The organism is Nocardia sp. NBC_01009 (genome assembly GCF_045208035.1).
In the GTDB taxonomy this organism is placed as follows: Bacteria; Actinomycetota; Actinomycetes; order Mycobacteriales; family Mycobacteriaceae; genus Nocardia.
This window is the reverse complement of sequence record NZ_CP108695.1, coordinates 7,466,768-7,524,438: the sequence shown is the minus strand read 5'-3', so window position 1 is coordinate 7,524,438 and position 57,671 is coordinate 7,466,768. Positions and strand designations below refer to the sequence as shown.

The 57,671-nt window shown below is 66.0% G+C and carries 51 protein-coding genes and 3 pseudogenes (1 of these 54 cut by a window edge); 29 read left to right on the top strand and 25 right to left on the bottom strand.

Annotated features, from left to right (window positions below; all coding sequences use genetic code 11):
* Window positions 1–130: 130 nt before the first annotated feature.
* Genes OHA42_RS33925 through OHA42_RS33915 form a run of 3 tightly spaced genes read left to right on the top strand, consistent with a single transcriptional unit; the run spans window position 131 to window position 2,779 of the window.
* Window positions 131–454 (top strand): hypothetical protein, encoded by a 324-nt coding sequence (locus tag OHA42_RS33925; RefSeq protein WP_406232008.1) that lies wholly within the window; start codon window positions 131–133, stop codon window positions 452–454.
* Window positions 451–1,767, top strand: coding sequence for a hypothetical protein (locus OHA42_RS33920; RefSeq protein ID WP_406232006.1), 1,317 nt, complete (start codon window positions 451–453; stop codon window positions 1,765–1,767). The genes OHA42_RS33925 and OHA42_RS33920 overlap by 4 nt, the downstream gene beginning before the upstream one ends.
* The gene (locus tag OHA42_RS33915) at window positions 1,754–2,779 is read left to right on the top strand and encodes a hypothetical protein (RefSeq protein WP_406232004.1); all 1,026 of its coding nucleotides are present in this window, start codon (window positions 1,754–1,756) and stop codon (window positions 2,777–2,779) included. The genes OHA42_RS33920 and OHA42_RS33915 overlap by 14 nt, the downstream gene beginning before the upstream one ends.
* Window positions 2,780–2,984: 205 nt before the next feature.
* Here the strand turns inward: OHA42_RS33915 and OHA42_RS33910 are convergent, their stop codons facing one another.
* Together OHA42_RS33910 and OHA42_RS33905 are read right to left on the bottom strand one after the other, a co-directional pair.
* Window positions 2,985–3,770: a MerR family transcriptional regulator gene (locus tag OHA42_RS33910; RefSeq protein WP_406232002.1), complete on the bottom strand. Its 786-nt coding sequence runs from the start codon at window positions 3,768–3,770 to the stop codon at window positions 2,985–2,987.
* Between the two features lie 154 nt (window positions 3,771–3,924).
* The gene (locus OHA42_RS33905; RefSeq protein ID WP_406232000.1) at window positions 3,925–5,466 is read right to left on the bottom strand and encodes a serine hydrolase domain-containing protein; all 1,542 of its coding nucleotides are present in this window, start codon (window positions 5,464–5,466) and stop codon (window positions 3,925–3,927) included.
* 449 nt (window positions 5,467–5,915) lie between these two features.
* Here OHA42_RS33905 and OHA42_RS33900 point away from each other — a divergent pair, with 449 nt between their 5' ends.
* On the top strand, window positions 5,916–6,866 hold the full coding sequence (locus OHA42_RS33900) for a DNA polymerase domain-containing protein (RefSeq protein ID WP_406239795.1): 951 nt from the start codon (window positions 5,916–5,918) through the stop codon (window positions 6,864–6,866).
* A gap of 508 nt (window positions 6,867–7,374) precedes the next feature.
* Here OHA42_RS33900 and OHA42_RS33895 read toward each other — a convergent pair.
* Complete coding sequence (locus tag OHA42_RS33895) at window positions 7,375–8,967, bottom strand: cytochrome P450 (protein WP_406231998.1); 1,593 nt, start codon at window positions 8,965–8,967, stop codon at window positions 7,375–7,377.
* Between the two features lie 68 nt (window positions 8,968–9,035).
* Window positions 9,036–9,290: a hypothetical protein gene (locus tag OHA42_RS33890; RefSeq protein WP_406231996.1), complete on the bottom strand. Its 255-nt coding sequence runs from the start codon at window positions 9,288–9,290 to the stop codon at window positions 9,036–9,038.
* Between the two features lie 1,392 nt (window positions 9,291–10,682).
* Here OHA42_RS33890 and OHA42_RS33885 point away from each other — a divergent pair.
* Window positions 10,683–11,585 carry a helix-turn-helix domain-containing protein gene (locus OHA42_RS33885; RefSeq protein ID WP_406231994.1) on the top strand — a complete coding sequence of 301 codons (903 nt, stop codon included), beginning with the start codon at window positions 10,683–10,685 and terminating at the stop codon, window positions 11,583–11,585.
* Here OHA42_RS33885 and OHA42_RS33880 read toward each other — a convergent pair.
* Window positions 11,518–12,653, bottom strand: a protein-coding gene (locus OHA42_RS33880) for an IS3 family transposase (protein ID WP_406231992.1) whose coding sequence is annotated in 2 segments (ribosomal slippage) — window positions 11,518–12,389 and window positions 12,389–12,653 — 1,137 coding nt in all. Because the reading frame shifts where the segments join, the coding sequence is not laid out codon by codon here. The two genes, OHA42_RS33885 and OHA42_RS33880, sit on opposite strands and share 68 nt — an antisense overlap.
* Window positions 12,654–12,765: 112 nt before the next feature.
* On the opposite strand from OHA42_RS33880, the gene OHA42_RS33875 reads away from it, so the two are divergent.
* Entirely contained in the window at window positions 12,766–12,972 is a 207-nt protein-coding gene (locus tag OHA42_RS33875; protein WP_406231990.1) for a DUF397 domain-containing protein, read from the top strand.
* A gap of 233 nt (window positions 12,973–13,205) precedes the next feature.
* Window positions 13,206–13,412, top strand: coding sequence for a DUF397 domain-containing protein (locus OHA42_RS33870; protein ID WP_406231988.1), 207 nt, complete (start codon window positions 13,206–13,208; stop codon window positions 13,410–13,412).
* A 58-nt stretch (window positions 13,413–13,470) separates the two neighbouring features.
* Here the strand turns inward: OHA42_RS33870 and OHA42_RS33865 are convergent, their stop codons facing one another.
* The 5 genes from OHA42_RS33865 to OHA42_RS33845 all read right to left on the bottom strand — a co-directional run bounded on the left by OHA42_RS33865 (window position 13,471) and on the right by OHA42_RS33845 (window position 18,302).
* Window positions 13,471–14,529, bottom strand: a complete 1,059-nt coding sequence (locus tag OHA42_RS33865) for a GNAT family N-acetyltransferase (RefSeq protein WP_406231986.1) — start codon at window positions 14,527–14,529, stop codon at window positions 13,471–13,473.
* A gap of 26 nt (window positions 14,530–14,555) precedes the next feature.
* Window positions 14,556–14,930, bottom strand: a complete 375-nt coding sequence (locus OHA42_RS33860) for a hypothetical protein (protein ID WP_406231984.1) — start codon at window positions 14,928–14,930, stop codon at window positions 14,556–14,558.
* A gap of 269 nt (window positions 14,931–15,199) precedes the next feature.
* Entirely contained in the window at window positions 15,200–15,607 is a 408-nt protein-coding gene (locus tag OHA42_RS33855) for an SgcJ/EcaC family oxidoreductase (RefSeq protein ID WP_406231983.1), read from the bottom strand.
* A 274-nt stretch (window positions 15,608–15,881) separates the two neighbouring features.
* Window positions 15,882–17,336 (bottom strand): AIM24 family protein, encoded by a 1,455-nt coding sequence (locus OHA42_RS33850; protein WP_406239794.1) that lies wholly within the window; start codon window positions 17,334–17,336, stop codon window positions 15,882–15,884.
* Window positions 17,337–17,492: 156 nt separating this feature from the next.
* Window positions 17,493–18,302 carry an SAM-dependent methyltransferase gene (locus OHA42_RS33845; protein ID WP_406231981.1) on the bottom strand — a complete coding sequence of 270 codons (810 nt, stop codon included), beginning with the start codon at window positions 18,300–18,302 and terminating at the stop codon, window positions 17,493–17,495.
* Window positions 18,303–18,398: 96 nt separating this feature from the next.
* Here OHA42_RS33845 and OHA42_RS33840 point away from each other — a divergent pair, with 96 nt between their 5' ends.
* Both OHA42_RS33840 and OHA42_RS33835 read left to right on the top strand, forming a co-directional pair.
* Window positions 18,399–19,577 (top strand): cytochrome P450, encoded by a 1,179-nt coding sequence (locus OHA42_RS33840; RefSeq protein ID WP_406231979.1) that lies wholly within the window; start codon window positions 18,399–18,401, stop codon window positions 19,575–19,577.
* A 209-nt stretch (window positions 19,578–19,786) separates the two neighbouring features.
* A complete protein-coding gene (locus OHA42_RS33835) occupies window positions 19,787–21,352 on the top strand; it encodes a hypothetical protein (protein ID WP_406231977.1) in 1,566 nt (521 codons plus the stop codon).
* 554 nt (window positions 21,353–21,906) lie between these two features.
* Here the strand turns inward: OHA42_RS33835 and OHA42_RS33830 are convergent.
* The gene (locus OHA42_RS33830) at window positions 21,907–22,461 is read right to left on the bottom strand and encodes a hypothetical protein (RefSeq protein ID WP_406231976.1); all 555 of its coding nucleotides are present in this window, start codon (window positions 22,459–22,461) and stop codon (window positions 21,907–21,909) included.
* Between the two features lie 281 nt (window positions 22,462–22,742).
* Between OHA42_RS33830 and OHA42_RS33825 the strand changes: the two genes are divergently transcribed.
* A complete protein-coding gene (locus OHA42_RS33825) occupies window positions 22,743–23,246 on the top strand; it encodes a hypothetical protein (protein WP_406231974.1) in 504 nt (167 codons plus the stop codon).
* An 84-nt stretch (window positions 23,247–23,330) separates the two neighbouring features.
* On the opposite strand, the gene OHA42_RS33820 is transcribed toward OHA42_RS33825, so the two are convergent.
* Window positions 23,331–24,260, bottom strand: coding sequence for an SMP-30/gluconolactonase/LRE family protein (locus OHA42_RS33820; RefSeq protein WP_406231972.1), 930 nt, complete (start codon window positions 24,258–24,260; stop codon window positions 23,331–23,333).
* Window positions 24,261–24,416: 156 nt separating this feature from the next.
* Between OHA42_RS33820 and OHA42_RS33815 the strand changes: the two genes are divergently transcribed.
* The 6 genes from OHA42_RS33815 (at window position 24,417) to OHA42_RS33790 (ending at window position 32,318) form a co-directional block, all read left to right on the top strand.
* Window positions 24,417–27,554: a BTAD domain-containing putative transcriptional regulator gene (locus OHA42_RS33815; protein WP_406231971.1), complete on the top strand. Its 3,138-nt coding sequence runs from the start codon at window positions 24,417–24,419 to the stop codon at window positions 27,552–27,554.
* Window positions 27,555–27,675: 121 nt separating this feature from the next.
* A complete protein-coding gene (locus OHA42_RS33810) occupies window positions 27,676–29,040 on the top strand; it encodes a glutamine synthetase family protein (protein WP_406231970.1) in 1,365 nt (454 codons plus the stop codon).
* Window positions 29,021–29,776, top strand: coding sequence for a gamma-glutamyl-gamma-aminobutyrate hydrolase family protein (locus tag OHA42_RS33805; RefSeq protein ID WP_406231969.1), 756 nt, complete (start codon window positions 29,021–29,023; stop codon window positions 29,774–29,776). The genes OHA42_RS33810 and OHA42_RS33805 overlap by 20 nt, the downstream gene beginning before the upstream one ends.
* 107 nt (window positions 29,777–29,883) lie before the next feature.
* Window positions 29,884–31,245, top strand: coding sequence for an aldehyde dehydrogenase family protein (locus OHA42_RS33800; RefSeq protein WP_406231968.1), 1,362 nt, complete (start codon window positions 29,884–29,886; stop codon window positions 31,243–31,245).
* Window positions 31,246–31,272: 27 nt separating this feature from the next.
* Entirely contained in the window at window positions 31,273–32,037 is a 765-nt protein-coding gene (locus tag OHA42_RS33795) for a 3-oxoacyl-ACP reductase (RefSeq protein WP_406231966.1), read from the top strand.
* Between the two features lie 116 nt (window positions 32,038–32,153).
* Window positions 32,154–32,318, top strand: coding sequence for a hypothetical protein (locus tag OHA42_RS33790; RefSeq protein WP_328404588.1), 165 nt, complete (start codon window positions 32,154–32,156; stop codon window positions 32,316–32,318).
* Window positions 32,319–32,340: 22 nt separating this feature from the next.
* Here OHA42_RS33790 and OHA42_RS33785 read toward each other — a convergent pair whose 3' ends face one another.
* Complete coding sequence (locus OHA42_RS33785; protein WP_406231964.1) at window positions 32,341–32,736, bottom strand: ankyrin repeat domain-containing protein; 396 nt, start codon at window positions 32,734–32,736, stop codon at window positions 32,341–32,343.
* A gap of 84 nt (window positions 32,737–32,820) precedes the next feature.
* The gene (locus tag OHA42_RS33780; RefSeq protein WP_406231962.1) at window positions 32,821–33,540 is read right to left on the bottom strand and encodes an SDR family oxidoreductase; all 720 of its coding nucleotides are present in this window, start codon (window positions 33,538–33,540) and stop codon (window positions 32,821–32,823) included.
* A gap of 73 nt (window positions 33,541–33,613) precedes the next feature.
* Between OHA42_RS33780 and OHA42_RS33775 the strand changes: the two genes are divergently transcribed.
* The 7 genes from OHA42_RS33775 (at window position 33,614) to OHA42_RS33745 (ending at window position 40,995) form a co-directional block, all read left to right on the top strand.
* On the top strand, window positions 33,614–34,201 hold the full coding sequence (locus OHA42_RS33775; protein WP_406231960.1) for a TetR/AcrR family transcriptional regulator: 588 nt from the start codon (window positions 33,614–33,616) through the stop codon (window positions 34,199–34,201).
* A gap of 34 nt (window positions 34,202–34,235) precedes the next feature.
* Entirely contained in the window at window positions 34,236–34,892 is a 657-nt protein-coding gene (locus tag OHA42_RS33770; protein WP_406231959.1) for a TMEM175 family protein, read from the top strand.
* A gap of 85 nt (window positions 34,893–34,977) precedes the next feature.
* Window positions 34,978–36,165 carry a sensor histidine kinase gene (locus OHA42_RS33765; protein ID WP_406231958.1) on the top strand — a complete coding sequence of 396 codons (1,188 nt, stop codon included), beginning with the start codon at window positions 34,978–34,980 and terminating at the stop codon, window positions 36,163–36,165.
* Entirely contained in the window at window positions 36,162–36,827 is a 666-nt protein-coding gene (locus OHA42_RS33760; protein WP_406231956.1) for a response regulator, read from the top strand. The genes OHA42_RS33765 and OHA42_RS33760 overlap by 4 nt, the downstream gene beginning before the upstream one ends.
* 90 nt (window positions 36,828–36,917) lie before the next feature.
* Window positions 36,918–38,396: a hypothetical protein gene (locus OHA42_RS33755; protein WP_406231955.1), complete on the top strand. Its 1,479-nt coding sequence runs from the start codon at window positions 36,918–36,920 to the stop codon at window positions 38,394–38,396.
* A 166-nt stretch (window positions 38,397–38,562) separates the two neighbouring features.
* The gene (locus OHA42_RS33750; RefSeq protein ID WP_406231954.1) at window positions 38,563–39,960 is read left to right on the top strand and encodes an MFS transporter; all 1,398 of its coding nucleotides are present in this window, start codon (window positions 38,563–38,565) and stop codon (window positions 39,958–39,960) included.
* Between the two features lie 138 nt (window positions 39,961–40,098).
* Window positions 40,099–40,995, top strand: coding sequence for a TIGR03619 family F420-dependent LLM class oxidoreductase (locus OHA42_RS33745; RefSeq protein WP_406231953.1), 897 nt, complete (start codon window positions 40,099–40,101; stop codon window positions 40,993–40,995).
* Window positions 40,996–41,086: 91 nt separating this feature from the next.
* Here the strand turns inward: OHA42_RS33745 and OHA42_RS33740 are convergent.
* From OHA42_RS33740 to OHA42_RS33730, 3 genes and pseudogenes are all read right to left on the bottom strand, one after another.
* Window positions 41,087–41,426: pseudogene (locus OHA42_RS33740) on the bottom strand (zinc ribbon domain-containing protein YjdM).
* Window positions 41,427–41,449: 23 nt separating this feature from the next.
* Entirely contained in the window at window positions 41,450–42,259 is an 810-nt protein-coding gene (locus tag OHA42_RS33735) for an alpha/beta fold hydrolase (RefSeq protein ID WP_406231951.1), read from the bottom strand.
* 127 nt (window positions 42,260–42,386) lie between these two features.
* Window positions 42,387–42,767, bottom strand: coding sequence for a DUF5313 family protein (locus OHA42_RS33730; RefSeq protein ID WP_406231949.1), 381 nt, complete (start codon window positions 42,765–42,767; stop codon window positions 42,387–42,389).
* Window positions 42,768–43,058: 291 nt separating this feature from the next.
* Between OHA42_RS33730 and OHA42_RS33725 the strand changes: the two genes are divergently transcribed.
* Entirely contained in the window at window positions 43,059–44,867 is a 1,809-nt protein-coding gene (locus OHA42_RS33725; RefSeq protein ID WP_406239792.1) for a phosphoenolpyruvate carboxykinase (GTP), read from the top strand.
* Between the two features lie 2 nt (window positions 44,868–44,869).
* Window positions 44,870–46,543, top strand: coding sequence for a SulP family inorganic anion transporter (locus OHA42_RS33720; protein ID WP_406231947.1), 1,674 nt, complete (start codon window positions 44,870–44,872; stop codon window positions 46,541–46,543).
* Window positions 46,544–46,805: 262 nt separating this feature from the next.
* Here the strand turns inward: OHA42_RS33720 and OHA42_RS33715 are convergent, their stop codons facing one another.
* From OHA42_RS33715 to OHA42_RS33705, 3 genes and pseudogenes are all read right to left on the bottom strand, one after another.
* Entirely contained in the window at window positions 46,806–47,165 is a 360-nt protein-coding gene (locus tag OHA42_RS33715; protein WP_406231945.1) for an ArsR/SmtB family transcription factor, read from the bottom strand.
* 534 nt (window positions 47,166–47,699) lie between these two features.
* Window positions 47,700–48,145, bottom strand: a pseudogene (locus tag OHA42_RS33710) (IS3 family transposase); the annotation flags it as partial.
* A gap of 86 nt (window positions 48,146–48,231) precedes the next feature.
* Window positions 48,232–48,684: a hypothetical protein gene (locus OHA42_RS33705; RefSeq protein ID WP_406231943.1), complete on the bottom strand. Its 453-nt coding sequence runs from the start codon at window positions 48,682–48,684 to the stop codon at window positions 48,232–48,234.
* Between the two features lie 145 nt (window positions 48,685–48,829).
* Here OHA42_RS33705 and OHA42_RS33700 point away from each other — a divergent pair, with 145 nt between their 5' ends.
* A complete protein-coding gene (locus OHA42_RS33700) occupies window positions 48,830–49,969 on the top strand; it encodes an MAB_1171c family putative transporter (protein WP_406231941.1) in 1,140 nt (379 codons plus the stop codon).
* A 108-nt stretch (window positions 49,970–50,077) separates the two neighbouring features.
* On the opposite strand, the pseudogene OHA42_RS33695 reads toward OHA42_RS33700, so the two are convergent.
* A pseudogene (locus OHA42_RS33695) lies at window positions 50,078–51,184 on the bottom strand (transcription termination factor Rho, short form); the annotation flags it as partial.
* A gap of 428 nt (window positions 51,185–51,612) precedes the next feature.
* Between OHA42_RS33695 and OHA42_RS33690 the strand changes: the two are divergent.
* Window positions 51,613–52,470 carry a cyclopropane mycolic acid synthase family methyltransferase gene (locus OHA42_RS33690; protein WP_406231940.1) on the top strand — a complete coding sequence of 286 codons (858 nt, stop codon included), beginning with the start codon at window positions 51,613–51,615 and terminating at the stop codon, window positions 52,468–52,470.
* A gap of 27 nt (window positions 52,471–52,497) precedes the next feature.
* On the opposite strand, the gene OHA42_RS33685 is transcribed toward OHA42_RS33690, so the two are convergent.
* The 4 genes from OHA42_RS33685 to OHA42_RS33670 all read right to left on the bottom strand — a co-directional run bounded on the left by OHA42_RS33685 (window position 52,498) and on the right by OHA42_RS33670 (window position 55,446).
* Complete coding sequence (locus OHA42_RS33685) at window positions 52,498–52,899, bottom strand: PaaI family thioesterase (RefSeq protein ID WP_328404537.1); 402 nt, start codon at window positions 52,897–52,899, stop codon at window positions 52,498–52,500.
* Window positions 52,900–52,904: 5 nt separating this feature from the next.
* Entirely contained in the window at window positions 52,905–54,116 is a 1,212-nt protein-coding gene (locus tag OHA42_RS33680) for an MFS transporter (protein ID WP_406231939.1), read from the bottom strand.
* A 155-nt stretch (window positions 54,117–54,271) separates the two neighbouring features.
* Window positions 54,272–55,021, bottom strand: a complete 750-nt coding sequence (locus OHA42_RS33675) for an SDR family oxidoreductase (RefSeq protein WP_406231938.1) — start codon at window positions 55,019–55,021, stop codon at window positions 54,272–54,274.
* A gap of 53 nt (window positions 55,022–55,074) precedes the next feature.
* Entirely contained in the window at window positions 55,075–55,446 is a 372-nt protein-coding gene (locus tag OHA42_RS33670; RefSeq protein WP_406231936.1) for a hypothetical protein, read from the bottom strand.
* Between the two features lie 327 nt (window positions 55,447–55,773).
* Between OHA42_RS33670 and OHA42_RS33665 the strand changes: the two genes are divergently transcribed.
* Window positions 55,774–56,250 (top strand): sigma-70 family RNA polymerase sigma factor, encoded by a 477-nt coding sequence (locus OHA42_RS33665; protein ID WP_406231934.1) that lies wholly within the window; start codon window positions 55,774–55,776, stop codon window positions 56,248–56,250.
* A gap of 197 nt (window positions 56,251–56,447) precedes the next feature.
* Window positions 56,448–57,671, top strand: partial view of an N-acetylmuramoyl-L-alanine amidase gene (locus tag OHA42_RS33660; protein ID WP_406231932.1) — the 5' portion only. Its footprint extends 531 nt past the window's final position; 1,224 of the gene's 1,755 nt are visible here — the first part of the coding sequence; it begins with the start codon at window positions 56,448–56,450; its stop codon lies off the right edge, out of view.

Genomic DNA, 57,671 nt, shown 5'->3' with positions numbered 1-57,671 from the left:
GCTCCGGCTAAGATTCGATCGGAACAGTCCGCCTGTCGAGATCGGGCGCGCGCTGCCCACGAGCCAAGTAGGCTCACTGTGTCGAATTGTGTCGCGACAGCGAAAGATTGGTTTTCCGTAAGGGGGAACAGTGGACGCGCTGAAGCTCGACCCGGCGGTGCTTGCCGCCTACACCACGATCGCGAATACGGTCTCGCAACAGCTGGCGTCCGCGTCGGCGTCCGCGGCCGGTGCGATGAATCCGGAGCAGTTGGCCACCGATCTCGGGCTGGTCGGCGCCGGATTCGCAGCGCGATTCACCGAAGCGGTAGCCGAGCACACGCAGGCGCTCTCGACCGCGGGCCAGCTGGTTGCCGCCTACGGGAAGGTGCTGCGTGACTACAACGAGGACACGCACACCGTCGATACCGACACCGCGGGTGCCATTTCCCAGGCAGGGGAGGCGCTGACATGAGAACCATGAGCAGCCTGATGGGTTTGCGCAGGCGAGCGGCGACGACTCCGGTCAGCACGCCCGCAGCCACTCCGACGCCGGTCATGGACCCGGATGTCGATCCGCCGATCGTGGCCGCGCTCGTCAAGCCGTTGCTGGCGTTGCGCGCCTCGCTCGGCACCGGTGCCGCCATCCCCGACAATGCCATCACGAGTGCATTGGCCGCAGCCTCCACCCAGGTGGCCGATACCGAGGCCCCGCAACGCGAAGGCCTGCACGCGCTGGAATCGTCGTGGGAATCCACCGGTGCCGACGCCGCGGTGCCCGCGCTGCGCACCACCAGAACCGAGATCGGCGAGATCTCCGACCGAGGACCGGCATACCTGTCGGTGCTCGGTGACGCGCACGTCACCAGCTCCCGCGCCGCGCGGCGAGTGGACCAGATCATCGAGGACTTCCGCAAGGACGCTCGGGTGATCATGGGCAACGCGGCCTCGGCCCCGGACACCGATGCGGTGATCGCGCGGGCGACCCAGGCGCTGCGGGATGCCGTCACCACGGTCACGGCCGCGCAGACGGAAATGGACAGCCACACCCGGCGTCTGGACGAAATGGGACCGCTCACGGTGACCACACCGGCGGGCGTCGCGGCCAACCAGAGCACCACCCCCGGACAGCTGGTGCCCGGTGCCACCACTCCGGCTGCGAGCGGGCAGCCCTTGGATCCGGCCGCAGCGGCGCAGCTGCAATTGCAGCAGCAGTTGATCTCCGCGGGCGTGCAACTCGGCACCTCGGCTATCAGCGCGGGAGTCGACATCGGCACCCACCTGATCGACAAGATCGTCGAGGTCGGCACCCACGCCATGGACACCGTGGCCACATCGGTCGACAAGGCGATTCCCGAGCTCATCCACCCCGGCAGCACCACCGGCGGCGGCACTGCGGGCAGCGGCACCTCGACCACTCCCAGCGGCACACCGCTGTTCGATTTCGGTGGTGGAGCGCCGAAGCCGACTCCGGCACCGGGGACCGGCGCGGTGATTCCGCCTGCGCAGAACGGTTCCGCCGCGAGCGGGAAACCCGACACCAAACCGGCTCCCGCGCCGGCGGAGGGGCCGAATCCCTCGGCGGACGCGCCGTTGCCGAAACCCCCTGCGCCCGCGGGCCAGCCGGGTGTCACCGGTGGGTTGGCGTTGCCGCCTCCGCCCGGATCGGGCGACCAGGAGCACAAGCCTCGTGACGGTCAGCTCGGCGTGACCGTTCCGACCGGCGCGGAAGCAGTCCCGGCCGCCGTTATCGGCGACTTCGACGATTTCGGCGATGACACGCTCTGATCCCGGCGACTCGAGCAAGGATCAAGGACAGGCCAACCCATTCGATACCGGCCTGCCCATGTTGCGCCTGCCTGCCAAGCCACCGCCGAAGCGGCGTCGGCCCTCGGCTCGTCGCGCTTCGGGCGCTGAGCTGACCCCGGAGGTGGACGTGTCCGAGCAGCGACCGGACCCGAACCCCGGCCCGACACCGAGTCCGTCGGAGCTATCCGGCGATTGGAAACATTGGCTGGACGCGCCGAGTCCTGCCGAGGAATTCCCGGATTCGGCGGTCGAGCATGGTGGATATCCGATCCACGATGCGGACACCGAATCCGACCGCTACGAAGAGCCCGGTGAGCTGTTGCCGACGCTGGTCGACCGATCCGGCGGAAGTCCCGGCCCGCGACTGCGCCACCCGCCGCGGCGCCAGGAGCAAACGGGCGGCAGCAGGCTGCTCGCGGTATTGATCGTGTTCGGCATCGTGGTGGCGATCTCCGCGGTCGTGCTGATCGCGGTCAAGAGTTCCGGCAAGCACCAGCCATCGGTCGCGGCGACAAGTCCGGTGTCGAAGGCGACTTCGGCGTCGAGTGCTGTTACGCGTACCTCGGCAACCGCGGTGCCCGGGGACCGGTCGCCCGCGTTCGCGACCCCCGGTTGCGAGCAGCGCCGTACGCCGGATGTGGTGTCCGGCACCGACCCCGGCGGCACCAGCGACGGACCCTCCGCGATCCTCGCCTTCGAACGCGCCTACTACGTGCAACGCTCCGGCTCCGCGGCCCGCGCCGTTGTCGCCGATGACGCCGCCGTCCCGCCCGCCGAGCAAATCCAGCGTGGTATCAACCAGATACCCGTCGGCACCCTCTACTGCGTGCTGATCACTCGAACGGCGACCGGCGTCGGCGACGGCCAATCACACTGGGAGGTCCAGCTGACCCAGCAGAATCCCGGGCAGCAACTGCAGACCTTCACCCAGATCATCACCACCCGCACCGCTGCCAATCGGACCTTGATCACGGCGATCAACGCCGCCTGAACCGAGTTCGACCGGCGCGACGGTGCGCCTGCCGGAAAGCCTTGGCGCGCGACATGGTCGATGCACGAGGCGGCCCGGACCCGGTGCTGATCGTGGGCGGGCACCCGGTGCACCACCCTGCGTGACGCCGTGCAGCCGCTCCAGCGGTGTCTCTGGGCAGACCCCGGCCGGTCGCCGAGCCGAAAAAGACCGGAGCACGGCGAGGTCAGTGGGAGTCCGGTCTGGGGATATGGATGCCGGCGGCGCGGAGCCTGGTCTCGAACAGCGCAGCCGCCCGCGTCATGGCCGGTGTCTGCTCTTCGCCGTGGCGGGCGATCAGCGTGTACCGGGTCGCGGTGTCGGTGCGGGCTTGCAGGGCGGTCACGATTTTCAGGTGTGCGGGGTTGGCGAGGTAGTGGTCGGCCATGGCGGTGGCGAGCTCGGCGATGCGGGGGTCGTCGGTTTCCCAGGCCGCGGCCTCGGCGGCGCGCTTGATCAAGGCGACGTACCGGGGGTCGTCGAGGGCGTGTTCGAGATGGGTGAGGTAGTCGTCGAAGCCTTCTGGGACCAGGGCCTTGGCCAGCACCCAGCCCTCCCGGGCGTTCGCGACCTCGTCCGCAGGAAAGCTGAGGTCGGCCATCCGCTCCAGCAGCGCCACGGCGCGGTCGCCCAGCAGCGCCCGGTCGCCGTCGCCGAGCCGGTGCAGCGTGTGACGTCGCGCGATCAACTCCTCGATCCGTTCGGTGAGCTGCCGCTCGACGTCGGCGAGCGCGGCGGCGAACAGTGTGGCGTCGGCGTCGACCAGGGACCCGATCTCGGCCAGCGGCACCCCGGCAGCGGCCAGCGTCCGGACCCGCACCAACCGCAACAACTCGGCCGATCCGTAACGCCGGTAACCGGAGCTGTCGCGTTCGGGCTCCTCGACCAGGTCGAGCTTGTGGTAGTGCCGCACCGTCTTGACCGTGACGCCGACGAATGCCGCCGCCTGCCCGATCGTGACTCCGTTCCTCATCTGCTCAGCCTTCCTTGTGTTCGAGCCGCCGCTCTACTAGATGATGTTCAGCGCAACGGCGATGGTGCCGAACAGTTCGTGAAATGAATCGGAAAGTGCCCACCCAGCCGGGCAGAACTCGAGGGACGGGCCTGATGAGATCCCCGCCCGGTGTTCAGTCCGTCGCGGCCTGCTCACCGCAGAACACCTCGTTGACGAGCCTCTGCTGGGCGTTCTGGAATGCTGTTGCGATGGACAGCTCGGCGTCGTCCACGCAGTTCAGCGCGGCGGTCAGGGTCTTGCTGCCGTCAGGTGTGCTGTACATCAGCGCTGCGTGGCCCACGGCGCCGCCGTTGTGGGAGATGACGGTGCCGCCGCCTTCCGTGGTCACCACGAACACTCCCAGGCCGTAGTCCATGTTCGGGATGCCCGTCGGGTACGGGCTGCACATCTCGGCCAGCAGCGGGGCCGGCAGGAGCTTGCCGCTCATCAGCGCGGAGATGAACGTGTGCAGGTCCTGGGTGGTTGAGATCATGTCACCACCGGTGGAGATCCAGGACGGGTTCTGGCGGGTGATGTCGACCGTCTTCTGCTCGCCGGCGTCGTCGTAGCGGTAGTAGGCGTGGGCGTGCGGCTCGGGGAGCTGCGGCGAGGCGTCCGGCACCACGGTGCCCGACAACCCGAGCGGGCCCAGGATCAGCCGTTGCATCTCCTCGGCGAGCGAGCGGCCGGTGACCTTCTCGATCAGCAGCCGGGCCAACACGTAGTTGGTGTTGGAATAGCTCCAGCCCGTCCCCGGCTCGAACCGCGCCGGCTTGGACAACGCCAACCCCACCAGCTCCTGCGGCCGATAGGTCTTCAACCGGTTGTCCATCCACTCCGTGCCCGCGGGGCCGTAGGGCATGGGGATTCCCAGCACCATCGTCCCGTCGTCGTAAACCTCGCCGGTGAAGTTGAACAATCCGCTGGTGTGCTGCAACAGCATTCGCACCGTGATCCGCTCGTCCAGCTCGAACTCGGGCAGGTACTCGGTCACCGGGGTATCCAGCCCGATCTTGCCCTCGGCCACCAGCTGCAGCACCAGGGTCGCAGTGAAGGTCTTGGTGTTGCTGCCGATCCGGATGTGCCCGTCTACTGGAGGCTTCGCGGTCCCGCCCAGCTCTGCCGCCCCTGCGCTGCCGACCCACTCGCCCCGCTCATCGTGCACGCGCAGCGACACCCCGACGAAACCGGAATCGACGATGTCTTCGATGGCCTTCTGAAGTTCCGGGTGAGCCTGCCCGACAGCGGGCATCGGCTCGGCCCCGCTGTCCGAGGCCGAAGCGGCGTCGAGGGCTGCAGTGATCTTGCGGGCCATCTCGGCCGTGGTGGTGCTGGGCTTGTCCGGGTGAACAGCAGCGGCTTCGAGGGCAAGGAGGATGGTGCTGCGGAAGTTGTCGGCTTCTGCCGGAACGTGCTTGCCGAGCAGGTTCATGGCCGCGGTCAGGGCCGGCAGTACCCGGTCGGCGAGTTCGGCGACGGTTTTGCCTTTCAGTTCGATGTCCTTGGTCTTCGCGGCGAGCAGGTGCCCGACCAGACCGGTCGCCGATGTCAAGGCGATGGAGGCATTCGTGGCGGCCTTGTGGGGCGAGCCGGTGGCGGCGGCCATCAGCGACACGGCGCCGTACGCAGCGGTCCGCAGGGTGCTCTTGTCCTGGTCGGAAAGGGTGATGGACATAGTGGTTTGCTCCTCAAATCTGTTATGTCCGGTCGGCGTCGTGCCGCTGCGACGAGCTTCCACCCTGACCTCAGGTCAACCTCAACCATGATCTAGATCACAGCCACGCCTTCTTTGGGGTTGGACAGCTTCGGGAGCAGGGCGCCGTCACCGGGCTGCAGGTGGTGCTGACCACGCGGCCGCTCCACCATCCACCGCATCATCAGCGGAGCCGCACCACGGGCATAGTCATCGCGCGATTGCCGCTCATGACACCTTCTTCTGCCGGCGAGTCCACGAAACACCCTCGACTAGGCGGCATCTCGAACATCGTTGGATTTTCGGCGACTACTACCGGAACACCCACTGAGCGCCGGGCTGCCAGGTATCGGCATGGCAGACACGAGGGCGGGAAGGGGCAGCGCATCATGAGGATTGACCATGGCGCTGTCGCAGGGGATGGTGGGCTGATGAGCGGCGAAGAGGTCCGTGCGGGTGTGAAGCTGACCAATCTCGACACCCCGCTGTTCGACGGCGCGGAGGCGACCAAGCGGGATCTGATCGACTATCTGGAAGCAATCGGGGATCGGCTGGTGGGACAGCTGCACGATCGGCCGCTTTCGGTGCTGCGGATCCGGCCGGGGCAGGAACCCTTCATGCAGAAGAACCTGCCGAAATACACCCCGGACTGGATGCACCGCGTGACGATGTGGGCCGACAGTTCCAAACGCGAAGTCACCTATGCGCTGTGCGACGACGTGCGCACACTGCTGTGGTTCGGCAACCAGCGTGCGGTCGAATACCACACGACGCTACTGCTCGCGGAGTACGAGAAAGGTCCGACGCACCTCGTTCTCGACCTCGACCCGCCGCCCGGCCAACCGTTCCGGCAGGTCGTGCTCGCCGCCGAGCTGATCCGTCAGGCGCTGGACAACGACGGACTCGCGGGTGCGGTGAAAACCAGCGGCGCCAAGGGCTTGCACGTGTTCGTCCCGCTCGCGCCCGGCATTCCCATCGAGGACGTCGCCGCGGCGACCCGCGCGATCGCCGCGCGTGCCGAGCGCATCGATCCGGTACTGGCCACCACCGCGTTCATCCGTGAGGACCGCGAAGGCAAGGTTTTCCTCGACTCGACACGCGCGGGTGGCGCGACCGTTGTCGCCGCCTACAGCCCGCGGATACGACCCAGTACGACGGTGTCGTTCCCGCTCGGTTGGGCAGACCTCGGCAACATCACCCCGGGTGATTTCACCATCCACACCGCACCGAAGGTGCTCGGCGAACGCGACCCGTGGGCAGCGAATATGCCTGCGCCGCAAGCGTTGCCCGCGGATCTGATCGAGGAGGGCCACACCATCCCGATCGCCAGAGTTCAAGCGATGCACGAGGGAAAGCGCCGCGCCCGCGCGCGGCGCACTTAGTCCGGTTCGAGTCCCGGCCCACGTTGGTTGGCGTTCACGCTCTTCGACGCGTTCGCGTTCCCTTGCTGCCTCGCGGTAGCGGTGCTCGGCGTGCTCGGTCGAGTCCAATCGTTTGGGTTGCGGTTGTTGTTCTCCTGGCTGAATCCGGCCGACCTCCAATACGCGCACGACGTCTGTCCGATCCCCTTCTCGCACAGCGCGTTCACGTTGCTGCTCGATCGCTTGGCGGTCTTTGCGTTCCTTCTTCTCGCGTCGGACGGTCGCGGCGATGGATTCCAGGCCACGGCAATGTCCTTGTCTTGGTCGTCGCGACGGTTTTCGAGGAGTGCTTCCATCTCTTTGGCGTGGGCATTGTCCAAACCGACGGTATCGATCAGACCCCAACCGGAGTGCGCAAGCGGTTGGTGTGGAAATCAAGATAGAACTTCCGGCAACAGCATTGAACCGCCCCGCCGAGTCCATCAAAGTCCTGGACGCCGGGGCGGCTCAAACGGCCTTGTTCGCAGCGCTATCGCCGTTCGGTCAGCGTTGCGATGACCGGGAATTTGGTGTTGAGGGTTAGTGCGGAAGTCGGGGTGAGGTCCGGGTTCTCGATGGTCAACTCGAACCGGCGCATAATGGTCGAGAGTGCGAGCTGCATCTCCATCAGCGCGAACGCGTTGCCGATGCACAGGTGTCCGCCCGCGCCGAAGGGCAGGTACACGTTCCGGTCACGGGCAGCGACCGCGTCGGCGGTGAAACGGTCCGGGTCGAAGGTGTCCGGCTGGTCCCAACACTCCGGGTTCCGGTGTGCGTGATAGTAACTGAACATCACCGGAGTGCCTGCCGGGATGTGGTAGCCCCCGATCTCATCGTCCTCGTTGGCGCGACGTTGTCCCATCCATGCCGGCGGCTTGAGCCGCAACACCTCCTCCATCACCTGCTTGCTGTACGGCAGCGCCGGCAGGTCGGTCATGGTGGCGTGCCCGGCGGGCAACGCGGTGTCAACGTCATCGCGCAGCCGCTTACGTACCTCCGGATGCAATTGCAGCAGCAGCATGGCGGACGTCAAGGCCGAGGAGCTGGTCTCGTGACCGGCGAAGAGCATGGTAACGACCTCGTCGCGCAGCTCCCCGTCGGTCAGGTTCTCGTTGGTATCAGCGTCCGTGGCGGCCATGAGCATGGCCAGCAAGCCGCTGCTGTCAGTGTCGCGTAACTTGTTGATCACCGCGTAGACGATGGCATCCATCTCGCCGATCGCCCGCCAGAAGCGGCGGTGGCTCGGCGTCGGAAACTTCAAGGGGATCAAGGGCATCCGCACGAACTTTCCCAATTCGGCATTCACCCGCTGCGTCGCGCTGGAAAAGCCGGTGACTTCCGGGCCGTGGGGATCCAATCCGAACAGCGCCCGCACCACGATCCGCAAGGTGAGATGGCTCATCTGCTCGCCGACGTTGATCGTCCGGCCGGCTCGCGCATGTTCGGCCCATTCGTCACACATGGAGTCGATCTCGGCCACCATGATCTCGCTGAGGGCATTGATCTTCTTGTGGTGAAAGGCGGGTTGGACGAGGCGCCGGTTGCGTCGCCATCGGTTGTGGTCGGCGATGGTCGCCAGCCCGCGCCCCACGAACGGTTCGATGATGTCGTACATCTGGGTCTCGCGGGTGAAGTTCGCCATGCGTTCCTGCAGGATGTACTTGATGTGGTGGGGATGGGTGATCCCGACCATGTTGCCGTTGACCAGCTGGAACCGAAAAATGTCGCCGTGCTGAGTCATAGAGTCGGAGAGGAACGTAATCGGGTCGGTAACAAAGCGCCTGGTGTTGCGGAGGCGGCCTGCGACCATCGGGGGCAGCCCGCTGACAGCGGCGGAAGAGGGAGACACAACACCAAGTAAATCCGACCGCGTCGGTACTGGCGACAGTTTGGCAAATGTGACCGAAAGCGAACTGCCGCAGCGGTTTTTCGACCCTCGGGGTTCTAGAAACCACCGCTCATTGGGTAGCCTCGCCAACCCCGCCGTGTCGCCGGGGATCACATTCACCGCATCCATGTAATGGCGTGCTCGGTGATCTTCCGCGAACCTCAATGCCGCAGTCAGGCATGCGGCGAAGTCCATCCGGACACCGTGTACGAACACGCTGAGGTGGACGTCCGTCTCGTCCGGCCTCGGGGAAACGGTGGCGCTCATGGGGTCTCCGTGTCTCGAACACTGGTCGGGCTGACCGGGATTGCTTCGGTTTTGTCGAGGTTGTCGTACAGCTCGGGCCACCCGTCCTCGTCAACGGCGGCGAATCCTTCGCCCGTGATGTAGACGGTCGGACGACTATCCGCTGGAGCCAGGTCGAGCTTGCGTGCGGTGTCCTCGTGGAAGGCCGCGAGCAGCGCCTGTACGGATGGGGCAATCTCGCCGGGTGGCAGGTACAGAATCGGGTCGGACATCGTTCACGCTCTAACCGGTTTGCCGACGTGAGTGCTGTCAGACCAGGCGATCCCCAACACGTGACGGTCATCGACCACTCGGACACCCGTCCATGGGCACCGTTCCAACCGATCACCGCCCGTATGCATCTCGATTCCGTGGTCGATCAGTGACACCCATTTCAAGCAGAAGCGCTCAGGGCAGCGCACCTGAATCAGCGCCCCGTTGAGATCGAATCCTGAACCAGCGCAATGAGACAGGTTGATCCATGGCCCGCTGTCGTTGTCAGGCATGTGACACCGCCCGCACCCGGCCTGGTCCCACGCACGCGCGAACCGATTCGATGACCAGCAGGCCGGAGGGCCGGAAAATGTCATGTGGTGGTTCGATCCATTGCCTGATGGCTCCGGATTGCGTGGTCGGTGACGGTAACGCCACTGTTCCGCCGTCGCGGATCACAGATATGTTGTGTCGGAACAGATCAGCGAACAGCGGTACATCGTCGGGTACGTCGGGTCGGATCAAGAAGGTCCATCTGTTCGATCGTGGGTGCGACAGGATCGGACCGATAGCGGCTCCGCGCCGATTCATGTCGTGTTTGACCGATTGGCCCAGCGGTGCGGGCATCGTGAGTCCTCCGACGTGGGTGGCTTTCATGATGATGCGGCCCAGGCTCGGTGGGTCGATGGTCGCGGGCAGGTCGCATACCCGCCTGTAGAAGACGCAGCGGGATATCGGGGTGTCACCAAACGGTATGTGGTCCATCGGGATTGGCCTCTGCTCAGTTCGACAGTGGGTTAGGTGCGCCTGGTACTGCGGACTCGAAAGTCCGGCGCAGACATGGGTCTGTGGTGATGGGCGGGCCTGCCCATTTCCGTAGCGCGGTTGCGAAGCGATCGACCACGTCGGCTTTGGCGCCCACGTAGGCGACACATGGACCGATGAGCGGGTTTCGTTGGGGGAGCTCGTTGTTCGGCATCTGCCGACCTCCGGGGCATCGACTGCGGCTGTAGGTGCGACCGGCCTAGGCTGATATCCGCCTGCTTGCCGAAGTGCGAGAGGGGGTCCTGAGCGATGAAGGGAAGTAACCTCTCTACCGGGCGCAAGAGCCATAACAACACGGTTCGGATCATCCAGCGCTCATGCATGGATGATCCAAAGAAATAGGTGTGTTTTCCCAGTGGATCATCCAGTTGCGCAAGACAATGACATCCACGAGAGTCTCGATATGTCGTCCACAGCACCGAAGACCCGTCATCCACGGAACCGGCCAAATGCCATCCACAAGAGCGAGGAGCAACGCGATGCGAAAGCCACTAGGCAGACCTAGGCAGTCAGCTAGTGGACGGAAGCCGTCCGAGGCAGCTACCAAGTCCTCTCAGGGCCCCACGCCCGGCGTACCACATAGGCAGTTGGGCCGCTATCTGCGCGATATGCGGGTCAGCTCTGGGATGTCGATCCTCAACGCCGCGAAGGCAATCGGTCGAGGCGCTGGAACACTACAGCGCCTGGAGACCGGAGAAACCAACCAGATTCATGATGATGACCTGCGCGCCTTGTGCGAGCTCTATGAGCGTTCCGACATGCTCGCTCTACTGAAAGCCCTTGCTTTGCAAGGGAAGGAACCGAACTGGTGGCATGAGTACGACGACGTGATTCCAGCACCGTTCAACCTCTACGTATCGTTAGAGGCGGCAGCCGAAGCACTTACGATCTATCGACCTGACCTCGTCTCGGGATTGTTCCAAATCTCGGACTATGCAATAGCTCTGGACCGCGTGTACTTCGCGCGGGATTCCGCCGAGGAACTGGACCGACGTGTCCGAGTGAGGCGGGAACGGCAGAACCTCATAACGCGTCGCGTTGCCCCAGTCGCGGTCGACCTGGTGATCGACGAGGCCGTACTGCATCGCATGGTCGGTGGCTCGAAGGTCATGGCCGCCCAACTGCGCCAGCTGGCAGACATGCCGCCCAACGTTGCTGTGAGAGTGCTACCGTCCGCTCGCGGCCTCCCGTTGGGGATCTCGACCGGCCCGTTCACCGTGTTGGACTTCGGTTTGGACGGCAAGGGGAAGCCGCTGGAGCCATCCGTGGTGTACGTCGAAAGCTACACAGGCGACATGTACCTGGAGAAGGCGGAAAGCATGCGCCGATACCGTGAAGCGCACGAGACCATCCAGCGGGTAGCGTTGGACTCGGCAGAGAGCAAACACCTGCTTGACTGGGCCCCGATGGCAGGTCCACCGGCTATGCGAGTTGTAGCTGTTGCCGGAACTCGGTCGGTGACCATTGCTGACGGAACGCTTCAGGGCTGAGGAAGCCCAATGATCCGTGTGGCCGGTAACCGTTGTACTCGACGCGCCAGTCCTCGGCAAGGACCCGCACCTCGGTCAACGAATGAAACACCTCGCAGGACAGGAATTCGTCGCGGAAACGGCCGTTGAACGACTCGCAGACCCCGTTCTGCCACGGCGATCCAGGATCGATGAACGACGCGTCGACACCGGTGAACCGGCACCAGTCCCGCATCGCGTGAGCGGTCATCTCGGTGCCGTTGTCCATACGGATATGAGCCGGTCTTCGCCCGGTGACCGCAACGATCTCGTCGAGCACACCGACCAGCTGATCGGACGTGCACGATCGGAATGCCCTGGTGGCCAAGGCTTCCCGCGTGAACTCGTCGACAATGTTGAGAAACCGGACCTGGCGGCCGTCGACAGTCACATCGACCTGGAAGTCCAACGCCCACATCTGATCCGGGAACGACGCCCGCATCCGCTGGTTGCGGCCGGTCCCGATGCGACGTTTCTTGCGCACCCGGCTCGGTCGTTTCAATCCCTCCTCGCGCCAGAGTCGTTGCGTGCGTTTATGGTTGGCGACCAAGCCTTCGCTGCGGCACAACGCGTGGGCTTTACGCCAACCCCACCGCGGATGCTTACGCGAGATCTCACGCAATCGGGCCCGCAGTGTTCGTTCGATCTCGCCGATCGCCGGCGGTCGGCGTTGCACCGAGCGGGACTGCCCGGCCACCCGGCATGCCCGGCGTTGGGACACCCGGAATCGTTGCTGCAGAACCACTACGGCTCGGCGGCGCCGCTCCGGGCTCAGTAGTTTCCCCGGTTCAGTTCCTTGAGCATATCGATATCGAGGGCCTGCTCGGCGACCATCTTCTTCAGCCGCGCATTCTCCTTCTCCAGCTCTTTCAACCGTTTGGCATCGTCGGATTTCATGCCGCCGTATTGGGCTTGCCAGCGATGCCAGGAGGCCTCGGAAATCTCGAGGTGCTTGCACACCTCCTCGATCGAGAACTTCTCACCGATCAGCTTCTCGCCCTCACGGAGCTTGCGGATGATCTGCTCGGGGGTGTGTCGTCGTCGTGCCATGTCGTGATCTCGTCCTCCTGCACCCATTCTGGTGCATCAGAACTCTCACAACCGCTGGACCTGCTCAAAGGGCTCCAGTCATGCTCCGGCGGGTAGCGAAGGAGTACTTATCGTGAACGTAGACCTGTCCGGTGCGAAATGGTTTAAGAGCAGTCGCAGCGCGGGTGGGAAAGACTGCGTAGAGGTAGCACACCTGGACGGGGGATTGGTCGGTGTACGGGATAGTAAGAACCCGACCGGCCCCGCGTTGGTCTTCACCCCCGGCGAGTGGGACGCGTTCACGGGTGGCGTAGTTGACGGGGAGTTCGACCGCCCCTGACACCTACGAAGCCCGGTATGTCAGCATGTCTGACTCCCGGGCTTCTTTGTGCCATGAACATGATGGTTGGGGAGTGCCGGGCTGACGCATTGCCCGGACCGCACCTGCGAAACAGTCGGCAGGATGGTGGAGTGCCGAAGGCTCCGATCTGCGTGCAAAGCGATTCGCTCCGCAGCGTTGGACGAGCAGGCGACCAGGGAAATGGTATTGGATATTGCTAAGGAGTATGGCGAGTGACTACCGACCTGTCCAAGGCGGATTGGTTCAAAAGCAGCCGCAGCGGACCTAACCAGGATTGTGTCGAGGTCGCATACCTGGACGGGGGCATGGTCGGTGTACGGGACTCCAAGCACCCAACCGGCCCCGCACTCGTCTTCACATCCAGCGAGTGGGATGCCTTCACCTCACGCGTTCATGACGGCGAGTTCCACCGCCCCTGAATCCGGCGAAGCCCGGTTTTCGGGTGTCAAAAGTCGTGTTCTCCAGAATCCGTGTGCCTCATGAGACTCTCACGCCCTCCGGCCCTTGGTCGTCTTTGATCCAGAACATGCCGCGGCCCGACTCCGCTGGCGCGCGCACCTCGCGTGGTTCTACCCTGTCGAGCCGGTATCCGAGTCGACGGGGGACCGCGGCGCTACGAATGTTGGCCTCGTCGCAGTGAATTTCAACGCGGTCGATGCCAGGTAGGGCTAACGCGATTCGAGTCAGCGCGGAGGCGGAGCGGGTGATCACTCCTCGGCCGGTATGCGCGACATGGCACCAGTAGCCGATTTCCAGCGTGCGCGGGCCGACACGGTCGTGGATTCCGATCGCACCGAGGACGGCCCCCTCGACGTCGAAGATGCCGTAGTTGCAACTTCCGTCGGGGCTGGGCCAGCTCCTCGCCATCGCATCGCTCGAGGCGCGTTGCCGCTCGAGCGTCAGGGGTTCGGCGAGCCAGTCCATCCATGGATGGATGTGGTCGAAGGATGCGGTGATCGCGTCGAATCGTGGCACCAAGTCCTCGGGCTGCCAACTACGCAGCAGCAGGTCGCCCAGGTTGATCTGCTGAGGCGGCGCAATTCCTGGCGCAAGCGCGGCCGGTTGCTCGGTGTTCATCTTCGGATGTTGGCAGCTGATCCGATGTGGGGCAACGCAATAACGCCGGCAGGGCACGCTGACATGAACCGCCTGAGAGGACCCAGCTGACGGGGCCTCCATGAGACAGTCTCGAACGCTGAATAGAAGTCGTGGCGGAGTCTCGGAATTTTTGGCGGTGACGTGGCGGATCCGCCGTGATTTTGAGATTCCGCTCCCTGCACTGACCAGTTGGTGGATGTTCTTCGCCAGTTGCGATCCAGTGCAGGAGGATTCGGATTGGTGAGTGCTGCGGCGCCGAGGTCGCTGCGATCGGTTGATGCCGATGCTGTACCACTGGCATTCCGTTGCGCCGACGACGATGCCGAGGAGGTCCGGGCGTTGCCGGACGTGAGCGCCGACCAGCGCCACAACATTCCCCTGCACCGCCGACACGGCTTCGGCAGCCGCAGAACATAATTCACCGCCGAATTCGTCCACGACCTCGGCCCTGGCGCTGCGGGCGCTCAGTCGCCGTCCACGCCGGTGCTCGGGGCTGCAGTCGAATCGTCCAGGCGAACACGCACCGTGACCCGCCCGCGCTCGTCGCGATGTGCGAGCGCATGACCACGCTGGTCGCCGCCCTCGAGGTGCAGCGTGATCGGGCCGCCTTCATCGGTGAAGTTGCGCCACCAACTCTTTCGATCCGGGAGTGCAACCCCGATGACGATCGAATCGCCGGAACGGCGGTAGTTCACGGGCGTGCTGAAGGTTTTGCCCGAACGGCGGCCCACGTAACTGATCTCGACGAAGCTCTTGCGCATGAGCGACCCCACCACGGGTGCATTCGTCAAGGTCAGCATCACCGCGTTGAAGCCGTTCACGAAAGATTTCGCATTCACCGAATGCCTCCTGGTGCAGCCTGGATAGCGGTCGAGCTCACTTTACCGACCATCCATGACACCGGCACTCGGCGGCGGTTGGTGTATCCAGGCGGGACCCCGTCTCGGCCGGATTATGCTGAGCCCCAGCGCTGTTCAGCGGCATTTCGGGCCTGGCAATCTGCCGGATTCGCATGAACTTCGAGGGCTCACACCATCCCGATCGCCAGAATCCAGGCGATGCACGAGGGCAAGCGCCGCGCCCGTCCGCGGCGCACGCCCTCGCTCGATCAACTCGACAAGATCGGCGTGGTCTGCGCGGACTCGATGAGCCAGCGGCCGTCCTGTTCGACGACCACATAGGTGAGCCGTCCCGCCGACGCGGGCAGCGCGTCGGCGTCCGCCCGCTCGTCGAAGACGTTTTTGATGCAGGCCACGATCGCGACGTCGTCGCGAACGAAATGCACGTCGTCGACCTCGATCTCGGTGCGCACATGCGCGAGCGGGGAGGCCAGAGCCGCCTTCATCGCCGCGGATAGCGCGCCGATCCCGCTCACGCGCCGTCCACCGAAGTTGACAATGTTCACGGTGCTTGTGTGCAGCGGAAGGAACTGATCGGGATCGTTCTGATACTTCACCGCGTCCGCCACCAGCGTGTGAATGGCCACCGTCGCGACCGCATGGTCGAAGTTACCCATGGTGTTCGACTCCTTATCTGTCGCTTGCATGATGCCTGACGCCAGCCCGCCGAAGCTCGCGGGAGCCTGGCTGATATTCACACAATCCGTGTGTACCATGCTGGCGGCCGAGTACCCGTCACTCGCTGCCAATCCCGCGCCGGTGGGTCTCCCGGTCGCCTCTAACGCAATGAGAGCCCAATCCACCGGGCCGGCGCAGACGCAGGCGCTGGGCCCGAATCCCGTTCCGATCAAGAGAATCCGATCGCCCGGATGTCCCAGATCTGTCGCGCCGCTAACCGAACAGCCCGCCCAGCACGCCGCCGCTCTGCCCGGCCTCCTGGCCGCCGCCGGTGCCGCCGATGAATCCGCCGGGCGGCAGTTCCGAGGGTTGCACAATGACGAAGCCGCGGCCGGAAAACGACAGGGTCAGGCCCTCGCCGGTGCTGCGGCCCATGAGCCTGCCGAGGCCGAAGGAGTCGTTGCGTTTGATACCGCTCTGCAGGCTCGACGACCAAGCCACCGCGGCCTGCGGATCGGCGTAGGTCGGCTGGTCGACATTGAGCACGACCGGTGTGCCGTGGGTGGTGATGGCGATCCGGCCGCGGCCGGTGAAGACACAGTTGAACAGACCGGCATTGCTGGCGAACCCGGCGACGCCCTGGACCCTGCCGATGTTGTAGGACAACGTCGAATCAAAGGCGAGCACGTTCGCGCCGTTGATGGTGAGCCCGTCGGTGCCGTCGAGGTCGACGGTGTGCACGTCGGCGGCGGCATTGGCGAGGAACAGATCGCCGCGGCCGGTGACCTTCATCAGTGGCACGCCCTCGCCGGTGAGCCGCTGCTGGATGGCCCTGCCGATGCCGCCGGAGCCGAGCGCTTGGAAATGCAGGTCGCCCTGGTAGGCGACCATCGATCCGGCACGCGCCATGACCTCGCCGTTGACGGCGACCTTGATCATCTTGCCGCCCTGCTTCTGGATGCCGACGCCTGCGACTTCCGCATGGCTCGGGTTGAACAGATCGCTCTGCATCGGCAGCGCTCCTTGCTGAGGTGATGACATCGGTGGGGGCGGCGAGTAGGTGGGGGGCGCCTGGTGTCCGGGTGGCGCGTACCCGGGCGGCGACGAGGGCGCCGCCGCGGGCGGGTAATGCGGTGCCGCTGCTGGCGTTTGATATCCGGGCGCGGGCGGGAATTGCGGTGGCGCTGTTGGTGTCTGGTATCCGGGCGGAGCTGGGGGGGTCACGGCCTGCGGCTGGTACCCCGATCCCGCAGCAGCGGGCGGGCTCGGCGGTGCCGGATCGTCGTCGATGTTCACGCCGAACGCCGTCGCGATTCCGGCCAGCCCGTTGTCGTAGCCCTGACCGACCGCGCGCACCTTCCAGCCGCCGCCGCGCCGGTAGATCTCCACGCACACCACGGCGGTCTCGGTGCTGAGCCCGGTCATCGGGAAAGTGACAGTGCCCGAATCGGATCCGATCGTTGCCAGCAGCGAGCTCGCGCCCGCGAAAGTGGGAGGTCCACTGCCGTCGAGGCTGGCGGTGATGACCACCTTGTCGACGTCGGCGGGCAGCGCGGAGGTCTGCACATCCACCATGTCGCCGGCCCCGCGGCCGTGCCGATAGACGACACCGGGCCCGACCGGCTGGTTGAAGAACACGAAGTCACCGTCGGACCTGACCCGGCCGCTCACGTCCAGTAGTAGAGCCGAGACGTCGACAGGAGCGGAACAGGTGACGGTGACCGTCATCCGGTCGGCGGGAGCAGGCCGATTCTCGCCGCGGGCAAGCGCGGTCACGACCGACCGCCCCGGCCGTCGAAATGTCGGTTTGGCGTGCGATTCACGGCCTCAAGTGTTGCGCGAGTACGGGCTGCGCGCCACCTATCCGCCGATACGGGTCACCGATCAGGGGATACGGGCCACACCGCAGAGCATGGAGACGGCCTCGGCTCTCGGGTGCGCGCGCCAGGTTTCCGGGCGCCACGTCATTACCGAGGTGATGCCCGGTGAGACGAGCTCGTATCCGGTGAAGAAACGGGTGAATTCGGCTGTGGACCGCAATTGGAAGGGCACGCCGCTGCGCTGATTGGCCGCTTTCGTCTCGGCGAGGTCCTCGGCGGTGAGGTGGTCGCTGGTGGCGTGGGTCATCACCAGGTAGCTGCCGGAGGGGAGTGCGTCGCACAACTGCCGCACCAGGTCGTAGGGGCCTTTGTCGTCGGTGATGAAATGCATGATGGCGACCAGCATCAGCGCCACCGGTTTGTTCAGGTCCAGGACCTTGGTGAGCTCGGGGTGGGTGAGAATGCGCTCGGGGTCGCGAAGATCCGCGTCGAGGTAGGCCGTCGCGCCCTCGGGGGAGCTGTTCAACAGGGTGTTCGCGTGCATGAGCACGATCGGATCGTTGTCCACGTAGACGATCCGCGATTCGGGGGCGATGCCCTGGGCGATCTCGTGCACGTTGCCCGCGGTAGGCAGGCCGGCGCCGATATCGAGGAACTGCCGGATTCCGGCCTCGGCCAGGTATCCGACCGCGCGCCGCAGGAAATTGCGATTCTCCAGGGCGGCGAGGCGAACGGTCGGGAAGGCTTCGGCCACCGCGTCGGCCGACTCTCGATCGGCCGGGTAGTTGTCATTGCCGCCGAGCCAGTAGTCGTACCGGCGCGCCGGGTGCGGCTTGGTCACGTCGATCCTGGCCGCTGTCGATTCCGAGTCCACCACGCCCTCAATTCGTCTCGGCTACGGTCATCATGTCAGCTCGAGTTGTGCACCGGTAGCGATGGTGATGTCGCACCGCCCCCGGAAGGCTTCGTCATGCAATTGCAGTACAGCCCATACGATTTCGACGTCCACAGCGATCCATACCCTTACTACGCCAGGCTCCGTGAGCAGGCTCCCGTGTTACGTAACGACGCCGACGATTTCTGGGCGTTGTCCCGGCACGCGGACGTGCTGGCGGCGTTGCGGGACTCCGACCGCTTCTCCAGCGCCAACGGTCTGCGGATGGAGCCGGCCTTCTGGGGCCCGCAGGCAGAACGGTTCTTTTCATTTGTCGCCATGGACCCGCCCAAGCACACGCGCTTGCGCGGGCTGGTGACGCGGGCGTTCACCCAGCGTCGCGTGCAGTCGCTCGAGCCACGACTGCGGTCGATCGCGAATACGCTACTGCAACCGCTGCTCGAGCGTGGCAGCTTCGATCTGATGGCCGATTTTGCGGGCCCTTTCCCGACCGAGGTGATCTCCGAACTGGTCGGCGTGCCCGCGGCCGATCGCGACATGGTTCGCAAACTCGGCATGGAGATCATGTACACCGATGAGGAGTCCACCGACCTGCGGCCCGAGGCAATGCAGGCGATCGGCGCCCTGGTCGGCTACTACACCGAGTTGACCATCGAGCGCAGCAAGACGCGCAGCGACGATCTGCTCTCCGGACTACTCGATGCCGCCGACGGCGAAGACCGGCTCAGCCCGGAGGAAATCGTCGGCGTTCTGATCCTGTTGGTCGGAGCGGGTATCGAGACCACCATGCTGACGCTCGGCAACACCTGGCATGCCGCGGCACTGCATCCGGAACAGCGCCGGAAGGCCTTCGACGGCCGGATCGATGACTGGATCGCCGAGTCGATGCGCTACGACCCGTCATCGCAGACGCAGTTGCGCACGACCACCGAGCAGATCGAGTTGCACGGGGTGCGGATTCCGGCCGATGCACGCATGCTGCTGATCGCGGGTTCGGCCAACCGGGACCCCGAGGTCTTCGACAACCCCGACACCTTCGATCTGGACCGTGACACCAGTAGGTCGCTGGCCTTCGGCAGCGGCCGCCATCACTGCCTCGGTTCGAATCTGGCGCTGCTGGAACTGCGTGTCGCTCTGAAGGAAATTGTTGCGGCCGTGGCCGACTACGAGGTCGACACCGAGCGCCTGCGGCGCATCCACTCCTCCAACAATCGAGGCTTCGCCAGCCTGCCGACCACGGTCACGGTGCGCTGATCGTAGGCGACTGGTCGGTCGTCTATAAGAAGTTCTCGTCGTCGGCGGAACCCGCCGAACCCGCGTGTGTCGCGCGCGGCACGCCGAGTTTTTTGCAACACGGCAATTTTGCAGTTTCGCTGGCGACGGTGCATCGACTATGAATGGCATGTGCCGTTCCCATGCGTGATCACCTGTCTGCCATCGAATCTCCCCCCTCGGGAGTCGAATTGACCATCGAGCACCCCATTGAGGACGAGGTCACGCAGCTCGCGAGGCGGGTCGAGAAGGCCCGTGGTCGGCTTGCGTACCAATTCGACCCTGCGCTGACCGAGGCGCTGTCCGAGGACGAGCTGCTCGCCGAACGTCAGCTAGCCGAAAAGATTCGCGATCAGGACCGTGGTCAGCGTTGGAAGCACGTCCAGGCGGCCGCCGCCGCGGCCGACCGCGCTAGGCATACCACCGAGGCGATCGAGAAGGCCGACATCAGAGATCTATTGGTAGCTCGCAAGGCAATTGCCGCGCAGCGGCGCGAGTCGAGCCCGCATGCCAAGCTGGCGTCGCTGTACCGGCACCGGTCGTGGTCGCTGCGTGCGCTGGCCGGTGTCGTTGCGGCGGGCATGCTCTGGTCGGCTGTCAATGTCCAGCAGAACATCGCGCCGAGCGGGCCGAGCGACCCGCTGTACTGGTTCAGCTACCTGATCGAATCGATGATCAGCGTGTGTCTGATCATCATCATGATCGGTACGAACAAGGTGGCCGAGTGGGGCATCCTCGACAACCGCAGGCAGGTTGCCGCCGCCGAAATCGCTCTGCTCGCACTCACGATCACCCTCAACACCTACCCGTACGTGCGCGACGGCAAGTGGTATGACGCCGCCGTGCACGCGGTCGCGCCGGTCATGATCGGTGTCGCGCTGCTCATCCACGACGCGGCGAGCACCCGCTACGGGCACGCCATCGCACAGGCCACCGAGCAGGTTCGGGAATTGCCCGACCCAGCGGATCTGATTCGGCACCGGCTGCCGACAGTCGCCAGCTACCGCGCCAGTGCCCGAGCGGATACGCCGACGTCGGTGGCGGCATTGGCTGCTGCCGAACAGCACGATGAGCCCGAACCACGTCCGCGTGCCACCGAAGCGTTCGTTGATCAGAGCTTCGAAGTGATCATGCCCGAGGACGACGAGGTCGCGCCCTCGGCGTTCGTCATGGATATCGACACCATGGTCGATCCGGACGAACGACCTGCGTCGTCGGTGGCTACGGTCAAGACCGCGGCCCGGCGCGCACCGAGCTCTTCCGGTCGCACGGTGTCCGGAAGCTCCGACAACGATGAGTCGAGCAACGATCGGCTCACCGCGCCGATGGCCGCCAAAGAATCTGCCACCTCGTCGATCACGAAGACCCGGCCCACCGTCGCGTCGAACGGCAAGAGGCCGTCGACCGAAAAGCCCGCTGTGGCTACCAAAGTCGACAGCAAGCCTGTCGCGACGGTGAGCAGCTCCAGCACGAAGGCAAAGGCAAGCTCCGCAACGGCAGGCAAGCCGACCGTACCGGCGAGCGCCAAGACCGCTGCCAAGGCCGACGCAAAGTCGGAATCCGCGTCGACCGCCATTGTTCGGCAGACGCCGGCCGTCTCGAAGTCCGACAGCGCGGCAACCGATGCCGACTCCGATATCGCCCGCCCGCAGGAAATCTATGACACGGGCCAGTTCCGCGTCGCCGAGATCCTCGAGCAGGAGCTCGCCGAGCTGCAGGCCGAGCGGCGGCGTGCCCGTACCAGCAGGCAGCGCTGAGCGCTACGGCCAGACGTGCGCGGGCGCATGGCCCGCGGCACGAACGGCGCGTCGGTTCCGCTCAGCATCGAGTGGACGGGCCGATCGGTAATTGGCACGGCGGCTACCGTTCTCGGTGATCTCGGTGATCTCGGTGATCTCGGTGATCTCGGTGATCTCGGTGATCTCGGTGATCTCGGTGATCTCGGTGACGCGGTAGCAGAGCTGCGTCGGTATGTCGTTGCTGAGAACACGACCTGTGGCGCGCGATGGAGCTGTGCGAAGCCTCTCGAATCGGTATCGCCGGGTTACCTGGCAGATCCGGCCTTGCCGGGAGATGTTGGCGGGTGGTCGTTTCTCCGAACGCGGCGACTGACTCTCTGTGCTGCCGGTGGACCAGTTCGGCCCGCGCGGCAGTGACGAGTCCCTGACTACCGAACGCGGACAATCGAGTTCCATCCGGACCGTCGCCCGGATTCAGCTCGCCGCCGCGGCGGCCGCTGACGATCGCGATGGTGACCGCCTGGATTTCCTGGACGGCTGCCTCGGTCAGGCGCAGCGCCCCGTTCAGCCGATTACGGTGTGGCGAAGCCGATGAGGGCGCCGATGCCCGCGCCGATCGGAATCGTGACGAGGGCGCCGACGCCGCCGAGGAAGAAACCGATCACCGCGCCGATGCCGGCGCCGATGAGTGCGCCGATGCCGGCGTTGTACTGCTTGCGCGCGAGAGTGTCTGCCTCGTCGATGAATTGGGCGTTCTGCTGGGTGTCGACCTGCGCGCCGATGGGTGTCAGGGTCAGGGTGCGTCCGGCATCGCTGATCTGTGGCGTCAGACCGAACTTCGCGCCGACCGTCTGGAAGGCCAGCGGCAGTGTCACGACGACATTGCCCGCGCTGTCGGACAGGGTGACGGCCTGTGCGTCGCCGGTCAGCGCGAAGCTGCCTGCGGCAACGGTGGTGATCGCCCCGGGGCCGTCCGCGGCAGGTGCTGCCGTGTACTCGATCCCTTGCTCGATGCCGCGCACCGCGGTCTCGGTGACAGGCGCGGGTTGCGCGTTGACAGTTCCCGCGGTGAGTCCGGTAGCCCCGATCGCGAGCAGGGCGGTAGCGGCGAATGCATTGACCTTCATCGTTTTTCCCCACTTCTTGTTCCGACTGCGTCAGCCGATTCGTCCCCATCCGGCCGGATCTCGGCTGCATCCATCTTCGCCCGTACACCGTCCTCGACGGGGTTCTTTTGCGAATCTCGCCACGAGTCACCCGTGCAGGTACCGGTTCGCGCGGGGACCGTTGCGCCACTTCAGATGATCTTCATCAACGGTAACTCCGTTGTAACCGCGCGCAGCGGCCAGATCGCATCCGGCATGTGAGCATGGGCGAAAGGTCTTATCGGAGAAAGGGAATCGCCCCTGTGGGCCAATTCTGCAGAGCAGTTCTACTCGATGCCGGCCATAAACTGATCGGGTATCTGGAGCCGAGCGCGCAGTCAGTGGGTCGCGCGTGGATCGGCGACGACTTCGTCCAGGGCGTGGAACGCCTGTTGGCCATGCCGACGCGTGTGGTGTGGGCCGGGCGTCACGCCTACCCCCATATCGGCGAAACCCTATACGAAACGGTGGTTTCCGTCGCGCCACTGACCGGCCCCCGCCGCGGCTTCATCGGCCGGTACATGCTCAACCACGACCAATACCTCTACGTGGACAAAGCAACAGTCCTCGAAAACGACGACCGCTACCGCATCCACCCGCTGCCGGTCCTCACCGCCGAAACTCCCGACGACGACCGCTGCCTGCGCGGCGCGCACACCACCGGTGACCCGGCGCTGATCGGCTCCTGGGCCCGAAACCTCATCTCCACCAGCGACACCGTCCCGGCCGGCTTCGACCTCCTCAAATTCGACCTGGTCCAAGCGTGACCTGTGGCCGCGACGAGTGGCACATGGAGGAACGCTTCTCGATGGTTGCCGTAGTCAGGTGCCACTCCTCGTTGCCGACGGGCGTTATGGAGTGGCGTCGGGATCGAATCCGCCGGGGATTTCGTAGATGGCGCCGGTGAAGGTGGCGGCGAAAAGACGGCCCGCGGAGAAGCCTTCGGTGCTACGGCCGTAGGTGACGACGCTGGTCAACGGATTGCCGCTGCCGAGGATGCAGTATTGACCGGGTGCGTCGATGCGGATCACCTGAGCGGTGGTGTTGAGGGGGACGACGGGGCGATCCCGGGAGTCCAGCGTCAGCCCGTCCGGCGCGGCGAGCGCCTCGCTGCCGCCGAGATCGAGCAGCGACTGGGGTGCGCCGGGGTCGGCGGTGGGTATCCGGCTCACCCCGGGGTCGACGAAAGTGCGCCCTACATAGAGGTATTCGTCGTTGCGGCCGAGTACCGCGCCGTTGGCGCTGGGGACGCTCGCCCAGTCGGCCTGGACGACTCCGTTCGGATAGACCCGGCCGATGTGGCTGCCGAAATCGTTGGTGGTGTACACGACGCCGTCCGCGCCGACGTCCATACCGTTGGCCGCGCTGAGTCCCGCCGCGAACGGCCGCATAGCGCCGGTGTCCGGATCGAGTTGCACTATCCCCGCGTGCCGCAGGAAATCGCCGGCCACGACCCGCGCGTCGGCCCCATAGCCGACCAGCAACTTCTCATCCGCCGTCCAGGCGAGTGCGCCGGCGCCGCCACTGGGGACCGTCGCAATGGGCACCGGCTCGGCCCCCGGTGCATCGATTCGATACACCCGTCCGCTCAGCAGATCGGTTGTGTAGGCCCGGCCGTGCGCATCGACGGTCAACCCCTCCAATGCCCCCGATACGAACCCGACCTGGATCGTGGGTTGTCCCGCCCCCGCACAGACCGGGGCCGCGCTCGCCGTCGGTGCCGCAACCGCCGACACCGCGCCGAATGTCAGCGCCGCCAGGATGACTGCCGATTTGCTCATACTGCTCATTCCACACCTCCGACAGGTTCGATGTGTTCGATTCGTCCTAGAAGCCCGGACTGACCGGTGCCGGCTCGATCACCAGTAGTTAGCTGATGGGCTGCCTGATTCCCGAACAGTTACCGCTCGGGTCGAGCGGTGCGGCAAGCTAGGTGGGTGCGTGTGTTGGTGCTCGGGTCGTTCGAAGTGCGTGGGGATGACGATCGGCCGGTGGAAGTGGTCGGTGTCAAGGTGCGGGCGTTGGTGGCGCGGTTGGCGATGGAGCCGGGGCGGGTGGTGTCCGCCGATGCGTTGACCGAGGCGATTTGGGGAGACCGCCCGCCTGCGAACGGGGCCAATGCGCTACAGGCCCTGGCGTCCCGGGTGCGCAGGGTGATCGGCAGTGCCCGGCTGGAGGGGCGGCCGCCGGGATATCGGCTGGTTGTCGACGACGGCGATGTCGACGCGGTGCGGTTCGAGCAGTTGGTTGCGGTGGGGCGGCAGGCATCGGGGTCCGATCCGGCCCAGGCGCTCACGATGTTGCGCGAGGCAGCGGCGTTGTGGCGGGGGCCCGCATTGGGTGACCTGCTCGATTTGCAATTCGCCGCCGACGCGGCGACGCGGCTGGACCAGCTGCGGCTTGCGGCCACCGAAGATCGGCTGGCGATCGAGATCGCTGCCGGCAATGACATTCTCGACGAACTGCGGCCGCTGGCCGACGCGCATCCGCTGGCGGAACGGTTGCAAGGCTTACGAATTCGCGCACTATATGCCGCAGGCCGCCAGGCCGATGCACTGCAAGCCTACGACCGGACCCGCGATCATCTGGCCGATGAACTGGGCATCGACCCGTCTGCTGAGCTGACCGACCTCCACCTCGCGATTCTGCGCCAGGCTGCCGACCTGCCGACGCGCAGGCGACGCACGAATCTGCGCGCGCAGGTGACGAGCTTTGTCGGGCGGGAGGACGACCTCGCCAGCCTTACCGCAACGCTGACAACGGCCCGGCTGGTCACCGTGGTCGGCCCGGGCGGTGCGGGCAAGACTCGACTGGCCGTCGAGGCGGCCGAGCAGGCCGACGCACCGGGCGGCATCTGGTTGGTCGAGCTGGCAGCGGTGACCGACCCGGTCGAGGTGGCCACCGCGGTGCTCACGGCGATCGGTGTCCGCGAGGTAGGGCTGCTCGACCAGCCTGCCGGCGACGCGACGGCCAGACTCGTCGAGTTCTTCACCCACCAGCGTGCCCTGCTGATACTCGACAACTGCGAGCATCTGATCGAAGCCGTCGCCGAGCTCACCGATCGACTACTCGGCGCGTGTCCGCAACTGCGCATTCTCGCCACCAGCCGCGAGCCCCTCGCCATCGGCGGCGAGCACCTGCACCCCCTCGCCGCGCTGCCGTGGCCCGCGGATTCGATAGACGATCCAGCCGAGTATCCGGCGGTGCGATTGTTCGTCGACCGTGCGCGTGCGGTCCGCCCCGACTTCGCCATCGACGAGGCGAATTCCGATGCGGTGGTGGAGATCTGTCGCAGGCTGGACGGCATTGCGCTGGCGATCGAGTTGGCCGCGGCTCGGATGCGCGCGCTGAGCGTCCAGCAGATCGCCGCCAAGCTGGACGATCGTTTCGTGCTGCTCGGCAGTGGCAGCCGCACGGCTCCGGCTCGGCATCGGACTTTGCGCGGGGTCATCGAGTGGAGTTGGGCGCTGCTGTCGCCTGCGGAGCGGGAGTTGGCGATGCGGCTTGCGGTATTCCCCTCCGGCGCGAGCCTGGACGTCGCCGACGACATCGGCGTGTTGACCGACCTCGTCGACAAGTCGCTGGTGGAACGCGCGGGCACCCGCTACCGCATGCTTGAGTCGATCCGTTCCTATGCGCTCGAACAGCTGGCGCACGACGGTCGCGGTCCGCTGCTGCGCGACGAACACGCACGCTACTTCCTCCGCCTCGCCGAAGCGGCCGACCTGCAACTGCGCGGCGCCGACCAGTTGACGGCCTTGGCACTGCTGGATGCTGAACGCGAAAACATCATGGCCGCACTACGATTCGCCGTCGAGAGCGCCGATATCGACCTCGGTGTGCGGCTGCTGGGGTCGATGTTCTGGTACTGGGGGCTGCGCGGCATCCAGACCGAGCGACTGCAATGGACGCGGGCAGTGCTCGATATCCCCGGCGTGACCGACATCCTCACCTCCGAGGAGGAACCCCATTCGCCGGTGCCGGACACCCACCGTGCCGTGCTCTTCGTCCTCGACGGCCTGATGCAGTACGAGACCGGCTCGGCCGAGGTCGGTGCGCGGGCCGTGGCGCGGGGGATCGAACTCGGCAGGCGCGCAGGTGGTTCGGCCGGTGCGCCGGGGCGGACGGTGTTGTTGGTCGCGCCGACGTTCCTCGAGGGCGGCGCAGGTGCGCGTGCAGTGGCGGATTCGCTCCGTGAGCTGTCAGGGTGGGAGCGGGCGATGACGCTGCTGCTGGCGACCATGGCGGCGCCCGCGAACGCAGACCTGGTGTTCGACCAATTGGCCGAAGCCAGGCGTGAATTCGAGATGCTCGGCGAGCGCTTCGGGCTGGCCTCCTCGCTGCGCATGCTCGCCGACCATCGACTTCGCCGCGGTGACTCAGCGCGCGGGATCGCCGATCTCACCCAGGCGGCGGAGGTGATGGAGGAACTCGGAATCGTCGGTGACTGCGCGGAGATTCGAGCGGAGTTGGGCGCGGCACTCGTGCGTGCCGGTGAACTCGATCGAGCGCACGTCGCCTTGCAGGAGGCGCGTCATCACGCGGCCGCGGCGGGGGAGCCGCGGACCTCGGCCTACGTCCGAATGGCGGAGGCGGAGTATGAGATTCATCGGGGGCACAGTGCTGTTGCGCTGCGTGAACTCGATCGGGCCGAAGCCGGTTTCGCCGGCGCCGCGCTCGGGGCCCGCGCGCGGATGGTGTGTGCCGGCCTGCGCGCCTTGGTCGCGGTGCAGGCAGGCGACACTGCCACGGCCCGTCGAACGCTGGATCGAGCGGTCGCCGCGTGCGCCGATACTGCGCAACCGGAGGACCTGGCGATCGTGACGCACATGTACGCCGCGATCGCCGTGCACGACGATGCGCCCGGGCGGGCGGCATATCTGATCGGTCTCGGCGCGGCGCTGATCGGTATCGAGGACCGCCGCGGCTATGACAACCCCCTCCGCCCAGCGGACCGCGCCAGAGAGCTGCTCGACGCCGAGGAATTTGCGCAGGCATACAACCGCGGGTCCGCACTCACCCGCGACGCCGCAACTCGAGTACTGTGCGCCGATCCACTGGCGACGAGTGCGTGACGGCGGGGTGCCGGTGGTTCTTCGAGTTGTCTGCGACACCGCTGCCGGTTTTGTGTGTCCCGTCACACATGGTCTCTTTTTGCTCTAGCGTGGGCACGGTTGAGGCCGAGAGGGGTCGTGGATGCGCAAGGGGATGCTGGGGCTGGTGGAGCTGCGCGAGCACGTCGAGGAGGGGACCCTCGACACGGTGCTCGTCGCAATGACCGACATGCAGGGCAGGCTGCAGGGAAAGCGGTGCGCGGCACAGTATTTCCTGGACGAGGTGATCGGGCACGCTACCGAGGTCTGTGACTATCTGCTCGCCACGGATGTGGAGATGAACACCGTCGACGGGTATGCGATGTCGTCGTGGGACACCGGATACGGCGATCTGGTGCTGCGGCCCGACCTGACCACACTGCGGCTCGTGCCGTGGCTGCCGGGCACCGCGCTGGTGCTCTGCGATGTGGAGAATGTGCAGCCCAAGGGTGTGCCCATCGCGCCGTCGCCGCGGCAGGTGCTGCGGACACAGTTGGCCCGGCTGGCCGAACATGGGCTGCGGGCGTTCGTCGGGACCGAACTGGAGTTCCTGGTCTTCGACGAGACCTTCGAATCCGCGTGGAACGCGGGCTATCGCGGTCTCACACCGGCCAATCAGTACAACGTCGACTATTCGCTGCTCGCCACCGCGCGGATCGAGCCGCTGCTGCGGCGTCTTCGCAACGAGATGGACGGCGCGGGCATGTATGTCGAGTCGGCGAAGGGGGAATGCCATCCCGGGCAGCACGAGATCGCATTCCGCTATGACGAGGCATTGGTGACCTGTGACAACCACAGTATCTACAAGACCGGCGCCAAGGAGATCGCCACACAGGAAGGGCGCAGCCTCTCCTTCATGGCGAAATACGATGAGCGCGAGGGTAACTCGTGTCATATCCACATCAGTTTGCGCGGCGAATCGGGCGAGCCGGTATTCGCCGGTGACGGCGCGGACGGCACCTCGGCCCTGATGCGGCATTTCATCGCGGGACAGCTGGACTGCCTGCGCGAGCTCACCTACTTCCTCGCGCCGAACATCAACTCCTACAAGCGTTTCGTGCCGGGCAGCTTCGCGCCGACGGCGCTGACCTGGGGCCGGGACAACCGAACATGTGCGCTGCGCGTGGTGGGCGCAGGACCGTCGCTGCGCATGGAGAATCGGGTTCCCGGCGGCGACGTCAATCCCTACCTCGCGGTTGCGGCGTCCATCGCCGCTGGTCTGCACGGCATCGAACGGCGACTGCCGCTCGAACCGGAGTTCCACGGCAACGCTTATCGGTCCCAGCGTCCGCGGGTGCCGCGCACGCTGCGCGAGGCGGCACAGCTGTTCGGTGACAGCAAGGTCGCGCGCTCGGCGTTCGGTGACGACGTGGTGGACCATTATCGGAATGCGGCACAGGTCGAGCTGGATGCCTTCGACGCCGCCGTCACCGATTGGGAGCGAATCCGTGGTTTCGAACGACTATGAGGATGCCGGCGGCCCGGGGCCACGTCCGGTAATCGGGCTGTCGACCTACAGCGAGCCGGCTCGCTACGGGCCGTGGGATGTCGAAAGCGCGGTTCTGCCACGCAGTTACATCGATATGGTGGAGCGAGCGGGCGGGGTGCCGGTGCTGCTGCCGCCCGCCGGCGTCGCGCGAGCGGAAGTCGTCGCCGGGCTGGACGGATTGGTATTGACCGGTGGGGCCGACATCGATCCGGCTCGCTACGGTGCGCCACCGGATCCGCAGACCCTCGACACCCGTCCGGATCGCGACGACTTCGAGTTCGGGCTGTTCGCACTGGCCCGTGCCGCCGGAGTACCGACACTCGCGGTCTGCCGCGGTCTGCAACTGGTGAATGTAGCGCTGGGCGGCACCCTGATCCAGCACCTGCCCGACGTGCTCGGGCATACCGACCATTCGCGCACTCCCGGCGTGTTCAACATCGTGCGGGTGTCGACGGTGCCGGGCAGCCGGGTCGCCACAATCGCAGGGCTGGAGCTGAAGGCCCACTGCCATCACCACCAGGCCATCGACGTGCTGGCCGCCGACCTGGTCGCGGCCGCGCATGCGTCCGACGGCACGATAGAAGCGGCCGAGGCGAGGACCGGTTCGTTCCTGGTCGGCGTGCAGTGGCATCCGGAGGCCAACGCCACCGACCGCAGGCTGATGCGCGCTCTGGTCGAGGCCGCGGCCGCACACCGCGGCGGGCGGGCCTCGTGAGCGGGCGTCAGCGAGACGATCATGGACACCGCACGCCATAGCGCACGACGCAACCACGCCGGCGGCGGCATCGTGAGTATGACGGCCTACCGAAGGGAGCTGATTCGATGACGACGGCCACCGTGGTCAACCCTGCGACCGAGCAGGTTGTGGCAACGATCGAGGCGACGAGCGAGGCGCAGACCGATGCCGCCATCGAGCGCGCGCATCGGGCCGCGGCGCAATGGCGCGAGGTCGCGCCCGGCGACCGGGCCCGGCTGCTGCGCCGATTCGCCGACGTCGTCGACGCGAATCTGGAACAGCTGGCACAACTCGAGGTCGCCAACGCCGGGCACACCATCGGCAATGCCCGCTGGGAGGCGGGCAATGTCCGCGACGTGCTGCACTATTGCGCAGGCATACCGGAACGATTGCTCGGCAGCCAGATTCCGGTGGCAGGCGGGGTGGACATCACCTTCCACGAGCCACTCGGCGTGGTCGGGATCATTGTGCCGTGGAATTTCCCGATGCCGATCGCGGCGTGGGGCTTCGGGCCCGCGCTCGCCGCCGGAAATACCGTGGTGCTCAAACCCGCCGAGCTGACCCCGTTGACGGCGATCCGTCTCGGCGAACTCGCGATCGAAGCGGGCTTGCCCGACGGCGTATTCCAGGTGCTGCCCGGCAAGGGGTCGGTCGTCGGGCAACGGTTCGTCACGCATCCTGCGGTCCGCAAGGTCGTGTTCACCGGTTCCACCGAGGTGGGCAAGCAGATCATGGTCGGCTGCGCGCGGCAGGTGAAACGGGTGACCCTGGAATTGGGCGGTAAGAGCGCGAATATCGTGTTCGCCGATGCCGATCTGGAGCGAGCCGCCGCGACCGCGCCCTACGGTGTCTTCGACAACGCCGGGCAGGACTGCTGCGCCCGATCGCGGATCCTGGTGCAGCGCAGTGTCTTCGATCGGTTCCTCGAGCTACTGGAACCGGCCGTGCGCGGCGTGCGGGTCGGCGACCCTGCCGACGAGGCCACCGAGATGGGGCCGCTGATCTCGGCGGCCCACCGGGCGCGGGTCGCCGCGTTCGTCGAGCCTTCGACCAAGGTCGCCTTCACCGGTGATCGGCCCGACGGGCCCGGATTCTGGTATCCGCCAACGGTTGTGCTGCCCGGCGCGCCGACCGATCGGGTGCTCACCGAGGAGGTGTTCGGCCCGGTGGTCGCGGTGGTGGCTTTCGAGGACGAGGCCGACGCCCTGCGGGTCGCGAACGACACCGAATACGGTCTTTCCGGGTCCATCTGGACCAGCGATGTCGGCCGTGCGCTGCGGGTTTCGCGTGGTGTCGAGGCCGGGAACCTCTCGGTGAACTCGCATTCCTCGGTGCGGTACTGGACCCCGTTCGGCGGTTTCAAGCAATCGGGGCTCGGCCGTGAGCTGGGGCCGGATGCCGCGCTCGCCTTCACCGAAACCAAGAACGTCTTCATCGCAACCACCTGAGTCAGCACACGTCGAAGAGGAGACACGTTGCAGCGCTTACAAGATCGAGTCGCCGTCGTCACGGGCGGCGGTAGCGGGATCGGCCTCGCCACGGTCCGCCGCTTTGCCGCGGAGGGTGCCAAGGTTGTCGTCGCCGATATCGACGCCACCGCGGGTGAGGCCGCGGCCGCGGCGGTCGACGGACTCTACGTGAAGGCCGACGTCACCGATGAGGCCCAGGTCGAGTCGTTGTTCCAGACCGCGGTCGACACCTACGGCGGCCTCGATATCGCCTTCAACAATGCGGGAATTTCACCGCCGGAGGACGATTCCATCCTCACCACCGGCATCGAGGCGTGGCGGCGGGTGCAGGAGGTGAATCTGACCTCGGTGTACCTGTGCAGCAAGTACGCCATCGGCCACATGCTGGAGCGCGGCAAGGGTTCGGTGATCAACACCGCGTCGTTCGTCGCAGTGATGGGCGCGGCGACCTCGCAGATCTCCTACACCGCCTCCAAAGGCGGAGTTCTCGCGATGAGCAGGGAGCTCGGTGTCCAGTTCGCCCGCAACGGGATTCGGGTCAATGCGCTGTGTCCCGGCCCGGTGAATACGCCGCTGCTGCAGGAGCTGTTCGCCAAGGATCCCGAGCGCGCCGCGCGTCGCCTGGTGCACATCCCGACGGGGCGATTTGCCGAACCGGAGGAAATTGCCGCGGCCGTGGCCTTTCTGGCCAGCGACGATGCCTCGTTCATCACCGCGTCGCAGTTCCTGGTGGACGGCGGCATCTCGGGCGCCTATGTGACTCCGCTCTAGCGGAGTGCGCCATGTACTGTTCGCCTTCGGCGCAGCTACCTGCGTCGTTGTGGATCGACCGTTGTTCGTGGACGGCATAATTCGCTATTTGCCGCCGATCGGAGGAGGCTCCAGGAATGAGTCAGGAAGACGGGCAAGCACCCGGACTGTTCAGTCACGACGCGGTCCTGGCGGAGACATCTCCCGTCGCGGAGGCCGACGGCGCGGATTTCCGCCCGGTCTTCAGTCGCTCCGATGGTTCGGGCCCGGGCGCGTATCTGCCCGCGGATGATCTGAAGTAACGCCCGCTGTGCTGTTCGGCGCTCAGGACGCGCCGAACAGCTCCAGCAGTTCGTTTTGACCGAACATGGTGGCGGCCTCCCGCGCCGACGGCGTGCCGGCATCCGGATCCGCGCCCGCCGTGAGTAGGGCCCGCACGATCTCGGTTTCACCTTTGAAAACGGCCCCCGCCAACGGAGTCTGCCCCTTATCGTTCGCGCGATCCGGTTCGGCTCCTCGCGCAAGCAACGCCGCAACAGCCTCCTGATGGCCGTGATATGCGGCCAGCATCAGCAGCGTGTCGCCCCGATCATTGGTGAGATTCACCGGCACCCCGGCATCCACATACCCGCCGAGAGCTTCGACCGCACCCTGACGGGCCAGGTCGAACACCTTCGTCGCCAACTGGATCAACTCGGGATCAATCTCGTCACCACTCACCCATCCATTCCTACCCGCACGAGCAGCCTTCCTGCGAGTGGGACACGGGTGTGGGCCGTTCTCGGCATTGTCCCGCTGGCCGACCTAGCGCGGTGTGCCGAGGCGCGCGCCGCCGTCGACGCGAATCACGATGCCGGTGGTGAAGGTGTTGCCGACCAGGAATTCGATCGCGTCGGCGACGTCGTCGGCGCTGCCGACCCGGCCGACGGGGGTGGTGGCGGCGATGGAGTCGAAGACCCCGGTGCGGGCGTCGTCGGGCAGGAAGCTCCACCAGTCGGTATCGATGACGCCCGGTGAGACGGCGTTCACGCGCAGCGGCGCCAGCTCGACCGCAAGGACCGGGACCATGGCTTCGACGCCCGCGTTGACGGCGGCCAGTGCGGCGGTGGTCGGCATTGCCCCGCCCGCCGATGCCGCGGACACCAGGGTGACCGAGCCGTCCGTGGTCAGGTGGGGGAGCGCGGCCTGCACCGTCGCGGTGTGGGCCATCAGTTTGCCGGTGTAGTGCGCTTGCAGCTGCTCTCGGTCGATCTCGCGGAACGGGGTGGTGCCCGACGGGCCGGTCACCGTCACCACCAGGTGATCGATGGGCCCGACCTCGGCGAAGAGGCGCGTCAGGTCGGCCTCGTCGCGGGCGTCGACCCGCTGCCCGGTGGCTGCGGCGCCCAGTTCCGTCAGTGCGGCGGCGAGTCGTTCCTCGTTTCGTCCGGCGATGACCACGTCCATGCCGTCTTTCAGAAGTCGGCGTGCGGTTGCCAGCCCGATGCCCGAAGTTCCGCCGACGATGACGACTTTGTTGCTCACAACAGCCTCCTGAATTACGAACCTCTGTGTCTCGAAATATAAACGAGGCATGGTGTCTTGTAAAGTGACGCGCATGACAGGGACCCGGGGACGCCCCCGCAGCGAGGGAGCCAGACGCGCGATCCTGCATGCCGCGCTCGAGCTGTGTGAGCGCGACGGCTACCAGGACCTGACCATCAAGGCGATCGCCGACGCCGCAGGAGCTGGGCGGCAGACCGTGTACCGCTGGTGGCCCGACAAGGCCTCGATCCTCATGGAGGCACTCGTCGACCTTGCACGTGAGCACGAGGCGGCGCTGGTCCCGGTCGAATCCACTGATGTGCTCGGTGATATCGAACGGCTGCTGACGACCACCTACGAGCTCGCGCGGAAGACCACCGGACAGGCGCTCGTCGGACTGATGGCCGACGCGCAACGCGATCCCGTGCTGTCGAAACGATTGCAGGACACCGTGATCGGACCGCGTCGCACGGCGCTGCGGGCGGTACTGCAGCGCGGCGTCGATTCCGGCGAACTCGTTGCGACGGCGTCGCTGGACCTCGTCGTCGATTTCGCCTTCGGCGCAATGTGGTACCGGCTACTGAGCGGGCATGCGCCGGTGGACGCCGCCTTGGCACGCGAGGTCACTGTCGGCCTCGCCGCGATGTTCGCGCAACGCTGAAAATTCGTGACTGCCAAGGGGTTACGCTGCGCCAATGGATGATGAGGAGCTGGTCCCGAGCGGCCAGTTGTCGAGTACCGCCCGATTAGAAGCCTTCAGCGACGGCGTGATGGCCATCGCCATCACGCTGCTGATTCTGGAGATCAAACTGCCCGAGTACGAACCGGGGCATCTGCTCGGCGCTCTCGGCCATATCTGGCCTTCGTACGTGGCCTATCTGGCGTCGTTCCTGACGATCGGCGTGATCTGGATGAACCATCATGCGTTCTTCAGCAGGTTGCGCCATGTCGACCACGTGCTGCGCTGGTGGAATCTGATGCTGTTGCTCGGCGTCTCCGTGTTGCCGTTCCCCACCATGGTGCTCGCGGAGCACGCCGTGCATGGTGCGGGCAACGACGCCAAGGCCGCCGCTGCGCTGTACGGCATCGCCGGGGTGATGATGACGGTGCCGTGGGCGCCGCTGTGGTGGCGGTTGATCAGCAGACCCGAACTGTTCGAACCCGGCTTCGATTCCGCATTCGCCCGGCGTGAGAGCGTGCGCGCCTACCCGGGCATCGTGATCTATGCAATCTGCATCGGCGTCGGCCTCATTCAGCCGGTGGCCGCCCTGATCCTCTACCTCGTCGTCGCCATCTTCTACGGCTTCACCAGCCAAGGCTGGGGGACGAAGCCGGGCGACGACTCGGACTAGCTCGGCGCTCGCCCGTCACGGTGAGGGTCGGATCACCCGGACGAGTGAGGCGCTCGCGGTGGCGTTCGGGAGACACTGGATCGCTATGGGTATTCGGAGTGCGGTCTCGAGCGCGGTCGGCGCCACCGACACGGTGGCACGGCGGGTGACCGATCGGGTCCGGGCTTTCCCACCGGGGCTGCTCGATGCCATCATCGCTGCCGCGGTGACGATCGCCTCCGTGGGGCCTGCCATGGTCGACGGCGCCTCATGGTGGATCGTCGGCCTCTCGGTGCTGGCCTCCGCCCCTGTCCTGTGGCGTCGGCGCGCGCCCATTGCGGTGCTGCTGGTCGTCGGTCCGGCCATCACCGTGCTCGCGTGCCTGCACGCCATGCCGACGCTGCCCTACGGCACCATCGTCTGCGCGTACACGATTGCCGCCTACAGTCCGACCGGGCTACGGCGCGGGGCACTGGTCGGCGTGAGTGTCGGCGTCCTTTTCTCGTTGGTCGTCCCCAACGAGAGCCCCGACTCCTATGGCTACGCCGCCATGTCCTTTGCCACCGCGTGGGCGCTGGGCACCGGAGTGCGGGCCAGGCGCGCGCAGATCGAGATGCTGCAGGAGCGCGCGCGTCGGCTCGACGAGGAGCGGGTCGCCGCGGTGGACCGGGAACGGTTGCGGATAGCGCGCGATATGCACGACATCGTCGCGCATTCGGTCGGCCTGATGATCGTGCAAGCCGAGACGGGGCCGCTGCTGACCAGGGTCGATCCGGCACGGGCCGACGCGACCTTCGCAGGCATCGCCGAGACGGGCCGCGAAGCGGTGCAACAGCTTCGGCACAGTCTCGGCGCATTGCGCGGCCAGGCGGTCGACTTGCCGCATCAACCGGGCATCGATGCGATAGCCGACCTGGTCGAGATGTCGCGGCACAGTGGGCTAGCCGCCTCTTTCGAGGAATACGGGCCGCGCCGTTCGGTGTCCGGCGAGGTCGCGGTCACCGCGTATCGGGTGGTTCAGGAGGCGCTGACGAACACCAGGAAGCACGCGCACGCCACCTGCGTGCGGGTGTCGCTGCGGTGGTCGGAGGATCGATTGACGGTCCGGGTGTCCGATGACGGCAGGGGCGATGCGGACACGGACGGGCCGAGCGGGAACGGCCCTGGAACGAACGGGCACGGCCTGCTCGGTATGCGCGAACGCGTCGGTGGCACCGGCGGAAGACTGCACTACGGACCGTCGAGCAGCGGCTTCGATGTCGCCGCCGAACTACCCATCGCACAGGAGAGTTGAGTATGCGGGTGCTCGTTGTCGACGATCAGGACCTCTTCCGTGCCGGCTTCCGGCTGATCCTCGACGCCCAGCCCGACATCACCGTGGTCGGTGAAGCCGCCGACGGGCTGGAGGCAATCGAGCAGGCCATCGCATTGGCGCCGGACGTCGTGGTCATGGACGTGCGGATGCCGCGCCTGGACGGGGTCGGCGCGACCCGGCGTATCTGCGCGGAGACCGACGCGAAAGTGTTGGTGCTGACCATGTTCGACCTCGACGAATACGTCTACGATGCGCTGCGGGCCGGTGCGAGCGGCTTTCTGCTCAAGGATGTGCGCCGCGAGGAATTGGTCGAGGCCGTTCGTGTGGTCGCCGCGGGAGAGGCGTTGCTCGCACCCACCGTCACCCGCCGACTCATCGCCGATCTCGTCCACCGCGGCCATTCCCGTCCCGAGTTGGTCAGACAGCTCGACGACCTGACCGAACGCGAACGCGAGATTTTGCGCCAGCTCGCCACGGGGTTGTCCAATGCCGAACTTGCCGCGGCACTTGTGGTCAGCGAGCACACGGTGAAGACCCATGTCAGTTCGGTGCTGACGAAGTTGCGGTTGCGCGACCGCGTGCAGGCCGTGGTCTTCGCCTATGAGGCGGGCCTGGTCATCCCTGGTCGCACCCGAGAGTGAGCCGGAAACCGCTCGTCTCGGCGATGCGGTGGTCCGGTCGTCGCGAGGAGCATCGGATCGCAACCGATCAACGATCCGTGGAGTTCCTCGATGAAGCGTTTCCTGACCCTGGCCGCGGCGGTCCTGTTGTCTGCGGTGCTGTGGCGCTACGGCACCGGCCTACATCCGTTGCCCGGCTTGGTATTTCTCGCGCCGTTGCCGGTGCTGCTGCTCGCTGCGCGAGTATCAGTGGTTGCGGCGTTTCTCGCGGGTGCCCTGTCGTGGCTGGGTGGCGGACTGCAGTTGTGGCCCTACTTCACCGAGACCTTGGAGCAGCCGGTTTCGGTCACGGTGCTGCTCCTGGTTGTCACCGCCGGTGTATCCGGCACAGTGGTGGTCATCATGCGCGCGTTGCTGCTACGCGGCCGTCCTGGCCTCGCGCTGCTTGCGCTGCCCGCGGGCTGGGTGAGCTTCGAGTTCCTGATCGCGCTCACCGGGCCGTTCGGTGCGTGGTGGAGCATCGCCTACACCCAGGCCGACGTGCTGCCCCTGGTCCAATCGGCGGCGCTGACCGGACCGTGGGGCATCACGTTCCTGATCCTGCTCGTCCCCGCGACCATCGCGGTTCTCGTCGCGCCCGCGGTGACGCACGCGCAGCGACTGCGCGCTGCCGGTGCGAGCGCCGTGGTGCTCGTCGCGGTCGCCGTATTCGGGTGCTGGCACCTGGCCGTTGCGCCGGAGGGTGACCAGGTGCGAGTCGGCCTCGTCGCCCTGTCCCAGCCGCCGGACTACATCGCGGTGGACTCGCCGGACGGCCGGGACATGGTGGCGCGCGCGGTCATCGAGATCGAACGGCTCGCCGATCAAGGTGTGCAAGCGGTGGTGTTCCCCGAAAAGGCTTGGCGTGCTGATGAATCGACGCTGCCGCTGCTATCCGGCCCGCTGACGGACGTCGCCATTCGTCGCAACATCCACGTCGTCGCGGGATTGATCCTCACCACTGATGGCACCAGTGTCAACGCCGCGATCGACTATCCGTCCGGTGTCGTCTACGCCAAGCATTACCTGATCCGCGGACTGGAGGACGAGCTGCGACCGGGCACCCAGTGGCAGCGCGTGCCCGGCGAACCATGGGCACTGGCAGTGTGTTTCGACCTGGATCGACCATCCCTTGTCCGTGAGAACCGCCGGCGGGGCGCCACCTTGCTGCTGGTGCCTGCGCTCGACTTCACCGATGACCGCTGGCTACACAGTCGGATGGCGGTGATCCGCGGCATCGAATCGGGCGTCGGGATCGCACGGGCGCCGCAACTCGGTGCATTGGTCGCCAGCGATTCGCGCGGTCACGTTCTCGCGTCAGCGGAAACGGATGTCACGATCACGCGCTCGGTGGCGGCGTCGATTCCACTGGACTCCGGCTCCACGATCTACGTGCGGTTCGGCGACTGGTTCGGGTGGTTGTCGGTGCTGGCGTTCGCGATCGCGGTAGCCCGCGCGTGGTGGCCCAGGCGGTCCGGTGGTCGGTCTCGATTACCGGTGTCCGCGCAGCTGAGAGCCGATTCATCTCAGAGTGACGACGCTCACAATTGACGTTGTTTGCGCAGGTCGCAACGGCCAAGTCGGCGGGTGGTCACGGCGGGGTCGGGTTTGCCCTCCGGGGAACGCGGGTATCGGTTGGTTTCGTGCTGAAACTCTGAAATTCGGAGTGGGCTGTCACGAAATGATGTCCGCTGGGATGGCGGGAGAGGAGACGTACATGACCGATCGCGCAACGGAGGCGGTACCGTTATGGCGTTCCGTCGCCGCCTCTGCCATGGGCAATGCCACCGAATGGTTCGACTACGGCGTGTACGCCGCGACGGCCACCTACCTCACCGACGCGTTCTTCCCCGGCGACCTCGGCACGCTGGGGACCATGCTCGGTTTCGCCGTGTCGTTCGTGCTGCGTCCGCTGGGCGGCATGGTCTGGGGCCCGCTCGGTGACCGGCTCGGTCGAAAAGCGGTGCTGGCCACCACCATTCTGTTGATGGCTGCCGCGACCGGCGCCATCGGCCTACTGCCGACGCACGCACAGATCGGTTGGTTTGCGCCGGTCCTGCTCATCGTGCTGCGCGTCGTGCAGGGCTTCTCCACCGGCGGCGAATATGGCGGCGCGGCAACGTATCTGGCCGAAACATGCACCGACAAGAAGCGGGGCTTCTTCGGTAGCTTCCTGGAGTTCGGCACCCTCGGCGGGTTCGTCGGCGGCTCCGCGGTGGTGCTGGCCTGTCAGCTCGTCCTCGGCTCGGATGCGATGCACGACTGGGGCTGGCGCGTGCCGTTCCTGCTCGCGGTGCCGCTCGGCCTGATCGGCTGGTATCTGCGCTCGCACCTCGACGAATCCCCGGTGTTCACCGAGGTCGCCGAGCAGCCGCACCCCAAGGGCGGCCTGCGCGAGTTGGTGACCACCTATCGGCGCGAGGTGCTCACTCTTGCGGGACTCGTCGTCGCCCTCAACGTGGTGAATTACACGCTGCTGACCTACCAGCCCACCTATCTGCAACACACCATCGGCATGGGGGAGTCGGCCACCACGGCGATGATGCTGATCGGTCAGCTCGTGATGATGGCGGTGTTGCCGTTCTTCGGCCGATTGTCCGACAGCGTCGGCCGTCGCCCGATGTGGCTGTTCTCGTTGGTCGGTCTCGCCGTGTTCGCCCTCCCGATGTACTGGCTCATGGGACAGGGAACCGGTTGGGCCATCGCGGGATTCATTGTTCTCGGTCTGCTGTATGTGCCGCAGCTCTCGACCATCAGCTCGACCTTCCCCGCGATCTTCCCCACCCACGTTCGCTACGCGGGATTCGCCTTGGGCTACAACGTCTCCACCGCAGTATTCGGCGGCACTGCCCCGCTGGTCAACGAAGCTGCCATCGAGGCCACCGGCTGGTCGCTTTTCCCGGCCGCATACATGGTCGGCGCCTCGTTGATCGGCCTGTTGGCCTGGACATACCTGCGCGAAACCGCGGGAACCTCGTTGCGTGGCACCGAAGTCCCCGATGCCGACAGCGGCGAACTACCCATCGTCGCTACAGCCGCGACCGCAAACCTGACAAGTACACGGCCTCCCGCCTCGACAGCCGCTTCGACCACCACATCCGGCAATCCCAGCTGAATAACCCGCAGGCACCACGAACGAGACATGATGCGGTGGCCTCTCGGCCGATGCCTCCGTCATGTCCGGTTCGTCGTGATGATCGGATTTTGATGTCGGGGTGATCGGGTGGTGGTGGGTGTTTGGTAGGACGGGAGGATGAAGGTTGGTGTTTCGATACCGCAACATGGCGTGCATGCGCATGAGGGCTATCGGGTGGCGGAGTTCGCTGCGGAGATGGAGAGAGCCGGGGCGGACAGTCTGTGGGTCGGTGAGCGGCTGATCGCGGCGACGAATCCAAAGGTCGGCTATGGCGGAGGTCCCACGATTCCGGACGAGTTCAATTCGGTGCTCGATCCGTTCCTGCTGCTCGGCATGGCGGCCACGACGACCGAGCGCGTGCGGTTGGGCACCAATGTGCTGATCGCGCCGCTGCATCGCCCTGCGCTGCTTGCTCGTTCGCTGACAACGATCGACGTGGCGAGCAGGGGCAGGCTGGTGGCCGGTTTCGGAATCGGGTGGTCACCGGAGGAGTACGACGCCGCCGGTGTGCCGTTCACCAAGCGTGGAATTCGGCTCGAGGAGACCCTCGACGCGCTCGAGGCGATCTGGACCACCGATCCCGCAGGCTACACCGGCAGCCTGGTCTCGGTGCCGGAGCATCGCGCCGAGCTGAAGCCGGTGCAGCGTCCACGGCCACCGATTCATCTCGCAGGATTCACTCCAGCCAGTCTGGAGCGTGTCGGTCGCCGCGCCGACGGCTGGTTGCCGGTCGTGCCGGTGCCGGGCCCTCCGGAGTGGGGGTCGCGACTGCGTGAGCAGCGCACCGTCGTCGACACGGCTGCGGAGCAGGCCGATCGTGATCCGGCCACCATCGAGACGATCCTCCGAGTCAATGTTCGAGCGGGCACGCCGACCGAGCAGATCGCCGAGACGATCCGCCGCGTCGCCGATGACACTGCGTTCGATGATTTCTTCGTCGATCTGATGTATGTCACCGATTCCTTCGACAGCACCATGGAAACGGCGATCCGCCTGTTCGACCTATTGCGCTGAGTCGGGGTTACTTTCGCAGTCGAGATCGGGCGCCGACACCGTTCGGATCCTCGGGTTCCCCAGCAACCGAAGCGGCGGATCCGGTTGGCTTTCAGGCTTTCTTGACCACGCTGAACTCGAGTTGCATCGGGCCGATGCCGTCGACCTTGCAGTCCAATTCGTGGTCGCCGATGCCGTTGACCAGGCGGATGTTTCGGACCTTGGTGCCCGCTTTGATGCCTGTCGTGCTGCCCTTGACCTCGAGGCTCTTGATCACGGTGACGATGTCGCCATCGGCAAGGACGTTGCCGACAGCGTCCTTGACCACGTTGCTATCGGCGTGCGGCTGCGGGCTCCCATTCGTGGGCGCACTCCGGGCAGACCAGCTGGGCGCCCATTTGGTAGGTGTACTCGCTGAAGCAGGCGGGACACGGCGGCAGTGGTTCGGTCATCGAGTCGTCTTTTCGTGGGGGAGTTATTTTGCGGCCGTGAGGAACTCGATGATCACGCGATTGACCTCGTCCGGTCGCTCCAGGTAGCCGTAGTGTCCGCACCGTTCGATCTCGACGTATCGGGCGCTGGGGATGGCGGCGGCGACCTCTCGGCCGAACGCGGTCGGTGTCATCTGGTCATCGGCGAATCCGACCACCAGGCTGGGTGCGGTGATTCGCGCGTAATCGGGCAGGCGGTCGCGGGAGCGGTCCATGCCGATCTGCGCCCGGACTCCCGGTGCTGTTTTGCCTGTGGTGAACTCGAAGATGTCCAGCCATTCCTGGGCCTTGGCTTCATCTTTCAGGGTGTGCGGCGAGAGGTTCAGCATCGCCTTGATGGCCGCGGCGTACTGCGGGGGCAACTGGATTCCTTGGTCGTGCAACGCTTGTTCGCCGAGGTTGAGGGTGCGCGCCAACGGATGCGGGCGCCCGGCCGCTCCAAGCATGACGGCTTTGTCGACAAGGTCGGGACGCGCGAGCGCCAACTCCTGAACCACCCTGGCGCCCATCGAGTGGCCGACCACGCGAGCGCGGCCGCCGCCGAGGTGCTCGATCAGCGCGGCGGTATCAGCGACCAGATCGTCGATGCCGAAGCCTCCGGCGCATTCATCGGAGGGCGCGATCCCTCGGTTGTCCACCGTTGCGACCCGGAATCCGGCCTTGACCAGCGCGGGCACCTGATAGGTTCGCCAGACCCGACCGGGGCTACCGGTTCCCATGACCAAGACGACGAGCGGACCTGTCCCGGTGACGTCGTAGTTGAGTCGGATCCCGTTGAGGGTGGCGATGGGCATGGTCCTTCTTCCGTGGGGCGCGTGCTGTGTGGGCAATCGCAGCACGATACGGCAGTGCCGCAGTCGGTGTTGCAGCCGCCGAACGGCTTGCCTGTGCCGGCCTCGGCCGGTGGGTCGGACGATTCGATCAGGCGCGGCCGTGTCGGCGCTCGTAGGCGAGGCGCTCGGCCTCGGCGCGGCTTTTTGCGTTGGCGTCGGCGAGTTCGGGGTCGAGTCCGTGTTTGATCAGACGGTTGCGCCGGTAGACGTTGTTCAGCGCCACCGTGAAATAGATCAATGGCAGATACAGCAGGGCCATCATGGCCAGGCCCATCCAGATTGGTCCGGGCATCAGCAGGAACAGCATGAGCACCGGAATGATCGGGATCAAGATCCGCGTCAGATACCGGCGGGTCGCACCGCGCCCGGTGAGGTCCTCGCGCACCCACTGCGTCATTGATGCGGGCAGCGTCCGCCCGCAGCTGTAGCCGATTCTCTGAGTCAGGGTCGGAGTTACGCGTTCGGTCATCGGTGCGGCATTCCGGCAGGCCGTGTGATGACACGAGGGCGGAGGCTCGGCGAGGCAGCGTCGGGCCGCCGGGCTGGGGTGGTGCGCACTGTTGCGATCAACTAAGGTTCTCCCTGATTGCTAAACTGCGCAATCAATATATCTGCTGCCTGCGTCGATTGCAGGCGGCGGGATGGCACCGGTGGGCATTATCACTCAGCTCACCACTGTCCAACTGATTGCGTAATTTCTAAACTAGCTACCTAGCGAGTTAGAAGGAGAACACCCGTGACCGATCGCTCCGCGTCCACCCTGGCCCACTTTTCCCCGGCCGATCACTCGAGCATCACTGCCTGGGTCGAGGAGGTTGCGGAGCTGACTGCGCCCGATCACATCGTCTGGTGCGACGGATCCCGGCAGGAATGGGACCAGCTCACCGCGGAACTCGTCGCGAAGGGCACGTTCGTTCCGTTGACCGGTAAGCCGAATTCGTTCTGGTGTGTATCGGATCCCGATGATGTGGCGCGGGTGGAGGACCGGACCTTCCTCTGCTCGGAGTCCTCGCACGACGCGGGTCCGACGAACAACTGGGTCGACCCGGTGGACATGCGCACAGTGATGACCGAGCACTACCGCGGGGCGATGTCGGGGCGGACCATGTACGTGATCGCGTTCTGTATGGGCACGTTGGACGCGGCCGAGCCGAAATTCGGTGTGCAGATCACCGATTCGGAGTACGTCGCGGTCTCGATGCAGATCATGACCCGATCCGGAACCCCGGTCTGGGACAAGCTCAACGCCGAGACCGAGTTCGTCCGTTGCCTGCACTCGGTGGGCGCACCCTTGGCCGCGGATGGGACCGACGTGCCATGGCCGTGTGACAAGACGAAGTACATCGCACACTTTCCGGAGTCGCGCACTATCTGGAGTTACGGCTCCGGCTATGGCGGTAACGCTTTGCTGGGGAAGAAGTGTTTCGCGCTGCGGATCGCGTCGGTGCTCGGCCGCGATGAAGGGTGGCTGGCCGAGCATATGCTGATCCTGAAACTCACCTCCCCGCAAGGAAAGACGCACTACATTGCGGCGGCGTTCCCGTCCTCGTGCGGCAAGACCAACCTGGCGATGCTCGAACCGGCCCTGGCCGGATGGAAAGCCGAGACGGTCGGCGACGACATCGCCTGGATGCGCTTCGGTGCCGATGGCCGTCTCTACGCGGTGAACCCGGAAGCCGGCTTCTTCGGTGTCGCACCGGGCACCGGTGCCGAGACCAACCCGAACGCGATCGCGACCATCGAACGCGGCAACTCGATCTTCACCAACACCGCGCTCACCGACGACGGTGACGTGTGGTGGGAGGGCCTGACCGAGCAGCCGCCCGCGCACCTGACCGACTGGCGTCAGCAGAGCTGGACACCGGAGTCGGGCACGCCTGCGGCGCACCCTAATTCGCGTTACTGCACACCGATCGAGCAGTGCCCGTCGGTGGCTTCGGAATGGAACGACCCCACCGGGGTGCCGATCTCGGCGATCTTCTTCGGTGGTCGTCGCGCCACCACAGTGCCGTTGATCGCGGAATCGTTCGACTGGGCGCATGGGGTGTTCATGGCCTCCACCCTGTCCTCGGAAACCACTGCTGCTGCGGCGGGCAAGGTTGGTGTGGTGCGTCGCGACCCGATGGCGATGCTGCCGTTCCTCGGTTACCACGTCGGGGACTACTTCGCACACTGGCTGTCGCTCGGTGCTGGCGCAGACCCGGCGAAACTGCCGAAGATCTTCCAGGTCAACTGGTTCCGACGCAGCGCCGACGGTAAATTCCTGTGGCCCGGGTTCGGCGACAACGTCCGTGTGCTGCAGTGGGCACTGGAGCGCCTCGACGGCACCGCGCCCGCCGAGTGGACACCGATCGGGCGGGTGCCGACCGCGCAGGCTCTCGACCTCACCGGTCTGAGCGAGCGTGATCGCACGATGGTCGGCGCAGCGCTGACGGTCGATACCGAGGAGTGGATCGCCGAAACCCGATCCATCGACGAGTGGTACGCCACCATCGGCGGCAACCGGCTGCCCGAGGAATTGCGCGAGCAGCTGGCGGCCCTGAAACTGCGCCTCGTCGGCAACCGCTGAACATGCCGACCCTGCTGCCGACCTGGTCGGAATGGAAGCCCGCGGTACGCGCTCCCGGCGCGGACCTCACGGCCGGGCTGATCGTCGCCCTGGTGGCGCTGCCGCTCGCGCTCGGCTTCGGAATCAGTTCCGGGCTCGGCGCGGCAGCCGGTATGGCCACTGCGGTCGTCGCAGGCGTGGTCGCCGCGGTATTCGGCGGGTCACGCTTCCAGGTCTCTGGGCCGACCGGCGCGATGACTGTCGTGCTCGTGCCGATCGTGGCGGTGCACGGCGCGACCGGGGTCCTGGCAGTGGGCCTGATGGCCGGGCTCGTGCTGGTGGTGCTCGCGTTCGCCGGTGTCGGAAGGTCGGTGCGATACATGCCGGCTCCGGTGATCGAGGGATTCACCGCAGGGATCGCGGTTGTGATTGCGTTGCAACAGTTCCCGGCCGCTCTCGGCATCGCCGACGCCGAGGGTGAGAAGGTGTGGCAGACGGCGTTCGATGCCATGCGCCGCTATCTCGAACATCCCGGCGCGGCAACTCCGGTGACCACGCTCGTGGTGGCGGTCGTCGTGCTGATCGGCGGCCGCTATGTACCGAAGCTGCCGTTCGCTCTCGTCGCGGTCGCCGCCGCTACTGCGGTGGTCGGGGTGTTCGAAGTGGATCTCGCACGGATCGGGACCATCCCATCGGGGCTGCCCGCGCCCTCGCTGGGCTTCGTGCACTTCGACCAGTTGGGTCCGCTGGTGATGCCCGCACTGGCCGTCGCCGCGCTGGCGGCCCTGGAATCGCTGTTGTCGGCGACGGCGGCGGACTCGATGGCCGTGGGCACCCGGCACAATCCGGACCGGGAACTTCTCGGTCAAGGTCTGGCCAACATCGCGGCGCCACTATTCGGCGGAGTGCCCGCAACCGGCGCGATCGCTCGCACCGCGGTTAACGTTCGCTCAGGTGCGCGTACCCGGCTGGCCGCGCTCACCCACGCGGTGGTCCTCGCTGCGATCATCTACCTGGCCGCGCCACTGGTCGCCGACATCCCCCTCGCTGCGCTCGCCGGTGTGCTGCTTGCGACCACGGTGCGGATGGTGGAAACGGCGTCGCTGACCGCGATCGCCCGCGCGTCGCGGGGCGACGCACTCATCATGGTCGCGACCTTCGGCGTCACCGTCGCACTGGACCTGGTCACGGCAGTAGTGGTCGGCGTCGGGTTCGCGATCGTGCTCGCGTTGCGGTCGGTGGCCTGTGAGGCACGCCTCGAGCAGGTGCCCTTGGATGACAGCGACCATCTCGCAGAGGAGCATGAACTGCTGCGCGACCACATCGTCGCCTACCGCATCGAGGGGCCGCTGTTTTTCGCCGCCGCGCACCGGTTCCTGCTGGAGCTGGCCGAGGTCGCCGACGTCAAAGTCGTCATCCTGCGCATGTCCGAGGTCACCGCCCTGGACACCACCGGCGCGCTGGTACTCAAGGACGTCATCGCCAAGCTCGAGCACCGCCACATTTCGGTGCTGCTGTCCGGGCTGCGCGCCGGCCATCGACGCCGACTATCAGCCATCGGTGCGCTGCCGACCGGTGGCGCGCAGGTGTTGTTCACCAACACCCGAGAAGCGATCGACCATGCACGACGCTACCTACCCGACGGCCGGTCGACCCATCATCAACCGGCGCGAGTGAGTCCGACCCGCGAGAATTGAGAGCCAGACCTGGCCACCCCAAGGCGCTGAGCTGCCGCAGCAGATACGGTCGGTCGATCGCCCACAGCATGTGCCGTCCGGCTGCCGCGCAACCTCGGCGGTGACCGGGCCCTCGGCCAAACGCACCGCGGTCAGCGCCAAGTCGCCGTCGCGGATGGTGGTAGATGCTGCCGGGCGCGAACGTCGGCCGGGCGACTACCAGGTGTTCATAGCAGCGCGGATTTCGCTTGTCCCAGTTACGACCTGACCATCAGTCAGTCAGTCAGCCGGTCGGCTCGGTGATCAGCGCGGGTTCGGGCAGCTCTTCGAGCAGTTCGGCTTGCCCGGCGACGACGCCGGTGAGGATGGCTCGTGCCACCGTCAACAGCTCCGCGACACGCGGCGAGGTCAGGGCATAGGACACCGACAACCCCTCACGACGGGCAGTGACCAGTCCGGTGCGGCGCAGGATCGCCAGCTGCTGCGACAGGTTGGCCGCCTCGATACCGACCTCGGGCAACATCTCCGAGACCGCATAATCACGCTCACTGAGTAGCTCCAGCACCCGAATCCGTGCGGGATGGCCGAGCGTTTTGAAGAAGTCGGCTTTCATCCGATAGAGCGGCTGACGCGAATCCGCCATGACGTCCTCCCCTCCCTGTCTCAGCATCAATATTGATTTCTAATCTTAGCAACTGGTTGACCGGTCCGTGCTGGTTGCTGTCGCCGGGCGTCGATGCCAGCGTAGGCGAGGTTCAGGACCGACTAGGAACCGAACAAACGAGGCCGTGCTTATGTTGACGGTTGCCTTGGACGCAAGTCATCCCGTCGGCTACCTGGACTTGGGCGGACTGACCGGCGGCGGATGCCGAGGCGCCGACACTCAACCATCGCGGCCCTCTCATCGACTGCGTCAGTTGCGCCTCTTAAGTGCCGGACCGCACGCGTAATGAGAGAACCTCGTCCTCTTTCTCCAGTCGGCCGCGAGGCATATCTCATGTGCCTGGAGCTTGCTAAGACAGGCCGGGATAAGGCGGACTGGGCAAATCGAGCCTGACGTTGAAGAGGCCTGGACGGGAAACGATCAGTCGGACACCCCAGGGCGACATCAAGTTCTCTGGGAGTCGAGTGGTTGCAGGTTCAATTCCTGTCATCCGCATTTGAGGAGCTGCGCTGGCTGTGAACATAATCTGGCGACGCGGTTCCCGCCCGCGCGGATGCCGCGAGCGGGCAGTTCGTCGGCGATGAACCGGTAACCGAACGCCGGGTCGTCGGCATGGATGCCGTAGGCGACGTTGATCAGATGCGCGTCATCCCAATCACGTTGTGAGACAGGGTGTTTCTTCCACTCATAGAATGCTTGGATGGAGAAACCGAGTACCCGGCAGGTCACCGCGACGGGAAAACCGTCGGCGACCAGGTCGAGGCCCAGCGGGTAGCTCATTTTGGGTTGACGTCGCGCGAGAAGTAGGCGACCGGGCGGCGCATGACCTCGGCTTCTCGCTCCAGCTGTCGGATCCGCATGCGTGCTTCGCGCAGCTCGGCCGATTCGTCGCGGGTGGCGCCCGGAGGGTGTCCGTCTTCGATATCGGCTTGTTTCACCCAGTTCTTCACGCACGCTTCGGGTTGGGGTGTCGCCGTGCTGCGCGGAACGAATCGTCGGATCCTCGGAGAAGTGCAATACCTGACCAGGTTCGGGGTACACGCGCCTACTCGTCCTCCGGCCGATCGATGTCATCCTCCGCGGGCCAGTCCGGCTCGATGATCAGCCGGCCGGTGCGCAGCACCTCGGCGTACTGCTCGGCGACGAGATCTGTCGGGTAGCTCGGCCAGTAGGAGACGGCGCCGGTCGACTTGTCGATGACGCTGACCGAGCCGCCGATGGCGGGTGGCAGCGGGGGCGTGTGCGGGTCGGTCCCGGGTGCCGGCGGGAAGATCGCGACAACGGTGTAGCAACAGTCGAATTCGGTGAGCAGGTTCGTGATGCCCCGCTGGGCATCGTCATCGCCGGATAGATAGTGATCGGCGATGCGCTCGGCCTCGGTGGGATCCACCGGCGTGCTGGCCTTGGTGAGGTAGGCGTGGATGTCCATGTTCGTCTGACGCGTCCGGGCGGCCAATGGTTCCCGCAGCGGCAGGATTCGGAACAATGTGCGGCTCAATGAGACTGGACCAGCGGTATTGTCATCGCCGCCGGAAAATCTTTCGCGTCCGCGGACCGGATTGCCCGGGTTTCCCCGAACGCGCAGAGCGGTGTGGTCGGTATTCTGCACGAGCATCAGTTCCGCTGGACCGGGAGGTACAACGATGTGGATTCCGGTCACCGGATTCGTTGCCTGGCCGGTGATCGGTTACGTCACCGCTGTTCTGGTGGGTCGGCTGTTGTTCGTCCGGGAAACGATCGTCGATCGGCTGATGAATCGCACGTTCCTGTGGAGCCTCGCCGGGCTGCTGCTGTACCGCTGCACCATAACGCCCCAGATCGCCAGTCTGGCGAATCAGCTGGCGCTCGGCTGCGTTCTTCTCGCGATGACGAACCTGCACGGTATCGGCAAGTTCGGCGATACCGGCGGCGATCCGAGCACCGTATGGCGGCGTCAACGCTTCTACAGTGGCGTCGCGGTCGCCGCCGCCGTCGTGATACTGCTGGCCGGGACCTCCGCACGCCATGACGGCCGATTGCTGGACCTGCGCATGGACGGGGAGGGCATTGCCGTCGGATACGCGTTCGGGATTCCGCTGACGATCAACACCTTCGTGTTCTTCCGGGCAGGCATCCGCGAGCTTCGGCGCGGCGATCTGTCCGCGCGGGCGTCCGTCATCGGTTATGCCTTGGGTGTCGGCGTCATATACATGTGGCTCACCGAGGCGGTCTCGATCGCCCAAGCGAGCACCGGATGGCCTGCCCTGGGTCCGCAAATGCCGCGGATCGAGGCGGCAGTCACCCTGTGCGTCGCGTATTACGCCACGTTGACCGCCGTCCCGTTGGTCATTCTGCTGATCGCGAGGTCGGGCCTGGATCCTGCAGCGCGAGCCTGCCGTCGGCTGCAACCATTGTGGCGCGATCTCACCGCGGCCGTGCCGGAGATCGTGCTGTCCTCGGCTATGGATACGTCGAGGAATGCCGATGCTCGCCTGCTCCGCATGACCGTCGAGATACGCGATGCCCTGATGCACCTCGGGCCGCATCTCGCCGCCGCGAACTTCGCGCGCACCTGCGAGTCCGGATCGGAGTCGGAGCCGATCCAGTACGCCCACCGTCTTGCACATGCGGTGCACGCCAGGCGAAGTGGGCTCACAGCGGAGCATTCGGGAAGTGCACGGCGGCCACTACTGACCGCCCAAGACTTCGACACCGAGCTACGGCACTTGCTCGACCTGGCCCGCGTCTGGCCTGTGGCTCGCGCGGCGGAGCGGACCGGCGTGCAGTCGCGGGTCGGAACGTAAACGCCCGGTCGTCCCTGCATCCCCCTCCGAATGCAGGCCCGACCGGGCTGAGACAAACAATGCCTCGGGGGGCTTGACATGCGCTTAAAGGAGCCTTAAAAGCGTCCGTCAGCGGCGGGGAGTGTTGAGCTGAGTGAGGAACTCGGCGTTGGTCGGGGCCTTGCGTAAGCCTTCCAGCAGCAGATCGATGGCCTGCTGGCCGTCTACCGCGGTGAGTGTCCTGCGCAGCAGATGGGTGGCCGTCAATTCCGTTGGAGTGAGCAGCAATTCGTCCTTGCGGGTGCTGGACTGGGCGATATCGATGGCGGGAAAGACGCGGCGGCCTGCGGTGGCGCGGTCCAGTTTCAGTTCGGCGTTGCCGGTGCCCTTGTATTCCTCGAAGATCACCGTGTCGGCCAGCGATCCGGTTTCCACCAGGGCGGTGGCAATGATGGTGAGCGAGCCGCCGTGCTCGATATTGCGCGCCGCACCGAGGAATCGTTTCGGCGGAGCGAGTGCGGTGGCGTCGACGCCGCCGGAGAGTACGCGGCCCGAGGACGGGGCGGCGTTGTTGTAGGCGCGGGCGAGGCGGGTCAGCGAGTCGAGCAGGACGACCACGTCACGGCCCATCTCGACCAGCCGTTTGGCTCGTTCGATGGCGAGTTCGGCGAGCGCGATGTGCTCGCGGGGCGCGCGGTCGAAGGTGGCGGCGGCGACCTCGGCGGGCACCGACCTGGTCAGGTCGGTGACCTCCTCGGGACGCTCGCCGACCAGCACCAGCATCAGTTCGCACTCCGGATGGTTCTTCGCGATGCCGTGCGCGATGGCTTGCAGCACAGAGGTTTTGCCCGCCTTCGGCGGTGCGACGACGAGTGCGCGCTGCCCCTTGCCGATGGGCATGACGAGGTCGGTGACCCTGGTTGTCATGGCATGCGGTTCGGTCTCGAGGCGCAGGCGCTGATTCGGATAGATCGGGACCAGATCGGCGAAGTCCGGCCGAGATTGTGCGCGACGCGGGTCCTGCCCGTTGACCGTCTCGATCAGGTGCAGCGGGTCGAGTTTGTCACCGCGCGTGCCGGGCTGAGCGGTGCCGATGATGAAATCGCCACGGCGCAAACCGTATTCGCGGATCAGTCGGGGCGGGACGTGGATATCGCGTGGTCCAGACAGGTAGCCGTCCACACGCAGGGCGGCGTTGCGGTCCTCGACGATGTCGAGGATGCCGCGCACGGGGCGTTGTTGCTGCTGTCCGGGCTCGCTCACCGCGATCCCGTCGGGTGCAAAAGTGTTGTTGTTCATGGTGTTTCTTTCTGAATGGTGTGTGTGGGTACGGCGAACGGCCGTAACAGGCAGCGGTCGAATGCACGCTGCGAGGAAGATCGCTTGCTTCCGAGGGAAACGATTTCGAGGCGGCCGAATGGGCCGATACGGAAAAGGAATCTCAAAATGTCTCGGTGGGAGGTACTCCTACATCCACCGCAGAGACACCGGCGACAGTACACGCTCGAACGTCTGTGCGCAATTGATCAAGGTCACAGCCTGGCTACGGAAGGCGGCCGCGGTGGTCGGCTCGGGCACGGATTCACAACTTTCGCCGAATTCTGAGAACGGCTCGACGGTGTGTTGCGCTTTAGTCTGTGACCGGAGCTGGAAGGAGATGCGCGATGACCGACCTCAAACCGTTCTACCAGCAAGTTCAGGCGCACTACGACGTGTCCGACGAGTTCTACCAGCTGTTTCTCGACCGATCGATGACCTACAGCTGTGCGTATTTCGAGCGCGACGACCTGACGCTCGAGCAGGCCCAGCTCGCCAAGATCGACCTCGCGCTCGGCAAGCTGGGCCTGGAACCCGGCATGACGCTGCTCGACGTCGGATGTGGCTGGGGCGCAACGATGTTTCGTGCGGCGCAGCAGTACGGCGCGAAGGTCGTCGGGCTCACGCTGAGCCGCAACCAGTTCGAGCATGTCCGATCGGAGATCGACCGGCGGGGCCTCGCGGACGTGGAGATTCGGCTGCAGGGCTGGGAGGAATTCGAGGGCAACGCCGACCGGATCGTCAGCATCGGCGCGTTCGAACATTTCCGCCGCGAGCGGTATCCGGCGTTCTTCGAGGTGTGCCATCGAATGCTGCCGCCCGACGGCCGGATGCTGCTGCACACCATCATCGGGCACACCCTTGCCGACCTGCGGCGCATGAAGATTCCGGTGACGCGGGAGGATGCGCTGTTCCAGATCTTCGTCAAGCGACACATCTTCCCCGGCGGGCAGTTGCCGCAGGCCCCCGAGGTGACCCGGTTCGCAGGCCGGGCCGGGCTCGGCACCGAGCGGATCGATGCGCTACGGCTGCACTATGCGCGCACCCTCGACCTGTGGGCGCAAGCGCTACGACACCGGCACGACGATGCGGTGCGGATCGCGTCGGAGGAGGTCTACGAGCGGTATATGAAGTACCTCACCGGGTGTGCGGTGTGCTTCCGTAAGGGGAATATCGACGTCATGCAGTTCACGCTGGTGAAGTAGGCCGCGGGCGTCGGCCCGCGGCACCGATCACAGAACCGCTTGGGTCTGCGTCACCTTCGCGACGAGTTTGTCTGCGGCATCGTGGATTTCGGTCTCGACCACGATGAACGAACGCCCCGCGTGCAGCGGCCGTGCGGAGGCGATCGCATGACCGGATCGCACGGCCCGCAGGAAGTTCGTCTTCGACTCGACGGTCGTCGTCCCCTGCTTGCCCTCGGGCAGATTGAGGAATGCGCACACCGCGGCGGTCGAGTCCGCCAGCGACATCAGCACACCGCCGTGCAGCACACCGCCCAGCGTGCACAGCGACTCGTCCCATGCGATCCGACTGCGCACCAGCCCCGGCCCATGCTCGAGCACTTCGACCCCCAGCCGTTCGGTGAACGGCATGGACTGATGGAAAAGCTTGGTGCCCGTCTCATCGATCATGGTTCTCAGCTTGCCCGATGGGTCCGTCTTACGTCGATTACCCCTGAGGTAATGACGAGCACGAGCAGGGCGGTCGCACCGCCGAGCAGCATCACCGTCGACGGTGTGGTGCGGTCCACGATCACACCGCCGACCAGCGCGCCGAGGGAGAATGTCGCCTGGAAAGAAGCGGTGAACAGCACCGAGGACACTTCCGCTGTGCTGTGCACCGCGGCGGCAAACCAGGTCTGCAAGGCCACCGGCACCGCGCCGTACCCGATACCCCAGAGGATCAGCAGTAGTGCCGCACCTATTTCCCATCGCCCCAGCAGCGGCAGCGCCAGCGTCGCACAGGCCATCAGCGTCGCCGCACCACCGAGCGTGGTGCGTGGGCGGCGGGCGACCAGCGCGCCGCCGAGGAAGTTGCCGAGGATGCCCGCGACGCCGTAGATCAGCAGCAGCATCGTGATGGTGGCCGCACCGACACCGGTGACCTGTTCCAGAAACGGCGTCACGTAGGTGTAGGTGCCGAACTGCGCCAGTACCACGAAAAATGTTGCCAGCAGGGTGGATCGAATGCCGCTGCCATGGAGCCCGGCCCGCAATGTCGACAGGCGAACGGCCTGGACGGCAGGAAGCGGTGGCAAGGCGATCAGCAGCAACAACAGCACTCCGGCCGACAGGATGCCCAGCACCACGAATGCCGCGCGCCAGCCGGCGAGGCTGCCGACGAGGGTGCCCGCGGGCACGCCGAGCACTGAACCCAGCGGAACCGATGAGAAGATCACCGCCGTTGCGCGGGCAGCCGACTCCGGTGGCACCAGTCGTCCAGCCAGCCCGGCCGCGATCGACCAGTACCCGCCGATCGTGATGCCGATCAGCACCCGGGAGACCAACACGAGCCAGAAGTCGGGCGCAATCGCGGCGACGGCATTGGCCAGCACCAGCATGAGCGTGCAGGCGCACAACAGCAGCTTGCGGTCGATGCGCGCCGCCGCCACGGTGATCAGGGGCGCGGCCACGGCGGCGAGCAGGCCGGGCATGGTCATCATCAGCCCGGCCATGCCGTCGGAGATGGTGAAGTCGGCGCCGATCGAGGTCAGCAATCCGATCGGCAGGATCTCGGTCGTGACGATCGAGAAGATGCCGAGCATGACGGCGAGGACCGCGAGCCAGCGCAGCAACGGCGATCGGATTGCCATGGTGTGGGGTTCGGGGGAGACCAGGACGGTGGACATGCGATCCAGTTCAGCGATCGCGGCCGACGATTTCCGGCGGGATTACGACATCACCGTGCCTTGCAGGTCAGGGGGTATGTGACACCAACGCCGATGCCCGGCGGCTGACGGGGGGAGTGGGCGTCACCCGCCGGGCATCGGCGTATCGGAGGAGTTCAGCCGATTCGAGCGACCACTGAACCCGGCAGACGTGGCAGCACCAGATCGATCAGGCGCCACGGCCATCCCGGCACGCAGGCCCGGGTCCTTTCTCGCTCGATCGCGCTCACCATCGCCGCGACACCCTTGTCCAGTGGCGCCACCATCCGTGCATCGCCCGCTTTGGCGGCCATGTCGGTGGCGATGAAACCGGGCAGCAGGGTCGTCACGGCGATCGGTGATTTCGCCAGGTCCACCACGAGCGCCTCGCCGAGCGCCGCCAGTCCGGCCTTGCTCGCCGAGTAGGCGGCCTTCTTTCCCGGGAGCCCGCGCACCGCGCTCATCGAAGACACCAGCACCAGGTGCCCGGAGTTCTGCGCGCGGAAGATTTCGAGCGCCGCCTCGGTCTGGGCGAGCGCGCTGACGAAATTCGTTGTCGCGGTGGCGAGATTGGCGTCGGCGCGCCCGCTGCCGATCACCGCGCCCTTGCCGATGCCCGCATTCACGATCACCCGGTCGAGGCCGCCGAGTTCATCGCGCAGCTCGCCGAACACCCGCGGCACCGCAGCGTGATCATCGACATCCAACGCGCGGACCGCGACTGTAATCCCTGGATGTGCCGCGACGAGCTCGTCGCGCAACGACTCCAGCGCGTCGACTCGCCGCGCGCACAGTGCCATGTTGCGTCCCTTGGCCGCGAAGTCCCGCGCCATCGCCGCGCCGAGCCCGGCGCTCGCGCCGGTGATCAGAATCTTGCTCCTCGTCATGGATGCCGACCCTAGCCAGACGAGTCGATAGGCAGTCGATCGGTCGCGCTGGTTCAGCCGCCGAACGAACCGGTCCGTGCCGGCTGGGGCAGCATGCGCCATGGGCCGCAGCTCACGGTCTTGAAGGCGACGTCGGTAGCTTTGATCTCGGCGCGCACCGGCGTGAGCCGGGTGAAGTCGTTGTTGATGATGTAGTGCTGGTCGGTGTTGTCGCCCTCCACCTTGCGCAACCGCCGCCAATCGCAGCCGTTGGCCTGGTCCGGGGTGCCGGGGGCCTCCCAGATGCCGGGAAGAATGTCGATGCCGACCAGGTAGAGGCCGTCCCCGGGCATGGTGCTGGCTGGGGCGGCGGCGGCGGTGCCCGAGCCCAGCAGTGTCACCGCAGAGGCCATGGCTCCCGCGATCATGAGCGTGCTTGCACGCATGGCGATTTCTCCTCGAATCGTGCTCTTGCCGCCCGTGAGCAGCTGACCTGCGGGGATCCCCGAATCTCCCGGGCAAGATCTACCAGAGTCGGTGATGGATTTCGGCTGAATCGGAGATTTCCATCACGGCGACAACATCCTGCGTATCACCCGGTGACGGGCGGAATTGCGCGGAATCCACATGCGACGGGCGTTGTCACCCGGCGTTGTCGCCGCGATATCTGTTGTATGAGAAGTATTCGGCCGGTTACCGGTATCGCGGACCGGCGTCCCGTCTGTGGGGACCGTTGTGCGCGGCTGTGTACGAATGACGGCATTGCCACGGTATTGACCGCGGATCGAGCGCTGCTGCACTGGCGGGCGATGCGTGGACTCGGCGACTCCGGCCTTGCCGAACAGGCCGTCCAGGAGACGCTGCTGCGGGCGTGGCGTTCGTGTGCCCAGTTCGACGCGGGTAAAGGCACTGTTCGCACCTGGCTGCTGGCGATCCAGCGCAACGTGATGATCGATATCGGCCGTGCCCGCGCGGCCCGTCCCGGCGACACCGGATGGGACGAGGTCGCGGAGCTCAGCGATATCCGCTACGCCGACCCCGACTTCTCCGAGGGCATTGTCGATGGGCTGCTGGTTGCGCAATTGCTCGCGCGGCTGCCCGAGTCGCAACGTGAGGCGGTGGTGGAGGTGATCCTGCGCGACCGGGCGTATCAGGATGTGGCCGACGACATCGGCGTACCGGTCGGCACCGTGAAGACTCGGGTGCACTATGCCTTGCGTTCGCTGCGGCGGTTGCCGATCGGTGCCTGAGCGGGCGCTGCGCGGGTTCTCGCGGTCGCGGCACGGCCTGGTTGCGGCGGTCTGATCAGGCACGATTGCCTGCTGCGATGGTCACATTTCGGTAACGGAGCTTGCTTTGCTGGCGCTGGCGTTGCAAGAGTTAACCACTGGGTTTGGTGTTACTAGTGGGAAGGGAGGGGCGCTCCATTCCGGAGCGCCGACCGAACATGAAGCCAAGCATCATCAAGGCCGGTTTCTGCAGCGCCGTCACAGCGGCGGTGGCAGTGACGCTCTCCGGGCTGGTCCCGGTCACCGCACACGCCGATCCGGCGTCACCGGAAATGGCCAGCAAGCTCGCAGGCAAGACGGTATTCCTCGACCCGGGCCATCAGGGGTCGAATCACTCGGAAAACTTGGCGCGGCAGGTGGACAACGGCCGCGGCGGCACCAAGGATTGCCAGACCACCGGCATGACCACGGTGAACGGCATACCTGAGCACACCATCAACTGGAACGTGGCGCAGCTGGTGAAAACCTCGCTGGAGAGTCTCGGCGCGCGGGTGGTGCTCAGCCGTCAGGACGACACCGGTTGGGGCGGCTGTGTCGACGAACGGGCAAAGGCCGCCAATCAATCCGGTGCCAATGTCGCGGTGAGCATCCACGCCGACAGCGCCCCCGCGCAGTTCCGTGGCTTCCACGTCATCATTCCGGAGTTGCCGATTCCCGACGCGAAGGCGGATCAAGTCCAGGCGGGCCCGGGTCGGGCAGCCTCGAAGTCGGTGCGCGACGCGTACTTGAAGGAGGGTTTCCCCTCCGCCGCCTACGCGGGTGTGCAGGACGGTCTGCAGACCCGCGCGGACGTGGCGGGTCCCGCGCTGACCACGGTGCCCGATGTGTTCGTCGAGATGGGCAACGGCGGCAATACCGAAGACGCTGCGCTGCTGGAGAGTTCGGACGGGCAGCTGAAGCACGCCATCACCATCACCACCGGATTGGTCGGCTATCTGCTCGGTGCGCCGTCGCCGGTGGGGCAGACCGGTTCGGCCGTCGACCGTCCGGCCGCGGTGCTCTCGCCGAGCACGCCGCACGTGCAGTCCGCGCCGAAGGTCCAAGCGGTGCCGCAGGCCGCGCCGCAGGCTCAAGCTGCACCGCAGGCTCAGGCTGCGCCGCAGGCTCAGGCTGCGCCGCAGGCTCAGGCTGCGCCGCAGGCTCAGGCTGCGCCGCAGGCTCAGGCTGCGCCGCAGGCTCAGGCTGCGCCGCAGGCTCAGGCTGCGCCGCAGGCTCAGGCTGCGCCGCAGGCTCAAGCTGCGCCGCAGGCTCAAGCTGCGCCGCAGGCTCAAGCTGCGCCGCAGGCTCAAGCTGCGCCGCAGGCTCAAGCTGCGCCGCAGGCTCAGGCTGCGCCGCAGGCTCAGGCTGCGCCGCAGGCTCAGGCTGCGCCGCAGGCTCAGGCC

Coding starts and splice junctions, on each gene's coding strand:
- OHA42_RS33920 (WP_406232006.1), top strand. CDS start 451: ATGAGAACCATGAGCAGCCTGATGGGTTTGCGCAGGCGAGCGGCGACG.
- OHA42_RS33915 (WP_406232004.1), top strand. CDS start 1,754: ATGACACGCTCTGATCCCGGCGACTCGAGCAAGGATCAAGGACAGGCC.
- OHA42_RS33910 (WP_406232002.1), bottom strand. CDS start 3,770: ATGAGGAACGGAGTCACGATCGGGCAGGCGGCGGCATTCGTCGGCGTC.
- OHA42_RS33905 (WP_406232000.1), bottom strand. CDS start 5,466: ATGTCCATCACCCTTTCCGACCAGGACAAGAGCACCCTGCGGACCGCT.
- OHA42_RS33900 (WP_406239795.1), top strand. CDS start 5,916: ATGAGCGGCGAAGAGGTCCGTGCGGGTGTGAAGCTGACCAATCTCGAC.
- OHA42_RS33895 (WP_406231998.1), bottom strand. CDS start 8,967: ATGGACTTCGCCGCATGCCTGACTGCGGCATTGAGGTTCGCGGAAGAT.
- OHA42_RS33890 (WP_406231996.1), bottom strand. CDS start 9,290: ATGTCCGACCCGATTCTGTACCTGCCACCCGGCGAGATTGCCCCATCC.
- OHA42_RS33855 (WP_406231983.1), bottom strand. CDS start 15,607: ATGGGTAACTTCGACCATGCGGTCGCGACGGTGGCCATTCACACGCTG.
- OHA42_RS33850 (WP_406239794.1), bottom strand. CDS start 17,336: ATGACGGTCACCGTCACCTGTTCCGCTCCTGTCGACGTCTCGGCTCTA.
- OHA42_RS33840 (WP_406231979.1), top strand. CDS start 18,399: ATGCAATTGCAGTACAGCCCATACGATTTCGACGTCCACAGCGATCCA.
- OHA42_RS33830 (WP_406231976.1), bottom strand. CDS start 22,461: ATGAAGGTCAATGCATTCGCCGCTACCGCCCTGCTCGCGATCGGGGCT.
- OHA42_RS33820 (WP_406231972.1), bottom strand. CDS start 24,260: ATGAGCAAATCGGCAGTCATCCTGGCGGCGCTGACATTCGGCGCGGTG.
- OHA42_RS33810 (WP_406231970.1), top strand. CDS start 27,676: ATGCGCAAGGGGATGCTGGGGCTGGTGGAGCTGCGCGAGCACGTCGAG.
- OHA42_RS33800 (WP_406231968.1), top strand. CDS start 29,884: ATGACGACGGCCACCGTGGTCAACCCTGCGACCGAGCAGGTTGTGGCA.
- OHA42_RS33790 (WP_328404588.1), top strand. CDS start 32,154: ATGAGTCAGGAAGACGGGCAAGCACCCGGACTGTTCAGTCACGACGCG.
- OHA42_RS33775 (WP_406231960.1), top strand. CDS start 33,614: ATGACAGGGACCCGGGGACGCCCCCGCAGCGAGGGAGCCAGACGCGCG.
- OHA42_RS33770 (WP_406231959.1), top strand. CDS start 34,236: ATGGATGATGAGGAGCTGGTCCCGAGCGGCCAGTTGTCGAGTACCGCC.
- OHA42_RS33765 (WP_406231958.1), top strand. CDS start 34,978: ATGGGTATTCGGAGTGCGGTCTCGAGCGCGGTCGGCGCCACCGACACG.
- OHA42_RS33755 (WP_406231955.1), top strand. CDS start 36,918: ATGAAGCGTTTCCTGACCCTGGCCGCGGCGGTCCTGTTGTCTGCGGTG.
- OHA42_RS33750 (WP_406231954.1), top strand. CDS start 38,563: ATGACCGATCGCGCAACGGAGGCGGTACCGTTATGGCGTTCCGTCGCC.
- OHA42_RS33745 (WP_406231953.1), top strand. CDS start 40,099: ATGAAGGTTGGTGTTTCGATACCGCAACATGGCGTGCATGCGCATGAG.
- OHA42_RS33735 (WP_406231951.1), bottom strand. CDS start 42,259: ATGCCCATCGCCACCCTCAACGGGATCCGACTCAACTACGACGTCACC.
- OHA42_RS33730 (WP_406231949.1), bottom strand. CDS start 42,767: ATGACCGAACGCGTAACTCCGACCCTGACTCAGAGAATCGGCTACAGC.
- OHA42_RS33720 (WP_406231947.1), top strand. CDS start 44,870: ATGCCGACCCTGCTGCCGACCTGGTCGGAATGGAAGCCCGCGGTACGC.
- OHA42_RS33715 (WP_406231945.1), bottom strand. CDS start 47,165: ATGGCGGATTCGCGTCAGCCGCTCTATCGGATGAAAGCCGACTTCTTC.
- OHA42_RS33700 (WP_406231941.1), top strand. CDS start 48,830: ATGTGGATTCCGGTCACCGGATTCGTTGCCTGGCCGGTGATCGGTTAC.
- OHA42_RS33690 (WP_406231940.1), top strand. CDS start 51,613: ATGACCGACCTCAAACCGTTCTACCAGCAAGTTCAGGCGCACTACGAC.
- OHA42_RS33685 (WP_328404537.1), bottom strand. CDS start 52,899: ATGATCGATGAGACGGGCACCAAGCTTTTCCATCAGTCCATGCCGTTC.
- OHA42_RS33680 (WP_406231939.1), bottom strand. CDS start 54,116: ATGTCCACCGTCCTGGTCTCCCCCGAACCCCACACCATGGCAATCCGA.
- OHA42_RS33675 (WP_406231938.1), bottom strand. CDS start 55,021: ATGACGAGGAGCAAGATTCTGATCACCGGCGCGAGCGCCGGGCTCGGC.
- OHA42_RS33670 (WP_406231936.1), bottom strand. CDS start 55,446: ATGCGTGCAAGCACGCTCATGATCGCGGGAGCCATGGCCTCTGCGGTG.